Here is a 55,363-nt window from a genome sequence, read left to right as displayed (position 1 = left end):
TCCAGCATCTCGCCGGCTTCCTCCACCGAATTTGCCAGCGGTTTTTCGCACAGCACATGCTTCTTCGCGTGCAGCGCATCCATGACAATTGCGTGATGGAATTTCGGCGGCACCGCCACGTAGACAAACTCTACATTCCCCTCATTCAGCAACTGCTTGTGGTCTTTGTAGGCGGCAGCTCCTTCAATCGACTTTGCCGTCTCCTCAGCGAGCTTCTGCTGACGGTCGCAAACCGCCGAAATGGTCACGTCCGGATGTTCCTCGAATTGTTTGATCAGGCGCTGGCCGATTGCGCCAAGCCCGATGATGCCAATATGTATCATGAAAATTCCCCCTTTTTTCTAATCGTACAGGAGACAGCCGCGAGCCGCCACGTTTTCTTTCCCGGGAAATTCTTAATCCGAATCTTTCGGGTCTCTCTTCTCGTATAAGAAGATAGAAAACAAGACTTCAGGAGGGGTTCTTATGTATAAACGTCCGAAATTGGACATTCCAAAAACGCTGCTCGAAAAGGGGCTGGATGCAATCGGTCTGCTCGTCGTCGCGGCTTGGCTCGTTTATCTTATCTATGCCTGGGGCCAGCTTCCAGATCAGGTGCCGGGCCATTTCGATGCGGCCGGGCAAGTCGATAGATGGGGATTGAAATGGGAACTGATCATCCTGCCGATCGTCGCGCTGCTTATGGCTAGCATGATGACTTTCCTTGAAAAGCACCCGGAATGGCATAATTACATGAACCTGACCGAAGACAATATCGAGTACCAATACAAGAACTCACGGCTGCTGCTGAATGTGATGAAAAACGAGATCATCATCTTCTTCGCCTATATCAGCTACCGCTCCATCCAAATGGCGCTGGGCCAAGCGACCTCGCTCGGAATCGCATTCCTGCCCATTTTCTTGATCGCCATTTTCGGTACAATTATCATCTTTTTGGTCCGGTCTCTGCGGAAGAAATAGAAGTTTTCCCGAGCAACGGAGCTGCCCTGCTAGTTGTGGCCTTATATATCATGACTATGATATAATGGTGATAAAAGAGAGGTGCTCACTATGCCATATATCAGACCGGTTTCCGACTTACGAAATAACTTTGCAGAAATCTCACAAGTTGTCCATGAAACAGGCGAACCCGTTTTTCTTACAAAAAACGGTCATGGCAATATGGTTGTCATGAGTATTGAGACATACGAAAAATATGAAAAAGAGCGGGAGATCTACTTAAAATTGAGGGAAGCTGAACTGCAGGCAGCAGATATAAATGAGCGGGTTTCCCATACCGATGTCATGAAACAGCTCCGAATGACAGTGGCTGAGAAAACAAGCAACTATGACATATGAGATTTTCTATTTGCCTCTTGCTCTGGATGACTTACAAAAAATTAGTTTATACATTGCCGAAAAGGATAATCGAGATCGAGCAGAATTGTTAATTGACACGTTGGACGATACAATTTCAGCACTTGCCACCTTCCCTTATATGGGTAAAGTATATGAGCTTCCTTATCCTCTGCAAAATGAATACAGAGTTATTACTGTGAAAAAATACACGGTCTATTATACGGTATGTGAAATGCAAAAATCTGTTGAAATCTACAGAGTCCTTCATTCACGCCAACATACCATTTTAGAATAAATAGGCGGAGAATCGTTTAAATCGATCCTCCGCCTTCCCCTTATTCCACGCCGATCTTCACCGCATCCACATACTCCTTCGCCTCAAGCAGCGAATAGCCGAACTCTTCCCTTGCCGCTTTGATCGCCTGCACTTCTTTGCCTTGGCGGATCAAGCCGACAATCTTGTCAGGCACAGGCACCTCGACCTGCGCTTGTTTCATCAGTTGTGTGATCATGATCTCCTGGCGCCGCACCCGCTGCTCCAGAAATACCAGTTTCGAGTACAGCATCAGTCCGCTGGCGATGACCACGGCGACAATCAGTAATGTCTCCACTCCTCCTGCCCCTTTCTCTCCTTATTTCCATTCCTTCAGGTTGACATGATCCGGCGTCCCGTCTTTTCCGATGATGAACTGCAGATCGAAATCACCCAGGTGGTAGCGGATGTTCGTCTCGCCTGTCGCTTCAATGGTGTGAGTATCTGCCGGTTCGCCAAGCTGCTCATGCAAGTCTTTTTCCGTAATGCCTCCCAGGTTCGTCTGGCGCTCTACAGTAGTTCCAAAATAGCGCGCCTCTTTTATGACGCCCTTGTCATCATAAGCAAATGCGATGGACGGATTGCCCATCGAGCCATGGTACTTGTCAAAGCCGCCGCTCTTCTCTTCAGGCTTGCCTATTGTATCGTATACTTCTTCACGCGACGTCTTGCCGACGTAGAAGCCCTGATCAGGCGCATAGACTTTCCCTTCCTTTGCGTCTTTCACGAGGCCCTTCAACGTATCCAGTGCCATCTGTTTCTGCTCATCCGCTACAGACTCCTCAGAGGATTGACTGTCGTTTTTATCTGTAGACGCTGGCGGTTTTTCGGTCTCATTCTTTTCCGAGTCCGCCCCTCCGCTGTCATTCGCACCGGAATTCGCTTCTCCTGCAGGTACCGTCACTGGCTGATTGTCCTTCTCATCCGTTGTATCTGTTTTGTCAGCCGTATTCGTGCAGCCGGCGGCCAGGAAGGAGACTGTTGCGAGTGTCATCATCCATTTCATCGTTTTCATAAGCTCTGCTCCTTCCCTTTCTATTCGTTTATTTCATTCTTTTATATTTCCCTGAATCCATAAACGCAAACGAAAAAACGGCCTCCGAAGAGACCGTTTGATTCCTCCTAGTTATTGCTGCTCTGCCGGCTTGCCCTGATGCTTCTGGAATTCCTTCCGCATCTTATCTTCCGCAGAAACGAGCGGAATGGCGCGAAGGAAGATTGCAAATACTACAGCGATCACCATGATGATACCTCCGGCGAGGAACGTCGTCGTCAACGCATCGGCGAAGACACCTTTGATGGCAGTGACCATCTGCTCCGCGATCGGCTGGATATCTGCTGGGAGCGCGTTTTGCACCTGTTCAAGCTTTGGCTGGTCAAGTAAGAGTTCGGGGTTCATCAGCTGCCCAAGCTGCTGCGCCTGCTCTGGCGGAAGTTGCTGGGACGCGGTCATGCCGCCTCCTGCAAACATGTCTTTCATCTTTGTCGCCATCCGTGAACTCATGACCGCCCCGAGGATACCGATCCCCATTGTGTTACCGAGCGACCGGAACAACTGGGAGGATGCGGACGCTACGCCTAGCTGCTTCATGCTGACGGCGTTCTGCACAGTGAGGGAGAAGACCGGCATGCTGGCGCCGAGTCCGACCCCGACAATACATAGGTAACTGATCATCACGTAGATCGGTGTATCGATCGTGATGAAATGCATCAGGAAGATCCCGAGGGCCGTGATGCTGAGACCCATGATCGCGAGCCCTTTGTACTTCCCTGATTTCGTCATATACGCACCTGCAAAAGTCGTGGCAAACACCATGACGATCGACATCGGCATCATAATATAGCCCGAGCCGCTTGGAGAGATCCCTTTGACTCCTTGAATGAAGAACGGCGTATAGATCATGACGCCCATCATGCCCATGCCGAGCAAAAAGCCCGCGATGTTCGAGACGGTGACGATGTCGTTCTTAAATAAGGACAGCGGCAAGACTGGGGTCTTCACTTTCGTCTCGGTGATCATGAAAGCGATCAGCGCGACGATCGTCAGGCCGAACAGGCCGAGAATCTGCCAGGAACCCCATGCATACTTGCCGGCCCCTTCGCCTGCAAAGCTGAAGGCCATCAAGAGAGAAACAATTGTGACTGTGAGGAAGAAGGATCCGAAATAGTCGATCGTTTCCCCTTCTCTTCTCGGCACTTTCGGAAACAGCTTGAAGATCATTCCGAAGGCTACGAATCCGAGCGGGAGGAAGATCCAGAACACCCAGTGCCAGTCAAGATGGTCGACGATGAAACCGCCCATAAGCGGTCCGAGCACGCTCGATATTCCGAAAATCCCGCTCATTGCGCCCGTCCATTTCGCCCGTTCCCTCGGGAGATACAAGTCACCGACAGCCGTGAAGGCGTTCGACATGATCATCCCTCCGCCAATTCCGGTAATGCCGCGGAAAATGATCAGCTGGAAGATGTTCTGCGAAAAACCGGACAGGAACGATCCCACCATGAAAAAGGCGATCCCTGCTAGCAAAAATGGCTTCCGTCCGTAAATGTCCGAGAGCTTCCCGACCAGTATTGTCGAGACCGCCATCGTCAATAGGTAGATCGTGATAACCCATGTGTAGTAATCCATGCCGCCCAGTTTCGCAATGATCCGCGGCATGGCGACGCCGATGATCGTCTGGTTGATGGCCGAGAAGAACATCGCCGCCATGATGGCGAACATGATGGTCACTTTCTGTTTAGATGTTAAGTCATTCATTCGTTTCGTTCCCCCCTGATTTGGTCAATCCTGTCTGACGCCTGTTCGAAAATGGTGATCATGTTCGTAAGCTCCACCTCCGACAGATGGCCGAAAACCGTGCTCATCGTCTTTCGTCCTTCCAGGCGAAGCTGTTTCATCGTTTCCCGCCCTTTCTCCGTCAATTCCAAATAGACGACACGGCGGTCGCTTTCATCCCGTTTCCGTTCGACATAGCCTTGCTCGATCAATTTATCGGAGGCGATCGTCACTGCACCGCCCGTCAGCCGGAGTGCATCAGCAAGGCGGGTCATTCGTGTCGGCCCGTTCTTTTCAAGCATGAAAATGAGATAGGACTGGGACCCCGGAAAATGTTCTTCAAATATTTGTCGCCATAAATACCCCATATTACGTGTCACGTTCCAGAAGAGCTCTTCAAACCGTGGAAATGAATCGTTCCTTTCCATCTATTTGTTCACCTCGCGTATAATTTACACTTTAAATACTTTAATGATTAAAGCAATTACTAGTATACGAACTTGGAGTCTTCCTGTCAATGGGTTTGATTATGATTAAAAAAGTCGTTTTAGGGTAGATGATAAGTTATGTTTTCAGAATGAAATGAAGGGTGGAAACTGGTATGTTCGGTCTTTCGGATCTCATGTCGCTCATTTTGTCCGCCTTCATCATCCTGCCGGTTGTCGTTTTTTTGCGGGAGTCCGGCTATTTGCTGGCGAGCTGGCTGTTCGGCGTGAAGAATCCGCGGCTGACCATCGGCTCTGGACCCCGCCTGGTAAAATTCGGAATGATCGATATCCGCCGGCATTACCATCTGTATAGCTGGTTCTCCTATGACGGCATCAGGCGTAAAAGCAAGCTTGCCTACATATGCATTTATGCAGGACCGATTCTGGTCAACCTGACGCTCGGGTTATTCTTGAATTTCCTGCTGGCCAACGGGTATCTGGATGATTTCAAGTCATTTTGGGACCGTTTTTTGTTTTATGAGTTCTATTACGTCCTGTTTGATATCGTGCCGATGTACACGGTGAACCGCATGCCGAACAACGGGATGATCATCTATGAAATGATAAGGTACGGCAAACGGGTTGATTATAATGATGAACCGTTCCTGCCTTCGACGACGGAAGTCGAGAAGGAATACGAGGAGACGATGGAAGAGATTGAAGAGATGGTGGAGGAAAGGGATGCGGAGAATCACAAATGAATGCCTTCGCCCCCTTCTGTGAATACTACGGCAGAAGGAGGGAGCAGCATGGAAGAAATCACGTATACCGAAGCAGTCCTGCAGGAATACAAAGCAGGGATGGGCGATTTTGCTGAGAAGGCGCCAGATATCGCCAGCACATTCCACAAGTTCACGGAAGCCTGTTTCGAGGAGGGTGCGCTTACTGCCAAGCAGAAACAGCTGACAGCGCTCGCCATCAGTGTGTATGCGCGCAACGAGCATTGCATTGTGTACCATACGAAAGGGTGCATGGATGCGAATGCAAGTGAAGCGGAAATGATGGAAGCGATCGGGGTTGCAGCAGCGCTTGGCGGGGGTTCCGCGATGAGCCATGGCGTCACAGTCATGCAGGATGCATTGACAGACCTGCGCGGCCCGTTGCAATAAGACAGACAAACAGCCACCCGGTTACAGGTGGCTGTTTCCCTTATAGATCGGTATTGTCCTTCTCACGTTCTTCCCGCTCTTTACGGAAATCCGGTTCCTCCCCGAATTCAGTTCCATAATTCGGGTTCGTGAACCTGCGCCTGTCCGTGACGGTATCCTCATCTTCGTTGGGCTTGAATAAAAGACCAAGACAGATCAGGCCGCTGATGCCGACGAGTCCATACACCACTCGAGACAAAAAGGCATCCTGTCCACCAAATAATGTAGCTACGAGGTCAAACTGGAAAAAGCCGATTAATCCCCAGTTCAATGCACCGATTATAACGAGGGCAAGCGCAATCCGAGATAATATACTCAATCCGAACACCTCCTCAAGGTAATATCGAGCCTTTGCAGACACGATTCCTATTTAGTTTTCGCAGGACGGCCTTTTTCATACGCCTACACAATTTTCATGCGCTGCGATATAGTAAAGACAGGTGATCACATGAACATACAATGGTATACGGATAATGAAAATGTAACTTCTGGCATGACAATGATCGATAGGACGCTAGCCGAGCAAGGGAATATGGCGCTGCATGCCTGCAGTGATCCGGGCGCGGTGCTCGCAAATCGGCAGGCGCTGGCGGACCTCCTGCATGTAGAACCGAGCCGCTTCGTCTATTCGGATCAAACGCATAGCGATCATTTTTACAAAGTGACGAAGACGGATGCAGGACGCGGTTCGGGTTCAAAAGAGGATGCCATTCAGGATATGGACGCTCTGTACACGTATGAGCGCGGCATCGTTCTCTGCGCGTTCACCGCCGATTGCGTCCCCGTGCTGTTCCACCATCCGGAAAGCGGCGTCATCGGCGTCATCCATTCGGGCTGGCAAGGGACCGTGAAGGAAATCACGTTCAAGCTCTTCCGCCATCTGGCTGACACGGAAGGCTGTGAGTTGAAAGGGATGCAGGTACAGATCGGACCAGCGCTCAGCCAAGAGAAATTCGAAGTCGATGCGGACGTCTACAAGAAATTCAAACAGCTCGGCTACGCAGACGACTATATGTATTTCAAGGAAAAGACCGGCAAATACCATATCGACAACCAGCTGACCGTCAAGGCCCAATGCGAGCGCGCCGGCATTCCGGCAGCTCAGATTGCGCTCGACCGGACATGCACCTTCAAAGACCCGGCCGGCTTTTCCTACCGGCAGAACCGCTCCTGCGGCAGACATATGGCTTTTATTATGCGGAAATAAACCAGCGCTCCTCTTGCGGGAGCGCTGGTTTTTGGCTGTGGGCCGGCTTTTTGCAAGGCGAACGCCTGTTTACAGAAGATGAACGCCTATTTCGCGAGAGCGAACGCCCGTTTACGTGGGCTGAGCGCCTATTTAGCGAGGACGTACGCCTGTTTACGCGGCTGAGCGCCTATTTAGCAAGATGAACGCCCGTTTACACGGCTGAACGCCTATTTAGCAAGATGAACGCCCGTTTACGTGGGATGAACGCCTATTTAGCGGGGGTGAACGCCCGTTTACGTGGGCTGTGCGCCTATTTAGCGAGGGTGAACGCCTGTTTACGCGGCTGAGCGTCTATTTAGCAAGATGAACGCCCGTTTACACGGCTAAACGCCTATTTCGCATAATCCCCGCCTGCCCGTTGTTCGCGGGCGGACATCCTTAGCCCGCCACTCTCCTGGACGCGATGCATGCTTTTGACTATTTAATCCCCTGGCTCTAAGCCCAACACCCATAATGCCCCACGCCAGCATTACGTAAAATACTCAATCTTCGCCTGCGGAAAATACTGCGCCGCATAGCCAAACAGCGCTTCCTTCAGCATGTCTTCTTCGTCTTTCGGATAAATATACTTCCCAATGCCGTACTTGCCCCATTTATAGCGGCGTTTGTCCTCATCGAGCTCCAGCTTTGTCTTCGGATAATTTTTCTCGATCACTTTCTTAGCGGGCTTGGTGAAACGGTGCTGGATGAACTCAAACGTGATATCATCCCGTGCGTCCATCGGCAGTTCCGCGTCCAGCCGTTCGAATAAATGCCGGTAGCCCTCTTCCCAGCCGTCGTGCACATAAATCGGCGCGACGATGAAGCCGAGCGGATAGCCAGCGCGCGCCACTTTCCCCGCCGCCTCGATCCGTTTATCGAGCGGAGAGGTGCCAGGCTCGAAGTTTTTGATGACATAGTCCGCATTCACGCTAAAGCGGAACCGGGTATGGCCGTTATGCTCAGCATCCAGCAGATGATCGACGAAATGGAACTTCGTGACGAAACGCAGCCGGCCCAGCTCAGTCTGTCCGAAATGGTTGATCGCCTTTTTCAATGAATGGGTCAGGTGATCAAGGCCCACAATATCGGATGTACAGGCGGCCTCGAAACGGGTGATTTCAGGGGCGCGTTCTTCGATATACTTGTCCGCCGCCTCGAAGATCTCTTCGACGTTCACATACGTCCGGATATACGGCTTGCTGCCCATCGTCGTCTGCAAATAGCAGTAATGGCAATGGCCCATGCAGCCCGTCGCAAGCGGGATTGCATATTCCGCGGACGGTTTCGACGTATCGAATTTTAATGTTTTCCGGATGCCGACAACGAGCGTCGATTTCGCGATTCTGTACTTTTGCGCATCCGTCTCGCCCGGCAGGTTTCGCACTTGGTTATGGGACGTCGTGAAACGGATTTCCGTCCCCAGCTTCTCAAATTTCTCCTTCAGTTCCTGCCCCAGCGGATATTCAAGCGCATTCGGCTCAAAATACACTAGCTGCGGCATAAAGGGTTTATTCATACAAACGCCCTCCTCTCCTGTAGCGTGCTTAAACAGGAGGTTTTTATGCCCGCAAATCTCTCCTCCCGCTATGCTATACTACATAAAAGTCAGCGGCTCTTTGGAAGGGGATGGAAATGAAAAAGAATGTTGGTCTTGGCTTGCTCTTTCTAGGCAATCTGGGGGCTATGGGTGTTTTCTATGCAATCGTTTGGTCGTTCTTCGCTTTATCAGGCATGGCAGGTAATCATGAGATAGGTAGTACAGCTTATTTATTACTAGGAGCAGCAGGAATTCTTACTATTGTACTGTGGGTCGCTTTCTACTTCGCTGCTGCGCGGACAAGTAAAGGCTGGCTCATTTTCTTCCTTGTGTGGCTGGTCCTCTTGATGCCGGTTTGCTTTGCCTTTCCTATTTTACTGCTCCTCCCATGCCTTTATTTGACAGGCGTCATTATGCTGTGGAATGCGACGATACCTGTCATCACGACAGAAAAAGGAGGCAAGCTTGTCTTCCTGCTTGCGTTTATTCCGACCCTCTATGTAACTGTCATGCTTGCATATGAACTCGTCATCTACGTATTTGACATCGTCATGCTTATCCCTGTCACACTCGTTATCCTTAGCTGGATCGCCGTATGGAAAGTCAGCCAAAATCCCGCATCAGCGTGGGGATACTATTTCGCAATCCCTTTCCTGCTCGCCTTATGGGGACTGCTGAATTCGTTCCGAACACTTGGCATACATATGTTTGCAGGGGCATCCATGATTCCCTATATCGTTTCACTAGCCCTGCAAGTCATTGGGTATGGGCTGGTTGTATACCTCATATGGAAACGACCGAAAGCGTAAAAAAGGTATTCCCTTTTTCGCGCTTTTTTCTTTGAGAATAAAATCGATTTGATCCGATGTATAGAGTGTAAAGGCCTTTACACAAGAAAGGGTTATGTCTATGCGAATACACGAAGATAACTTCATCCGGCATTTCAAGCGGGGCAAGGAAGAGGCGCTCGTTTATGTCATCGATCTGTATGCGGGGCTGGTGAAAGCGGTCATCTTCAATGCGCTCCGTTCCTATGACGATCCCCACATCATCGAGGAATGCGTGAATGACACATTCCTGGGTGCCTACGAGAACGCGAAGCAATTCAAAGGGGATGCCGAGGATTTCCGGAAATGGATCTGCACGATCGCCAAGTTCAAAGCGGTCGATAAGCAGCGGATGATGGCCAAATTGCCGATTGCGACTGAACTGGATGGCATGGAAAGGGAATCACAATCTGCGGAAGATGAATATCTCCTGCAGGCATCGCATGATGAACTGCTGCGCATGATGGCCAGTTTGCCGGATATCGACCGTGATATTTTTACGATGAAATACTTTTTGAATATGAGGAACAACGAGATTGCGGAGAGGCTCGGATTGACGAAAGCAGCCGTCGATAACCGGCTATACCGCGGAAAAAAGAGGATGCAGGAAATCCGATTAGGAGGGATCCCGACATGAAGAAATTGTACAAGCAATTGAATGAATTGAAACTTGAACCCGAGGTGGAACCGATGGACGTGAGTGACATAGAGAAGGCACGGATCAGGCGGGCCATCATGCAGCAGAAGAAGAAAAAGCAGATGCCGCGAGTCATTGGTGCAGCTGCCGCATTCCTTCTGGCCGCCGGAATAGCAACAGGTGCTGCCTTTCCGGCATACGCCGCAAAACTGCCGTTAGTCGGCAATTTGTTTGGCCTATTCCAAGAGGATGCAAGCTTTGTTTTCAACGATTTCGAGGCACATACGACGGATATCGGTGCGACCCAGGAAAGCAACGGCATCCGGATCACGGTCGAGAATGCTGTGTATGATGGAGAAAACATCACCATCGCCTATACTATGGAAAGTGACACGGATCTCGGAGACCGGCCCGTACTCGACGGCCTGCTAGATGTTCCTGAATTCGGGGATGCCTACCAGGACTACGGGTTTTCCAAGAAATTCATGACGGAAAAAATCAGCGAAACGGAATACGCAGGATTGCTCGTTTACCAGCTGATCCAAGGCCCGAAACCGGAAGAGCTTACTGTCACGTGGAACGGCGACACAGTTCTTAACTTAGCCCAAACTGCCAATGCACACAAAGGAGACTGGTCATTCACGTTTCCTGTCAAACGGCTGGACGGCAAAACAGTGGACTTTACATCCAGTGGCCTGACTGCAGCGGATAACGGCATTGCACTTACACTGGAAAAGTCCGTTGAAACACCGGTTTCCAGGACACTTTATCTGGCGGAAACCGTCGACATTCCGGAAGTGACCCATGGTGAAACCGACTGGCGCGGAGTACTGCTCACGTACGAAGTATCCGATAATCTCGGAAACCACTATAACACCATCCACTACCAGGACGTCGGCCACAGTTCTGATTTTGACGGACGCGGAGTTACCGGCAAGCCGCGGATCATGCTGCCGCATATCGACGACGAAGCAACATCCCTCATCGTCACGCCAATTGTCAATGTCTATGAGAAATCTGCTGTCGACGGTGACTTTGCCGATCTAGAATTGGCGGAGGAGCCTTATGCGATAGAGTCGATTGAGGTTCCCTTGAAGAAATGACAAACCCGGCGAGGAGATTCATCCTCGCCTTTTTTATTGCCCACACCACAATCTGACCACTAAAGATTCTTCTGAATTGACACTTTTGAAAAGGCCACCTGTTTGATATTCTGATAATACGAAACCAATCAGAAAGGGCTGTTGCGCCATGAAAGCAACAACTACACCAACGCAGCACGCGAACACGCGCGTCCTTGACCTTATATTGACAGCGATGATGATCGCGCTTGTTTTCGTCGCGACTTTGCTGCTCAACATACGCCTTCCTCTCGCGGTGAACGGCGGCGGTTTGATCCACCTGGGTTCAGCCATGCTGTTCATCATCGCCATCCTGTTCGGGCCGAAGAAAGGTGCGATGGCGGGTGCGTTCGGAATGGGCTTGTTCGACCTCGTCTCCGGCTTCGCGATCTGGGCGCCGATCTCCTTCCTTGCGCGCGGTCTGCAAGGATACATCGTCGGTAAAATCGCCTGGTCGAAAGGCAGGAACGGCAACAGCCTTGTGTGGAATGCCATTGCTGTCCTTATTTCCATCCCTCCAATGGTCGCAGGATACTATATATGGGAAGTGATCCTGTTCCATAACTGGCGGATTCCGCTTGCATCCATTCCGGGAGATTTGATCCAAAGTGCGGTCGGCCTGCTCGTCGCCTTGCCTGTGTGCGTTGTTTTGAAAAAGATTCCGTTGTTCAATAAATGAGGAGAAGCCGGTCTTGCACATATGTGCGGACCGGTTTTTTGCTGTTCATTCGAAGTTAATGTCTGTAAGTATGGTAGAGTAGACGAATAGAGAATATGGCTTTGAAGAGTAGTCGATTTACTTAGAAAGGAGTGAGGCTTTTGAAAATGGATGCACCCAAAATCACAGAGCACTTGGAAGCACGTCATTTTACAGATATTCTTCATTCGGAAGATCCTGAGCTAGAAGATAGCCTGATTGTTGGCTCAGTGTTTACCGATGAACGATTAGAACGCACAAGGCTCTATAATTCCGTTCTGAAAAACTGTAACTTCATGAATACCGATTTCGGAAGGCTCGATGCGACGGATGTGCGGTTTGAGAACTGCGATTTCTCGAATGCCGATTTGCGTAATTCCTCACTCAGCCGCGTGGAGTTTATCAACTGCAAGCTGCTCGGGAGCAAGCTGACAGAATCGTACTTGGGGAACACGAGATTTACAGGATCCATTCTGAATTTGACGGCCTTTGGTAACTCGAAGCTGGAAAAAGTTATTTTTGAAGAGACATCCCTGGAGAATGCGGACTTCTTTGATTGTACATTTAAAAAGGTGGAGTTTGTTTCATGTAACCTCAATGATGCCAATTTCGAGGAAACGTCCTTGAAGGATATTGATCTGAGCTCCTCTCGTTTCGATACTTTGCTCGTTTCGCTAGAAAACTTGAGAGGTTGCAAAGTGTCGAGCACACAAGCCATTCAGTTCGCATCATTGCTTGGTTTGCAGGTTGTGGATTAATCGGAAAAACGCCTGTCTGCTACCAGATAGGCGTTCCTTTGGCGTTGTTTGCGAGTATAGCTATTCCTCTTCCCTTTTTCCAAAGAGGCCTATATAAACAGGAAACAATACACCCATTGCGGTGATAAGCAAACCAATATTCAGATGTCCGTTCTTGTATTGATTTACTAGCATATAAATTGCACCTATCTCCCAGGCAACCATTGAAAAGAATAAAACTTTACCTTTAAGACTCATCTTATTCCCACCTATCGGCATCCTTCCTTCATTCACCAACCTTGCCAATCCCCACATACCCCGTCTTCTCAATCAACTCCTGCCCTTCATCAGACAGGATCCAGTCAATAAACGGCTTGACGTTCGGGTTGTTCGTGCCCGCTGTAATCGCGTACAGCTCACGGGTGATCGGGTAGTCGCCTGAGCGGATGGCGTCGACAGTCGGTTCGGTGCCGTCCACTGCGAGCAGCCGGACGTTGTGGTTGCCGATCATCGACTGCGAATAAAACCGGAATGTGTAGCCGATAGCGCCGCTGTAATTCCGGTAATCCGCAACGGAGGTGATGATGCCGCTCATCAGATCCGCCACACTTTCGCTCGGCGCTTCCATGATCGGGACGTCGCCCATGAAGTCCTCAAGCGCAGTCTGGCTGCCGCTGTCTGCAGGGCGCTGGAACGCTTGGATGTCTTTTCGTTTACCGCCGACTTCTTTCCAGTTCGTCACGTCTCCCGTGTAAATGGCACGCAGCTCCTCTTGCGTAAGGCTCTTTACAGGGTTGGATTGATTGACAAAAAAGACGAATGCCTCTTTGCCGATCGGCGTCAGGACAAGTTCCTTGCCCGCCCTCATCGCACGCCCTTTCTGCGCCTCGGATGGTCCGAGTGCGAAGATGATATCGACCTCCCCGTTTAACAGGCTCTCATACGCCTGGCCGGTCCGGTTCGACATGACCTCGCTATGGTACGGGTCATATTCCTTTCTGGGATAGACCGCCTGTGCGAATGCTGCATATACCGGATAAAGCGCTGTTGCGCCGTCAATTTTCGGGAGATCTCCTTTGATCTGGAGGGAAGCCGGATGGTCGAGTGTTGCTGCTTTTGTCCCCTTAGCGTAGGGGGCATACTGATACAATTCCACTTCGGACGTCTGCAAGACCGGCTTCGTCAATTTATATAGACCGGGCGCTGCAACCAGGAAACTGATAGCGACAATCGCAAAGGGAATGCCGTAAAACAAAGACCGCCGCTTCACATCAAATACTGCCAAACTGACAATGGTGATGAAACCTATTACGACGCCGATGAACACAGGAAGCCATTCCCAATATCCATTTAACAGCAGTATAATGCCGCCGGGCACCGCAAAAAACAGGACAAGCAGCGTGAATCCCGCAATCGAAGCGATTTTTCCAAGTATCCGCATCCTCTTCCCTCCTCCTAGTTCTTCCATTATACCAGGATGGGGATCAAAGGGAGCAATAAGGATGGGAATTGAAGCAATGATTCGTTTTTAAGAAGCAACAAGGCCGATGATGGAAGCAAGACGGTTATGAAACGAAGCAAGGGGAGCTGACTTGTTCGCAATGCACCGCCGATTCGGCGCTTGCATGGAAAAAGCGGCGTACATAGGCACGCCGCCGCTCCATCTAGTTTCATCAATATACCGCTAGACTTGCCGCCGTCTCTTCTGACTCCGTCAAGCCAATCGCAAATGCCGCCACAATCGGGAGATGATCTGAACTCTCCGTCTTCAGGACAGCCGCTTGCTGTGCAATCATGCTGGCATCCGTGAAAATATAATCGATCCGGATTGGACGCAAATTTACGTTTGATGGAACGGACGGAAACGATCCAGCATCATCCATCTCAAGCTCAGCGAACGAATCACGGTATTCTGCACATAACGAGATTATTTCCGGATGGTCCGGCTGCATATTGAAGTCCCCCATGATCACGGAAGGGAATGCTGTACTGCCGGCAATCTGGCGCAGCTGCCTCATGTTTTCACGCAGCACCGACTCGCCCAGCGGCATATGCGTGTTGAAGACGCTGAGGTATGTGCTGCCGAGATCGATTGTCGTCTCGAGAACCCCGCGCGGCTCCGGATCGTCGATATCAATCCCTTCATTGTCATACAGATGATTCACGGCGAATTTGATCGGGAACCGGCTGAGGACCGCATTGCCATACTCCCGGTCCGGCCCTTCCTCCGAGCGTTCCACCAGATTCGCGCCGTAGCTGTACTCCATGCCAAGCTGCTCTGCCAGCAGAGCCGTCTGGTCTAAAAAGCTGCTCCGGCTTGAAAAATGACGGTCGACCTCCTGCAAGCCGATTATATCCGCTCCCGATCCGCGGATGACCTCGGCAATCCGCACAAGATCCACTTTCCCGTCCATTCCGCATCCATGTGCCATGTTAAACGACATGACCGTAATTCCGGAAGGCGCGATGCGTTCCGTGCTGTCCATTCCATTCTCTCCTTTGTGGACCTGTCTTTTTGGTCGTCCACTCTGCAAAAACCAATATTAACCGATTGTAAGGCTCCTGTTAAAGTTTGTAAAGACCATCAGTAAAAATTCACGAAATGTCCATGAACCCTTCTTTATGTTTACAGCTTCACATATCGGGTATTGATGAAAGTATGAAAAATAAAGGTAGGTGAGTCATATGAAAAAACAATGGAACTTTATCTTCGACAACAAGCTGATCACTGTGTTCGCGCGTGATAAGAAACGTGCAGAACATAAAGCGCGCCGCATCTTCGAAGATCTAAAAAAAGAAGCAGTCTAAAAAACACCGGCCCGGCGGATGGCTGGTGTTTTTGTTTGCGTTTTTCCCTTCCTAATATGTAGTATAATAACAGCAATCGCCAAAGAAGGAAGGGATGGTTTTGGACAAACCGCTTTATACGTTTGATGACATGCTCAGGTATTTCGAGCGTAAAAAAATTACATATTCTTGTTCCAAACAAGAAGTTATAAATTTTTTATCTAAAAACAATTACTTCTATAAGCTAATTTCCTACCGTAAAAATTTTCAGAAGAACCAAAAGGGTGAATACATTAATCTCTCATTTGAAATTCTTTGTGATCTTTCATCACTGGATATGCACTTGAGATATCTGATTATGAAAATGTCACTCGACATCGAACACCGTATTAAAACTGTAATTTTAGCAGAAGTCACTAAGCGGAAAAATGAAGATGGTTATTCTGTAATTGACTCTTTCATAGCTATCTCAGTCGATCCTACAAAGACAAAAAGACAAATACTAGGGCATGCTAAATACTCTGATTATACTTCTTCTCTCTATCATAAATACAAGGAGCATCCCCCCATTTGGGTTGCCTTTGAAACAATGTCTTTTGGAACATTGGTCGACTTTATTAACTTTTACATAAAAAGAAATCCCACCACTGCCTATGCCTACTTGTATAATAACCTTTTCCCCATTAAAAATTTGCGCAATACTGCTGCTCATAGCCTGTCATTATTAAATGACATGGTAACAGAACATGATAGCTTTGCTAACAATATATTAGTAACAAGCTATGTCTATGAGAAGGTCTCCCCAAGAACAGCTAAAAAGAAATTAAACAATTTTAGGATATACGACCTGACCATGTTACTTATCATTTACGAAAGACTTATGCCTGAAGGCAGGACAAAGTCAGAAAGAAAAAGAGAGATTTATCATTTTCTACTTAGAGCTAAACGCCACTCTCACTTATACGAAAAACACAATTATATAACTTCTGTTTATTCATTTTTCGTCAAGCTCATCGTTTGAAATTAATTTCTTGCATCCCCACCGGCCTTCTGCATATAATGAGTTACATGAAAAAATCCTAACGGGTTTGTAAAAGCCGATCTCAATTGAGATCGGCTTTAGTTTTTTTGGGGATGCTCAGCCGATTGCTCGGGATGTTCAGGCATTAGCTTGGGATGTTCACCCTCCTGCTTGCTGCATTTCGCGGGGGCTCGTCTGATTCCACAGTCTTGCCCTAATCGCCAATGCTATTAGCAAATCAGCTCTTGACTTAGGCTTTTGGTGTATTGAGTTGAAACGTTGTCACACCGGTTTTCAATGTCCGCCTCGTTCTATTGCTCAGTTAACACGCACTATTGCTTATTTTGCATGTATCCTTGCTTTCATCCGAAACATTGTTGCTTACATATCCGGCTCCATTGCTCACTTTGCCCCTGTCCTTGCTGCCAATTCGCACTCGATTGCTTACTTCCCGCGCCGACCGCCTCGTTTCAATCCCTCACTCCACGAGCTCTTCCGGCACAATATTGAACCCATCGATAATCGCGTCTTCTTCGACTTCGATTAAAATGCAACGCTGTCCGCGGACAGTGACTTGATGGACGTACCGCAAGTCTTGCGGGCTGACCGAGATGTTGGCGACTTTCGTTTCGATCTTGATCGATTTCGATGTGTACTTCGGTACGATATGCTGCGGTTTCATCTCATATGATTCGTCGTCGATGATGCGCTGGAACGCCATACTGACCTGCTCGGCATCGACGTCTGCCACGCCGCTTTTCTGAAGGACGCGCACCATTTCATCTGAGCCGAGTGCCGGGATCTCCCCGTCCATTTCGTCGTCCTCGTCCACTTCGATCATGCGCTGCAGCTCATCATAGACGTTCGCGAGCGTTTTCGTATTGACGCGGCCGCCTGTTACTTCCTTCACGACTTCCTCGAACACGGCGCGATCTTCCTGCGCGGTCATGATCTCTTCGCCGCCGAGCACGTTCTCTATGAAGTCGAAGTCCGGTTTGTTCGCTTTGCCCGCCGCATACAAAATATGGTTGACGTCTGCCGCGTTATCGGTGAAGCACGGGAACAGGAAGCCGCCGACCGGCTTTGCCAGGTTGATGATCGGATCGGTCATGAAGTTCGATTTGTATTCCTTTCCTTGGAAATCAAACACGAGCGACCGCTTCGGCTGCTCAGTCGGGTTCATGCTGCAGAGGATGAAAGGCGTTGTGTACACCTGGTCGCGGATGCTCTCTTCGGTCTCGTCCTCTTCCCGCTTTGTCGGCTTGTAATACTCCCCGCGGATGAACGTCACGACGAGGTCCTTCTCGTACTGCGTATCCTGCACCATCTTCCGTGCGATGATCAGCATGTTCTCCCGCCATTCTTCCACATCCTCCGTCATAAGCCCTTCATACAGAAGACGCTGCGAATGCTCCATCTGATCGGTATTAGGCCTTGCGAATTTCACTTCGAACAGCTTTTCGCCAAGCCGCCCGCTGAGCACTTTCTTGAAATTTGCGAGGAACAATTCCTGTTGCTCCTGCTCCACCAGCGGAAACGCCTCGCCGATTTCGTGATAAATTTCATCGCTTTCCTGCCTGATGTATACATTGTAAATCTCGCGGATCACGAGCAGATCTGATCCGACTTTAAAATGCTTCCGTATATCTGCCACATCTTTTTTATTCATATCTATCCACTCCCCGAAAGATTAATCCCATGAAAAAAGGAGTGCCTCTGTTCGGCACTCCTCCAGTATACCAGTTAGGCGCGGATCGCTTCCACGCAATCGTCGCATGACGGGGTGTTCAAAATCTTCTTCTTCAATTCCCGGTTGCGCTCCGCAAATACTTCATTATGGGATGATACCATCGCCATTTTGTTAGCTTGCGGTTCAATGTACAGCTTGGCGCTGTTGACGGCGTTCGCCGCATCTTGGAAGGCGCCGGCGATCAGCCATAGCTTCCCTTCATGGTTCAGGATATCGCCTGCCGCGAATAGGCCGGGCACTGTCGATCTGCTCATCGCGTCGCCCGCCACGTAGAAATCATCAATCATTTTGATGTTGAGGTCGCTGTTTTGCAGAAGCTCGGAATCCCGGTCATATCCATGGCTGATAATTACCTCGTCTACGTCCATGCTATAAATATCACCGGTTTCCTGATGGGTAAGTTCCACTTGCCGGATGAATTCGTGGTTCTCGCACGCCGTGAGTTTGGTGATGCTCGTTTGCGGGAGGCAAACGGCATGGCTGTTCATCAGCTGTGTCACTTGCGCTTCATGGCCGCTCATGGCATCTTTCCGGTACGTCAGATAGACCTTCTTCGCAATCGGCACTAGTTCGTTCGCCCAGTCGATTGCCGTATTGCCGCCGCCCGATATGATGACTGTCTTGTCTTTGAACCGTTTCAAGGACTGGACGGTATAATGGATATTTGAAACTTCAAACCGTTCTGCACCGTCAATCTGAAGCTTCTTCGGCTTTAAGATTCCGCCGCCGACCGCTACAATCACTGTCCTAGAAAGGTGCTTCCGGCCTGAAGCTGCAGTAAGCTCAAAATGGCCATCTTCATTTTTTGAGATGGATACGATCTTCTCATTCAAGACCAGTTCAGGGGTAAACGTCATCGCCTGTTTGATCAGCTGCTGCATAAGTTGTTCGCCGGGGATTGGTGTTTGTCCGCCCACATCCCAGATCATTTTTTCGGGATACACTTGAATCTTCCCGCCAAGTTTCGGCTGGAATTCAATCAGCTTTGTTTTCATCTCACGCAGTCCGCTGTAAAACGTGGAATAAAGACCGGCCGGCCCTCCTCCAATTACGGTGACATCGAATAGTTCCATCATTTATAGGTTGCCTCCCATTGATACCGATTCTCATTATCAACAGCATAACTGATTTTCATTCACTTTGCAAAGCGACACTTCTGTGAAAAATGCATGTGACCACTTGTTACATCGCGTTTAACCGCAATTTTTTGATTGACATGAGACCCTGGCCGTTTTATAGTTTGTTATGGGAAAAATATTGAGAATGATTATCAGTTCCATTTATTCACAATCATTTGGAGGTGGGAATCCATGGTACGGCTCGTCACAGAGGACGTCAGCATTGGCTATGGCGAAGAACCGATCGTTAAAAATCTCAGTGTCACGATACCAGATAAGCAGATTACCACCATTATCGGTTCGAATGGTTGCGGGAAATCCACCTTATTAAAGGCGATTACGCGGATCATTTCACACCAAGCTGGATCGGTCATGCTGGACGGAAAGGACATTTCCAAGGAGAACACGAAGACACTGGCTAAAAAGATGGCCATTCTTCCGCAGACACCGGAAAGCGCAAGCGGCCTTACGGTGGGCGAACTTGTCTCCTATGGTCGCTTCCCTTACCAGAACAGCTTCGGCCGTCTGACAAAGCGGGATTACGAAGTCATTGACTGGGCGCTTGAAGTGACCGGTACGGGCGAATATAAGTTCCGTCACGTCGACTCATTGTCGGGCGGTCAGCGGCAGCGCGTCTGGATTGCGATGGCGCTTGCGCAAGAGACGGAAATCATTTTCCTCGATGAACCGACTACGTATCTCGATATGGCGCATCAGCTGGAAGTGCTGGAACTGCTGCAGAAGTTGAACCGGGAACAGGAGCGGACGATTGTCATGGTCCTCCATGATTTGAACCAGGCCGCCCGTTTCGCAGACAATATTATCGCGCTTAAAAATGGAGAAATCGTCAAAGCAGGACCTTGCGAGGACGTCATCACAAAGGATGTTTTGCGGCAAGTCTTCCAGATCGACGCGGTCATCGGCCGTGATCCAAGGACGGATAAGCCGATGTGCATCACCTATAACCTACTCAAAGGAGAAAAGAACTTATGAAAAAACTGCTCATTCCGTTTATCCTGCTGCTCGTGTTGGTCATCAGCGCTTGCGGCAAGGACGATAAAACAACGACAAACGAAGATACAGCCGCTCCGGAAGAATCGGAAGCTGCTACATTCACATACGAATCCGAAACTGGCCCAATTGAAGTGCCATCACATCCGAAACGTGTTGTCATGCTTTCCGGCTTCACTGGCAACGTCCTTCAGCTTGGCGTCCCGGTTGTAGGCGCGGATGTATGGTCTGTGACGAATCCGACATTTGAAAAAGAGATGCAAGGCGTAGAGGAAGTATCCGACGAGGATCTAGAAAAGATCATTGAACTGGATCCGGATTTGATCATCGGCTTGTCCAACATCAAGAATCTTGATAAACTACAGGAAATCGCTCCGACTGTCACGTATACATGGGGCAAACTGGATTATCTCGCACAGCATGTTGAAATCGGCAAGCTTTTAAACAAAGAAGAAGAAGCACAAGCTTGGGTGGATGACTTCACGAAACGGGTTGAAGAAGCTGGCGACGAAATCCGCGCGAAAATTGGCGAGGATGCAACCGTGTCGGTTTTAGAAACGTACGGCAAAGAAGTTTACGTATTCGGTGATAACTGGGCACGAGGCACGGAAATCCTCTATCAGGGCATGAATCTTAAAATGCCTGAAAAGGTAAAGGAAATGGCGCTTGAATCAGGCTACTTCGCGCTATCTTCCGAAGTCATCCCTGAATATGCCGGCGATTATATCATCTTGAGCAAATACTCGGATGCCGACGTCTCCTTCCAGGAAACAGAGGCCTATAAAAACATTCCAGCTGTAAAAAATGGACATGTGTTTGAGATGAAGGGCGAAGGCGCTTCCTTCTCCGATCCAGTTACACTGGAAAAACAGCTTCAATTCTTCAAGGATTCATTCCTCGGGAAATAAACGAATGGCAGCAAGGGCTCTGGTCGGTTTCCACGGGCCCTTGCTGTTTAATTTATACATAAAATTCCACTTAGAAAAGATGAGGCACGATGGATAAACATACACGGAGACCGATTCCGTTTTCAATTAAAATACTCGCCGGCCTCGTCGTCTTCTTCGCCATGTTCTGTGTGTCCCTGGCGTTCGGAGCGGCGGATGTCTCGATCCGTGATGTCTGGATGGCTCTTACTTCATCCTCTTCAAACGACCAGATTTCCATCATCCGTGAGATCCGCCTTCCCCGAGAAGTCGCCGCACTCTTTGTCGGAGCGGCGCTCGCCGTGTCAGGCGCCATCATGCAGGGCATGACCCGTAACCCGCTTGCCGATCCCGGCCTGCTCGGGCTGACGGCAGGGGCGAATGCAGCTCTTGCCATTACGATCGCTTTCATCCCGGCCGCCAATTACTTCACAACCATGATCGCCTGCTTTATCGGTGCTGCGGCAGGGGCCATTTTGGTGTTTGGCATTGGCGCTATGAAACGAGGGGGCTTCTCCCCGATTCGCATTGTCCTTGCAGGAGCAGCGATCTCTGCCTTCCTCTATGCGATTGCTGAAGGCATAGGCATCTATTTCAAGATTTCGAAAGACGTTTCCATGTGGACAGCGGGCGGGACGATTGGCACGACTTGGGGCCAGCTCCGCATCATTGTGCCCTTCATCATCGTTGGTATGATCATCGCCTTTTTTCTCTCCCGGCAATTGACCGTATTAAGCTTGAGCGAGGAAGTGGCTGTCGGGCTCGGCCAGAAGACCGGACGGACAAAAGCGATCCTATTCGGCGTGATCATTATTCTTGCAGGTGCTGCCGTCTCGCTCGTCGGCAATATGGCTTTCATCGGGCTGATGATTCCGCATATCGTCCGCGTCTTTGTCGGGACGGATTATCGGTTCATCCTGCCGATGTCCGCGATTGTCGGTGCTACGTTCATGCTTGCTGCGGATACGATCGGACGGACGATCAATGCACCCTATGAGACACCGGTCGTCGCGATTGTCGCTGTCGCCGGCTTGCCGTTCTTTCTTGCCATTGTCCGGAAAGGGGGCAAAGCGTTCTCATGATCCATCCTTCATTGCGGAAAAAACAGCGGCTGATCCTAGCAGCCCTGACAGCGCTGATTTTGCTGACCATCCTAATCGGGCTTGGGCTCGGCCGCTCGTCGGTATCGTTTGACCGGCTGCTGCCGATCTTGCTTGGACAAGGCACCTTCAAAGAGAACTTCGTGCTTTTCTCCATCCGGATGCCGCGCGTGCTGATCACCTTGATGGCCGGCATGGCTCTTGCCCTATCCGGTGCCATCCTGCAGGGGATCACTCGCAACGACCTGGCAGATCCCGGGATCATCGGCATCAACTCGGGAGCAGGCGTCGCCATTGCGGTGTTTTTCCTGTTCTTCCCGATTGACGCGGGCACATTCGTTTACATGATCCCGGTCGTCGCCTTTATTGGGGCGGGACTGACCGCGCTCCTGATTTATTTGTTTTCCTATAAACGGAATACAGGCGTGCAGCCGGTGCAGCTCGTCCTGACCGGGGTCGGTTTTTCACTCGCCCTGTCCGGTCTTATGATTGTCCTTATTTCATCTGCTGAACGGACAAAAGTTGACTTTATCGTTAAATGGATTGCCGGGAACATCTGGGGCACCGACTGGCCGTTCATCTGGGCGCTGCTTCCTTGGCTTATCGTCCTGATCCCCTTCACGCTCTATAAAGCGAATCGGCTGAACCTGCTGGCGCTCAGCGAACCCGTTGCAATCGGCATCGGTGTTTCCATCAGTAAAGAACGGATCATCCTGCTTGCGACCGCCGTCGCACTTGCAGCATCCGCCGTCGCTGTCACGGGAGGGATCAGCTTTGTCGGCCTGATGGCGCCTCATATCGCCAAAGCGATGATCGGCCCGCGCAACCAGCTATTCCTTCCGATCGCCATCCTGACTGGCGGCTGGCTCCTCTTGTTCGCCGACACCATCGGCCACAATATCCTGGAACCTAGCGGCCTGCCCGCCGGCATTATGGTTTCCTTGATCGGCGCGCCGTATTTCTTGTATTTATTGTTGAAAAAATGAAAGAGCTGCCATCCAGGTGATGGCAGCTTTTTTGGTTTGGATCGGTATCTGAGCTAAATGGATCGGTCCGCCGGCTAAACGGGTCACTCCCTCTGCTAAACGGATCGGTCCGCCGGCTAAACGGGTCACTCCATCCGCTAAATGGATCACTCCGCCAGCTAATCGGGTCACTCCCTTTGCTAAATGGATCACTACGCCGGCTAATCGGGTCACTCCCTTTGCTAAATGGATCACTACGCCGGCTAATCGGGTCACTCCCTCTGCTAAACGGATCACTCCGCCAGCTAATCGAGCGCTCCCTCTGCTAAATGGATCACTACGCCGGCTAATCGAGCGCTCCCTCTGCTAATCGGGTCACTCCCTCCGCTAAATGGATCGTTCCACCAGCTAAACGGGTCACTCCATCCGCTAAATGAATCGGTCCGCCGGCTAAACAGGTCTCTCCCTCTCCTAAATGGGTCGTTCCGCCAGCTAATCGGGCGCTCCCTCTGCTAAACGGATCGGTCCAACCGCTGCTCCCTCTTATTCAAATGGCAGGTCGAGCTGCCAGGAGATGCCGTAGCGGTCGTTGATCCAGCCGAAACGCCGGCTGAAGCCATAGTCGCCGACCGGCATGAGCGCCTGTCCGCCTTCCAGCAGGGCGCTGTATATCCGGTCCAGCTCCTCTTCCGTCTCACAGATCAGATAGATCGAGAAGGACGGCGTAAAATCGAAGGCGTGCTTCACATGGCTGTCGATGCACATGAATTCTTGGCCTTTCAGGGAGAACACGGCTTGCATGACAGTCCCGTCGTCGCCCGGTCCCTCTGCGCTATACCGGCTGATGCGCTCGATCCCCGAATCCTCGATCAGGCTTGTGTAAAATGTCATCGCTTCTTCAGCGTTCCCCTCTTGGAACATGAGAAATGGAATGGCTTGTTTCATGGACTTGGCTCCTTTGTATTTTAATTTCCATACAAGTATAGTACAGTTATTGAATAGTAAGCCGCTGATTATACATTATATATTATATATAAAGTGAATGACTAGATTCATAGGAGGCTGTCAATGGGAACTTACTTACTGTTGAAAGATCATGTATACAACTTTATTGTGGAACAGATCAATAACGGAACATTAATTGCTGGCAGCAAGGTGAATGAAAATGCGATTTCAGAGAGTCTGAAGGTGAGCCGGACGCCAGTGCGGGAGGCGCTGATCCAGCTAGCTTCTGACGGCCTGCTGGAGAATGTGCCGCGCAAAGGGTTTGTCATCAAAAAATTGACGAAGGAGGAGGCCGTCGAGACGTTCCAGATCATCGGGCTGCTGGACGGGCAAGCGGCCGTTTTAGCTGCTCCTCTTTTGACTGAAAAGCATCTGCAAGAGATGGATTTTTATATTCAAAGCATCGATCTCGCCATCAACACAGGTAATTTCGCCATGTACCACAAGATGCAGGAGGCGTTTCACCAGGTCTATCTTTCTCTTTGTCCGAATCATAGTCTCGTGACATTGCTGCTCCAGCTGGAACGAAAATTTTTGAAGAATATGGATGGGTTAGGGGATTTGGAGTATACAAAACAACGGCTAACCGAGACGAATCATGAACATAGAAAAATGATGGACTTGTTCCGGAGCCTTGATACTGCTGAACTGGAGCGCTACTTACGGGACGTCCACTGGAATCCCGAAAAGGCATCGATCATTCCTTTATAAAGACTGCAAAAATTCTGTTCTTCCTGAACAGAATTTTTTTATTGCAGTCGTCTAAAAATATAATGTACAATATACATTATACAATTTACTGATAGTCAATAAATACTGTCTAGTTACATATACAAGGAGATGCTTATTGATGAAAGAGCAGAATTATGAACTGGTTACTGCGTTGCGCCATGAACTGCATCGCCATCCTGAGCTTTCGAACGAAGAAACATGGACAAAGAAGCGTCTTATGGAATTTTTGAAAACGCATACAACGAATCTTGACATCGTCGACAGGGGGAACTGGTTCTATGCCGCCTACCGCGCTGGTGAAGGAAAACGGAATATCGCATTCCGGGCAGATTTCGATGCGCTGCCGATGGACGAGGTGATCGATGTACCATGGGCATCCGAATTCCCAGGCCGTGCTCACAAATGCGGACATGACGGCCATTCCTCGACGCTCGCAGGGTTCGCTCTTGAAATCGATCAGGACGGCGCGGAGCACAATGTGTTCTTCCTGTTCCAGCCAGCGGAAGAGACCGGCGACGGAGCCATCCAGTGCGTCGATCTTATCGATGATGAGAAGATTGATGAGATTTACGCCTACCACAACATGAGCGGCATCCCCTATCAGACGGTCGCCATCAAAGACGGCGTCAGCCTCTGTGCATCCAAAGGCATGTCCATTTATCTGGAGGGACTTCCCGCTCACGCGAGCCAGCCTGAACACGGGATCAATCCGTCTTTCGCCATCGCCTCGATCATCCAGGAGATACCGAGGTTCGTATCACCCGAGGAGAATGAGGGACTCGTCCTCTGCACCATCGTACAGATCGATGCAGGCGAGAAGGCGTTCGGCCTGGCCGCGTCCAAAGGCCTCCTCCGCATGACGATCCGTGCCCTGCATGAGGAGGAGCTGGATCGCCTGCAGACCAATCTGGAAAATCTCTCAAAGCAGCAAGCGGAGCATTACGGCCTGTCCGTCCGCTTTGAATACAATGACGAATTTCCCGAAACCGCCAATTCAAATGAATGCGCAGACAAGGTGCGCAGAAGTGCGGAAGAGGGCGGTCTCAAACTCATGGAACTGGAAGAAGCGTTCCGCGGATCCGAAGACTTCGGCCACTTTACAAAGCGGACAAAAGGCGCCTATTGCTTCATCGGGAACGGGGAGGATTATCCGAATGTCCACACGAGTGAGTATGATTTCCGTGATGAATTGATCAAAACCGGTGTGACGCTCTTCAAAGGGCTGCTCCTACAATAGAGATAATGGGAATGGGAGGAAATTACATGTCGAAGAAAGAGAAACGGAAGGGGTTCAACTTTCCCCATGTATATATCATGTTCCTGCTTGTCATGCTGCTCGTCGTCGTGCTCTCTTGGGTTGTGCCAAGCGGACAATATGAGCGCACGGTCGACCCAGAAACAGGCATCACGAATGTGAATACAGATGTGTTTGAGTATATCGATGCCAAAGATCCAATCGGTTTCATGGACTTCTTTACGGCACTGCACAAAGGGGTCGTCCAGTCTGGTGACATCATTGTCATGCTGCTGTTCGCAAGCGGTGCACTGTTCATACTTGAAAAGTCGGGCGCGATTGCGGCGGGGATCCATAAGCTGCTGCGCGTCGCTGCCGGAAAAGAGAAACTGATCATCGCTTCATTGCTCACTCTGTTTGCGATCATGGGAACTATCGGTTTCGGCGAAGGCGGCATTCCGTTCATCCCGCTAGCAATGGCAGTGGTCATGGGGCTTGGCTATGACCGCATCACCGCATTCGCTACGTCGACAGTCGGCCTTGCCATCGGCTTTACGGCAGGCGCTGTCAACTTTTATACAACAGGCGTCAGCCAATCGATCGTCGGTTTGCCAATTTACTCCGGACTCGGTTTTCGGATTATTTCGTTAGTCATTTTCATCCTCATTTCCATGGTGTATATTTTGCGCTACGCCAATAAAACCAAAGCGGATCCAGCGAAGAGCATTGTGTTCGAGGAATACCGCGTGCAGCTAGAAAACTCAAAGACAGCCGATTACGAAGAAGAGGACTTCACCTTATCAAGAAAGATTGCCCTTCTTGGACTTGTCGGTGTGCTTGTCGGCAGTGCATACGGCGCCATCAAACTCGGATGGGGCATGCCCGAACTGTCGGCGGTCTATGCGATTTATGCTATATTTCTCGTCATCATCCTGCGCCTTAAGCCGAGTGAAGCAGCAGAGACCTTCGGGGCCGGGGCAGCAAGACTATTGCCAACAGGTCTTGCGATCGGATTTGCACGCTCTGTCATGATTTTGATGGACCAGGCAAAAATCATCGATACGGCCGTCCATTCCTTGTCGGGCATGCTGAGTCATACGGGTTCGATCGTGACGCTTCTGATCCTGTTCCTGGTTGTCATCTTCTTCAATTTCTTCGTCGTTTCGGGAAGCGGAAAGGCGATGATCCTCATGCCGATCATGGGGCCGCTCGGGAAAATCCTCGGCATCAACCAGCAAGTGATGGTCGTCGTGTATCAGTTCGGCGACGGTTTCACGAACTACCTGTGGCCGACATCAGGCGGTCTGATGGCTGCGCTCGGCATGTCGAATGTGAACTATGCGGACTGGGTGAAATTCTCACTGAAACTGTTCTTGCTGCTTCACTTTGCTGCATTCATCCTGATCGTCATTGCGAATTATATGGGTCTGGGTCCTGCGTAATCCCTTGAGGAGAAGGTCTACAATTAGAAAAGGAGATGTCGGAATGGTTAACTTTTTTGAGGAAGCGAAGTCGTATGAGGAGCAGATCATCAAGGATCGCCGTTATCTTCATCAACATCCGGAAATCGGTTTTGATTTGCCGAATACCCAGGAATACATCCAGCAGCGCCTTCAGGAGATGGGCATTGAAAGCAAGCCATGCGGATCGGTTCCTCCTGAGGTGAGTGAAAAGTATGCACGGGCCGGCTTTGCGGCGCAGACCCGCTGTACAGGCCTACTCGCTACCATCGGACAAGGAGCCCCCTGCATCCTGCTGCGTGCTGATATGGACGCTCTCCCAATCCAGGAGGAAGTACAGTCCGAGTTCAAATCACAGAATGAAGGCTTGATGCATGCGTGCGGCCATGATTCACATGTCGCCATGCTGCTTGGCGCAGCGCAGCTTCTGAAAAATCACGAAGCCGACCTGAAAGGGACGGTCAAGCTGTTCTTCCAGCCGGGTGAAGAATGGGGATATGGATCCAAGCTGATGATCGACGACGGTGCCCTGCAAAATCCGAAAGTCGACGCGGCATTCGGGATCCATATCATGCCCGATCAGGAGGCCGGTACTTTGTCCGTTACGAAAGGCACCCTTTCGCAGGCGATGGATACGTATATCGTCGATATCAAGGGGTACGGCGGGCACAGCTCCCAGCCGCATAAGACGATTGATGCGAACATGATCATGAACCAGCTGTACACCAGCCTGAACTTTCTCATGACCCGGGAAGCCGATCCAAGCCAGAGTGTCACGTTCTCTGTCGGATCCATGAGCGGGGGGACTGTGACGAATGTCATTCCGGACAAATCGGTGCTGAGCGGCAATATGCGAAGTTACGACCAGAAGACACGCGACCACTTGTGCGAACGGATCCCTGAAATGATCGACCATGTTGTAAAAGCATGGCGGGGCGAGTATAAGACAACCGAATTCCATACACCGACGACGTATAACGATCCCGCGTTCATCGACTCCATCTTCCCTTCCCTAGAGAAGGTAATGGGCCAGGAGAACATGGTGGATCTCGGCGTCCTGAGCGGTTCTGAGGACTTCTCCTATATCTCCCAAGAAGTCCCCTCCGCTTTCGTCATACTGGGCACGGGTAAAGAAGGTGAAGCGCCTGTCCATAATCCCAACATGCACCAGAATGAGGACATCTTTAAGTATGGCGCGGCACTGCACGCCAATGTGGCGATGAGCTGGCTGCAACAGCAATCGAAATGAACAGGATAGACCGGCTTCCTAGCATACAGGAAGCCGGTCTACTTTTTGTCATTCTCTCCCACTTGCCATGCTATACTGGCTACAAGACAGACATGAAGGAGGCATCACCTGTGAAAGCGATTGTAAAAAGAAGCGGAGATCCTGCAGACCTGGCCTTTGAGGACGTGGCCATACCACGTATCGGGGAAGACGAACTGCTCGTCCGCGTGAAAGCGATCGGCGTCGGCATCCATGATTCCTACTTCCTGCCACAGCGGATGAATTTCCCCTTTCCGATCGGCATTGAAGCGGCAGGCATCGTAGAAGAGACGGGCCGACTTGTGACGGATTATTCCCCTGGAGACAGGGTCGCATTGATCAGCATGATACAGGAGAAGGGCGGCACATGGGCAGAGTATGCTGCTGTTTCCTATGGCTCCTTGATCGTCCGGGTGCCGGGCGGTATGGATTTCGTGGAAGCCGCGGCCATTCCCGTTGCCGGCAATACAGTCCTCCGCGCATTTACGGCACTGCACCTGGCGCCTGGAAGTTCTGTATTCATCGCCGGCGCATCCGGTGCAATCGGCACCTTTGCCATCCAGCTTGCGAAGCAGCGCGGCTGGCATGTCGCCGGGTCCGCTTCCCTTAAAAACCATGATTACCTGAAATCGCTCGGCGCTGATGTGGCTGTCGACTACCGGGATCCAGCTTGGCCCCAGCATGTCCTTGACTGGATGCCCGGAGGAGTGGATGCAGCCATCGCCATCCAGCCGGCAACGAGTGAACCGAGCATGTCCGTCGTGCGAAACGGAGGCACCGTCATCACGATATCGGGCGACCGCTTTCAGCCCGTCCGCGGCATTCAGGCTGGCTTCGTCCCCCACGACGCGGATGTCCGCCGTGAACTGGAACAATTGATGGAAGATATTGCGGCTGGGCGCATCAAACTTGTGATCGAACAGGTCTACCCTTTTGCAAAAGGACTGGATGCCCTTGCGAAAACGCAGACGCGCCATGCGCGCGGCAAGCTAGTGCTGAAAGTCGACTAGGATCAATCCACCATCACGGAAAGGAATGAACTACCGATGACCATACCGATTTTCAGGATTTTTGATGTCAGCAAAGCATTGGAGTTTTATGTGGACTTCCTCGGTTTCCGTGTCGATTGGCAACATCGTTTCGAAGAGGGGCTGCCGCTTTATATGCAGCTTTCCATGCAGGATACCGTGATCCATCTGTCCGAACATTACGGAGATGCAGCGCCGGGAAGTGCCGTCCGCATCCCTCTTTCGAATCTCCATTCCTATCAGGAAAAATTGGCAGATAAACAATATGCCTACTGCCGGCCCGGCATCGAAAGGGCTCCATGGGGAACGGATGAAATGATGGTGCATGACCCATTTTCCAACCGTTTGACATTTTTCGAAGAACGTCAGCGAGAATCGAATGCAGTATAAACAGGAACAGGCAGGCAGAGGCGGCAGATCTGTCTGCCTTTTCTTTCGGCACCCGAATTGAAATCATTTACAAGAGGACGTATGTCATGTAGACTAGTAGAAAAGTAGGGAGGTTTCATATGTTTTGTGATGTTTGTATGCCCAAGCCCCTAGAATTTCAAATTCGTTTTGATAGCGAAGAAAACTTGAAGCATCTGTCTTCCATTTGCAGATACTTGGACGAAATCCATATGCTGATCGATTCGGAAGCAGACCAGATACTCGTCAAGGAAGAAGCGATGAAAGGCCTTCTGGACTACATCAATCAACATATGGATCCTGACTATCTTCATTTCCGCACGGACACTAAGGAATGGAGACCCATCAATGTTGCGGCAGATTTATTGGAAGCGCAGTGGATTGATCAGATCATCGACGAAGGCAGCGTCCAATTCCACGCACAGCCGATTGTCGACCGCGACAGGAACGTCTATGCCTATGAAATGCTGGCGCGTTTTCCTGCAGGCGACGGATCGCTGTTATCACCGTTCAATGTCTTCGAGACGGCAAAAGTGCGCAACCGCATGTATGCCCTTGACCGCGTCTGCCGGATCAATGCGGTCAAACAGGCGCCCCTGCTCGATTCGAAAGTTTTTATCAACTTCATCCCGACGTCCATTTACTCACCGGAACATTGCCTGCGGACCACCGTCCAGCTGGCCCATGATCTTGGCATCGACCCTTCCCGCTTTGTATTCGAAGTGGTGGAGACCGAGCAAGTGAAGGACATGGCGCACCTGAAGAGGATCCTGGACTATTACCGCAAGCAAGGATTCGAATACGCGCTGGATGATGTAGGCGCCGGCTTTAACACTGTTGATATGATCAAAGACCTGCAGCCATACTACACGAAATTGGACAGGCACTTTATCCAGGACATCCACTTGGATGAAGAGAAACAGGAAGTCGCGAAGAAAGTGCTCGCTTCCACGCTTGCCGTCGGCGGCACGCCGCTTGCAGAAGGCATCGAGGAGGAAGCTGAGTTTCTCTGGCTGCGTGATGCTGGCTTCAAACTGTTCCAAGGCTATCTGTTCGGAAAGCCCGCTCCGATTGAGCCGCAGCAAATTATGAATACGTAAAAAAAGACAGGGCAGTGCCGACATGATGGCACCTGCCCTTTTCAAGGTCTGCACATGATGAGCTCCCCATTGATATCCCGTTCATCGATGAAATGAAATCCGAGCTTCTCGTAGAGATGGACCGCTCCTTCATTTTCGCGATATACGCTAAGATACAAAGGCTGCTCGCCATACTCTTCGATTGCCCTCTCCATAAGCGCCTCCATGAACAACGTGCCATATCCCTTCCCTTGGTATTTTTCATCAATCAACAGCCGGTCGATCCACAACCGTCCCTGGCGCCCCTCCCCTTCAAAGAAACCATACATCGCAAATCCTACAGGCGTTTCATCGATATAAAGTCCGACCGGTTGATATTCTTTCCACTTGACCGCGTCCTCCAGGCACTCCAGTGGGGATTCGATAAATCCTTTCTGCGAGCCCGCTACTTCCAGCTTTAAGATCTCTTCATAATTCGTTTTGGTCACTTTCTGTATAGTCGCTTCCATCTTCACTCTTCCTTTTCACTTTATATTCATAAGACGCCCACCGCGGGGATATCGTTTCATGTGATGGGCCGCGGAACGATCCGTCTGTTCAAGCTGAGGATTAAATGCTGCTAATGAGCGAATAGATGCAGAAAGTTTAGGACTTTTTCTGCCGTTTTGCCCTCACTCTACTTATCGTTTGTTGGCAAACCCTGCGTTGGCCACTACACTAATGGGAGGAGGGAAACCGAATAATGAAGACAAATTCAATTGGACATTTGCTTGCCTCTCTGCGTAAAGAGAATGGCTGGACGCAAAAAGAGATGGCCGGCATGCTGAATGTTTCGGATCGTACTATTTCAAAATGGGAACGGAATGCAGGATTGCCCGATATTTCGCTGCTTCCGGAGATTGCTGCCCTGCTGCATGTCGATATGGCTCAGCTTTTACATGGTGACCTCCAAATCAATGAATCAGTAGGTGGAAATATGAAGAATACAAAGTTCTATGCATGCCCGTCTTGCCAGAATCTTCTTCTGGCAACAGCGGCATCGGATATTACATGCTGCGGCAGGAAACTTGATGCACTGGAAGCCAAAAAAGCGGATGACGTCCATAACGTAACCATCACGGAAGCCGACGGGGAGTGGCATATCACCAGCAGCCATCCGATGACAAAGGAACATCATATCTCTTTCATCGCTGTCGTAGCCGGTGATCAGATTCAGTGGATTAAACAGTATCCCGAATGGGCTGTATCCGCGAGGATCCCTAAGAAGAAGCATGTGCGCCTGCTATGGCTGGACACGAAGGACGGCCTGTTTTACCAGCTGATCCGCTGAAATCCGAAGAACGCCAAAGAAGCGGAATCAGGCATGATGGTCGCTCCGCTAGTTTTACATGACTATGAAGTGCTGCCTTCTCCCTAAGAATCATCCCTTTTTCAATCATCCGAAACTTAATCTCCTTTCGCACGTATAAAAAAGAAAAGTATACGATGGAGGGATTCAAATGGCTAAGGATGAAAAGAAACGCTTTGAAACCGTATATATGCAAGGGGCGCTGAGCTTTGTGAAAATATTGGTGGATCAGGAGACCGGCGTTCATTATCTATTCACTCAAGAAGGGTACGCGGGCGGCTTAACTCCGCTTCTCGATGAGAACGGCAATGTTGTGATCAAGCGGTAACGTCAAAGACGCCAGCTTTCCGTTAAGGAAGGCCTTTCTCATAGCGGACATTTCCTCTTACTACACATATCCTACCTGCTTTACGGGTACTGTACTTGTGATGCAAATTCACAGATAGGAGTGGTAGATGTATGTCCGAAGCATTATTCACATCCAGCGCAACCGCCAAGGGAGGACGCGAAGGGCATGTGCAGTCATCCGACGGAGTTGTCGATTTCGACATGGCCATGCCCGGCACCCCACGCGCCAAGGAACTTTCGAATTCGACGAACCCCGAGCAGCTGTTTGCAGCCGGCTATGCGTCATGCTTTGACGGTGCCTTGCAGCGGATGGCACAGAAGGAACACGTAAAGTTCACCTCGGAAGTGACCGCAAATGTCAGCCTGATGAAGGATGAATCAGACCAGGGCTTCAAGCTGGCGGTCAAATTGCAGGTGAAAGGTACAGATATTGAAAAGGATCAGCTGGAAGACCTCGTCCATAAAGCACATGATTTCTGTCCGTACTCTAAAGCGACCCGCGGCAATATCGACGTTACACTTGAAGTGCTGTAACGTAAAAAAGCTCCTGCCATGACAGGAGCTTTTTTATTAATCGATTCAACTATCCATCGGTTCAGCGCCCTGCATCGCCGGCTGCTCCAGCCCGGCTCTCAGGGCATTCTCTTCCGTATCCATCAACGAGAACCCTTGCGTTACAGGACTCCAGCAGCTCTCACTGTATTCCTCCCATTCAACCCATCTATAGATTGCGATTGAGAACAATCCGTCAATTCTATGCTGAATCTCGAGCTTGTACTCTCCGCAGCTGGATTGGATGGTACGAACCACTTCATGCAACAAGATCCACCCCTACTCCGTCTCTTCTTTCGCCTTGCCGCCCGCAATCGACAGGCCAGTGACGCCGATCAGCATGACGAGCGCGCCCATGAGCTGCCACTTGCCGAGGACGCTGCCGAACCAGACGACCGAAATGATCATCGCTGTCAGCGGCTCAAAACTCGAGAGAAGACTCGTCTCGACCGGCGAGATGTATTTCATGCTGCCGAGGAACAGCAGGAAGGCGACCGTTCCAATAATGATGACGAGACCCAGCACGACAGCGATTTTCCAGTCGCCCAGGCTGAGGATGCCCGGTTTGATGCTCGGGATGCTTGTGAAAAACAAAGCGATGCCGCCTATGAGCATCCCCCAGCCGACGACGAGAAGGACGCCCCATTCCGCCATCAGCCGGGCGGGATACAATGTATAGAAGGAGAATGCGAACCCGACCGCAATGCCCCAGCCGACAGCGGCCGCCGTCAGGGCAAAACCGGATAGCGTCCCGTTGGTGAGAAGGAAAAAGAGTCCGACCATCGTCACGATCATGCCGATCACCTGCGCTGCTGGCGGCATCATTTTCTGGCGCAAGGAGACAAACAGGATAATATAGATCGGCGCCAGGAACTGAAAGAGCGTTGCAATGACTGCGTTGCTCGAATGGATGGCTCCGACAAAAGTGTACTGGACGCCCAGCATGCCGAAAATCCCGAAAATCACCATCTGGCGCAGCCATACCTTATGGCGCAGCGGCCTGAAGATGTTTTTGCCCCTCATCCTCAGGAACAAGAGTACAAAGAAGCCGGCCAGCATAAGACGGACTGTCAGCATGAAGGAGATGGACAGATCGCTGGTCGCCAGCAGCCACTCCATCATTGGACCAGTCGCTCCCCACATCATCGCTCCGGAGACGATCATTGCAATGCCTTTCAGGCGATTCATAGGCTTCCACCACCATTTCCAGATTTATAGTTGTTTGTTTTGATGACTGACTGCATGAAAAAAGCCGACCAAATGTCAGCTGCGTCATGTCCTGTATATAGTATACGATAAACCGGCCATGAATCGAAATGGCATTTTTAGTCTCGCTGCCATCCTCTTACGTTTGCAAATGAAAGGTTGACAGTCTCCCGAATTAGCCCTAGACTACAATTGATAATGATTTTCAATTAGAATGTATTTCCTACTTACCGAATTAAGTTAGGAGAACAATCATGATAGAACTACAAGAACTCACTGTCCGTTACGGAAAGAAGGAGATCATCCAGGCACTGGACCTTCTGTTCCCCCACCAGGCAATTACATCCATCATCGGTCCGAACGGTTGCGGAAAATCCACATTGCTCAAGGCGATGGCCCGTATTCTCGAGCCTGCTGAAGGGGCTGTCATGATTGACGGGTCCGATCTGCGGGACCTTGCAACGAAGGATATTGCAAAAAAGATCGCGATGCTGCCGCAATCCGCTGCGGCCCCGAGCGGTTTAACCGTCGTACAGCTTGTCTCTTACGGCCGTTTCCCCCATCAGCATAAGTTCGCTTCGCTCAATCAGACCTGGCTCGTTTTGCAAAGGCCGTCATGCAGTCCGTCCTGATTCCTGCAGAGCTGCAGGAAAAGATGCTTACACCTGCCCTTCTCGACGGTGTGAAACTGCCTTGCGGGTACGGGGTCTTCATTGACGAGGGCCCGCTTGGCATCAACTATTCGCATGGCGGCGGATGGCCGGGCTATCATGCCCATCTGTCCTTCTATCCCGAGCAGGAACTGACACTGGTCATCTTTAGCAACGTGGAACCGCTGGACTATGCACAGCACTTGCCGTTATCTGAGATGGTGAGGCAGATCGAGCAGCTGTTGGAGGAAGGCTGTCCTAAACCGGCACAGGATCATCGTCTCATAGGAAGGAGCATTCCCCGGGGAACTCATCGTATGCACTTCGATGTGTTTCCCCGGGGATTTCCTCTATGTGCGGGTTGTCTTAAGCTGCCTGCCAAGCCGTCTCCTGCCTGCGATGAAACCGGCTGAGAATACCAGCAGCATGAGGATATAGGCACCCGTCATGATCGCTGTTCCGTTATGCAAGAAGGGCAGCAGCCTGGAAGCCCCATAGACGAACGGCAGCATATAGTGCTGGGAAAGTCCCGCCAATTCAATGTTTCGAACCGCGCCATCCAACAGAACAAATTGCCAGATGAACAAAATAAAAGAAACGAGCCATACAGAATTGCCGAGCAGGAATCCTTTCCAGGCATCTGCGTCCCATCCAGCAAATAGATACCCGGCAAAACACCAGAACAAGGCCATCACCAGCTGGGCAAGCAAGGGATAAAGCGGCAGCAGCATGCTGTTTGCCATAAACCCATAAACCAAAGGTACCAGCAACAGCATACAATACATCCAATTATTCTTCACACCATCCCTCCTTCCGTTCTCTCTCCGCGTTCTTCTTTATCAATGAGTATAGCAACCAGGACAGACGTTTGAAATATCTATCAGGCAACTCGGCTAAAGTAGTCCATTGGTTCTGGTTTATACTATCTAATCCCGGGAACTATAAAGGGGTATATCTGACCAAAAAGTCATTCTATTAGAAAGAGTACAAGCTTTTGTTTGTTATTTCCTCCTGAACAAAATATATTTAAAGGACGGTTATCCTATTGAGACATGTAAGAACGCAAGTATTGAATGAATCTGCTGTCGTTTCGGCATTTGAAAAACATCTGGCGATGGTGGAATTCGACCTTGACCGTAAAGTCGTCTGGGCCAATCAGCCATTTTGCGATGTGCTCGGCTACAGGGTGGATGAAATCATTGGCATGCGGCATGAGCGTTTCTGCAAACCCGAGTTTGTCCAGTCCGCTGCGTACGACGAGCATTGGTCGTCTCTGCAGAATGGCAAAAGCAAGCAGGCAAAAATCCTTCGCATCGATAAATACAGGCAGGAACTTTGGCTGGAAGCGACGTATATGCCCATCCTGGACGAGGCGGGGAGCGTCATGGCCGTCTTGAAAATCGCCACCAATATCACGCAGCAGGAAAACCATACACTCCGCACCATCCAGGATTTGAAGCAGGTGCCGGAGCGGATGCTCGATTTGGTCACGGCGAATTCATCCGAAAAGATCCTTGCCGTCTCGTCGCTGACGCAGCATGTTCAGGAAATCCAAGAGCGGACCAGATCTATGAAAAGCATCTCCATGCAGACAAATGTCCTCGCTTTGAACGCATCTATTGAAGCGGTTCGCGCAGGCACGTACGGCAATGGCTTCAAGGTGGTCGCCGATGAAGTCCGGAAACTCGCGCTGATCGTCGACCAAGCCGTCGCCTTCATCGACAAATCGGTCCAGCATATCGAGAGCGATGCCGGCAATGTGACGAGCATCACTGACCAATTGAACGTAGGCATCATGGACGCAAAAGCGGATTTCCAAACCACACTGGGTGCCATTGAACGAACCCTGGAACTGGCGTAGAAGGTGACAGAACAAAAAAAGAGGTGTACATATGCAATCAAAATATTTCAAGGGGCTGAATGAAGAGGAACGGAAGTCCTTGATCAGCGCGGCCATCAACCGGGCAGGTGTCGGCGTCATCGTGACGGACCCCTCCCAAGAAGATAATCCGATCATCTATGTGAATGACGGGTTTGAGCAGCTGACCGGATACACGGCAAGCGAAATCGTCGGACTGAATTGCCGCTTTCTGCAGCAGGGCCAAACAAGCAAAGCCGATCGCCTGAAGATCAAGCAGGCGATCGATGAGGAACGGTTCATCAACCTGCCATTGAAGAATTTCAAGAAAGATGGAACTCCGTTCTGGAATGACCTCAATATCTATCCGGTGTATATCGATGAATTGGACAGGAAATACTTCATCGGCATCCAGCGGGATATTACGGAACAGGTGGAGGCATCCCGCCTTATCCACAAGCAGAATGATCTGATCGAACGCCTGTCACTTCCGATCATCCCGATTTCCAAAAAGACGGCCATCCTGCCGCTGATCGGTGAATTCGACGCTGTCCGTCAGAAACAGCTGCTCATGGAAGTCAGTGAATATGCCGCCTCCAAAGGAAAAGACTATATGATCATTGATCTGTCAGGCGTCGGCAGGTTCACGAGTGATTTATTCTCAACCGTCCAAGCGTTATCCGCCATGCTCGCTCTGATGGGCTGCGAGCTTGTCCTGACAGGCCTTACGCCGGAACTCGTCATGGGCAGCAAACAAGAATTCCTCGCACTCACCGACTTCCCGTCATTCGCGACTGTCGAGCAGGCGATCCGCTTCACAAGCCGGTAAGTGCCACCCCTTCATCGACCAACCGTTCATAGGTTGGTCCCTCGCGCAAACGAGCGCTTTCCTCTTTTTACAATAGTATGCGTGCCTGCTGGCTATATGTTGCAAGAACAGGCGCGAGTGTCTAATGCTTTCCAGCTAACGTCCCTACCTCCACCGCAAACATCGCAAACATTTCTCAATACATCTCAAGCTCATCTCCAAACATCCCTACTCCCGACCGGAATATCGCAAGCTTTCCACTCACCAAACGATGCCACCATAGAAAAACCCTTCACCAAGAAATGTGAAGGGTCCGCAGCTATTCTTATTTATAAAACACCTTTTCTACATTGTATTTCGCTTTTTGCTCGTTGATGATATATGTTTCGTAAATCTCGCGGTGGACAGGGTCTTCCACTTCACATACGACAATCTTCGAGATTTCGTCCCGGTGGTTTTTAACGGGTGAGACCGTGTCTTCATAGTGTTTCTTAATCCGCGGGCGCAGCTTCCGTGCCTTTCCTACGAATAACAATTCTTGCTCTTTGTTATAGAACATGAAGATGCCGCCTTTATCACGGGGGATCAAATGAAAGTCCGGAAAGCCATATGTGCTTGCCGCTTCCTGGCTGTCCCGCTTTGTCACGGTGACGGATGTATCTGGCATAGTGATAGTGATCAATGGTGTTCCTCCTTTTGGATACGTTTCATTGTATCATATCACGGCTACGGCAAAAAAAAATTTATGCGCTCGTACAAATTGCAATTTACGTCTTTACAAACAGTATGATACAATATATTGAATTTAATTCCAGAAGGATGTGGGAACCCTACAGATAGGCCGTTATGATAAATAACCTACTTATTTCAAGCTGCATTTGTTTTGAAAACTAAACAATCCAAGAGGTGTTTACAGTGATAACGGAATTGAAAGAGCAAACGATTTTCCATCATGTAGGTACAAAAATCATCACAGACCGGGAGATTGACATTGTCGCCAAGTATGCAGAGCCGCTAGTCGTCGTGCTCGGAAATGTGCTGAGCGACGAGGAATGCGACGAGCTGATCCGTCTGTCAAAAGACAAGATGCAGCGCTCCAAAATTGGCACAACGCGGGAAGTCAACGATCTTCGGACAAGCAGCGGCACATTCATCGAAGAAAGTGAAAATGCCATTGTCGCCCGCGTGGAGAACAGAGTTTCCGCTGTGATGAACATCCCCATCGAACATGCCGAAGGGCTTCAGATTTTGCAATATACACCAGGCCAGCAGTACAAAGCGCATCATGATTTCTTCTCCTCGAAAAAAGTGGCCAATAACCGGATCAGCACGCTCGTCATGTATCTGAACGACGTGGAAGAGGGCGGCGAAACGTTCTTCCCGCACTTGAACTTGTCCGTCTCTCCGCGAAAAGGGATGGCCGTGTACTTCGAGTATTTCTATAATGACCAAGCGCTGAACGATTTGACCTTGCATGGCGGCGCGCCTGTCATCACGGGTGAAAAATGGGTCGCAACGCAATGGATGCGCAAGCAAAAAGTGCGCTAAGCTTACTATTCTTACTCTCTCTGTCTGATGAGTATTCTAATTATTGTATAAGTTTAAAGGCTAGCCGAGGATAATCCTGGGCTAGCCTCTTTATTGTAAAGCCACTCAAAAGACCCCCGCTTCCTCGCAGGGGTCCTCTCCTTACTTCTGGTCTTTCGCGGAATCCGATATCTCGCGAAGCTGCTGTCGCATTTCGTGAAGCTGATCCTGGTTCTGCTGGACAATGTCCATATGTTCGCCCTGCTCCACGGCGTTCGCAAATGCGTTTTCCGCACGCATGATGGAGTGGAATGCATGCTCCATCGCGATCTCCTCAGGATGTGACATCGCCTGCTTTACAGACCGGTCCGCCTTTTCAACGGAGTTGCTGAGGAATGATACGGGATGCTCTTTCTTCCAGCTGGGCTTCTGATCTTTCGCCATTACGCTCTCCTCCTGCCTCTAAAAGGTCTTGCATCAGTAGTCTGAGGAATTGGCTTGGAAGTATACAGGCAGCGGCCGTTCATCCTTCGATGATGGCGCGCGCCGCATGGTAGCCGCTCAGCGCGGAAGAGAGGGTGCCGGGTCCCGAAAAAGATTGTTCACCGGCGATATAGAAGTACCGTAACTAATGTAAGTGCAGTTTTTATACTGCACTCACATATAAATCTAAGGACGCTTCAACTTCCGTCGCAACCAGATCAATAAAATCCTTATAATTCTTTGTTGTATGTGCTTTATCTAAAGCATTATAATACGATAAATGATTCTCTACTCGAATAATAATTGGCGGATAGCCAGATTTCATTAACTCTAAGTTTAATAACAATCTCGATGTACGGCCGTTCCCATTAATGAATGGATGAATGCCTACAAAAATAGCATGCAGCATTGCACCTCGAATAATTGGATGTAAATTCTGTGCTTCCCCGTCGTACCAACTCATTAAAGCGTCCATTTGCTCCTGAATTTTAATTGGTGGCGGAGGCGTATGGACAGCTCCTGAAATAAATACTTGCTGATCACGGTATACGCCTGCATAGACATCATCAATTCCCTTTAACACTAAACGATGCAGGTTTTTAATCTGCCATTCTGAAAATGGCTCTTCTTTTCGAACAATGTCTTCAACATAACCTATCGCATCACGGTGGTTAATAACCTCCAAATGTTCGCGTATGGTCTTCCCGCCAACTGTAATACCCTCTAAAACAACCTTTGTTTCATTGATTGTCAGTGAATTACCTTCAATGGCATTAGAGTTATATGTCCATTCTAAAAATAGTTTTTCTCGCAGACTTTGCACTGTGTATTTGGGTAATGGACGTTTGGCATCTAGCTGTGCTTTTTTAGCGTCGATTTGTTCAGCCAAATGATCACTTCCTTCACACGTTTATCTTATACTGATTATAACAAATGCAATTCGTACTAACTGTAAGATCAACTAGGGGGATGACTCAATGATTGCTCTCAATTATGGGAAATACCAAGCACCTGCTAAATTAATTCAAATAATCGAATTACAGGAAGCTCTAAATAATGAAGGATTGTTACCATATGGGGATTTGCTTGGTTACTATTTTTCATTGGAAGGGCTAGATTCTCGTTACCTAAATACACCTTTAGATGTTATTTCCTTTGCCAGGACAGGAGTAGATGGTGTACATTTTGGGTTTTTAACTGATTTTGGACAAGTACATGACTTAGAGACAGCTTATATCGTGCGTGTCTCTCCAATGGATTTTGATAACCCCGTAAAAATAGTGGCTAAAAGTCTTCAGGATTTTTTAAAAATCATTTTTTATTCTCCAGGCGTGGCGGATCATATTGATATTAATCAAAATATGCAAACAATCTAAAAGTCTCTAATCGAGTCTACTATCCTTATCGAAACTGAAAAATGCAAGAATCCAGTAAAAGAACTTTTTAAAGAAGTAGTACAACCCGAACCTTTACAGTCTTTAACCAGTTACTTACAAAGCGTAAAAAAAGATCGTATGAAGGAAATTATTCTAAATACGGGAGACAATATAGGTATTGTCAATAAACATTTGAATAACGATAAAAACAACAACCTCCACATATTCAAATTCACCGGAAATGAAATTAACATAACAGATGTAAGAACGTTCTTCCATCACTCTACCTATGAGGAAAAATTAGCATTTTTACGTGATGGTCAATCTAAAGGTCTCTTTTTTGATAATCAAAAATTGAAATCCTTTCTCAAAGAACAGCTGCCTTTATTGGGTTTAAACGACGAAGCTGAGAGGATTTCTTATCCTTAAATCTCAACAGCAATAAAAAGAACCCTCTAAAACCTTGTTACACCGACGTTTAAGAGGGTTCTTGTTAAAAACTGCACTCACTTATGGTACGGTTCACCCCGCATAATCCGAAACCCCCGGTACACCTGCTCCAATAAAATCAGCTTCATCAGCTGATGCGGAAACGTCATCTTTGAGAACGACAGCCATTCATCCGCCCGCTTGAGCACGTCGCCGTGGAGACCGAGGGAGCCGCCGATCACGAAGACGACTTTGCTGCGGCCGTAGGTCATGAGGGATTCGAGATCTGCTGCCAGGTCTTCGCTTGTTTTCATCTTCCCTTCGATGGCGAGGGCGATTACATAGGCATCCGCCGCCACTTTTGCGAGGATGCGCTCTGCCTCCTTCTTCTTGACGATCTCCATGTCGGCCTCACTCAGAGATTCGGGCGCTTTTTCATCCGCTACTTCCACCAGGTTGACTTTCGCATAGGCGCCAAGCCGTTTGGCATATTCGTCGATGCCGAGCTTCAAGTATTTTTCTTTTAGTTTCCCTACTGACACAATTGTAATATTCACAGGTTTTCCACCCTTTTTAAAAAGATATCAACAGAACTTATGCACATATCCACAGAAGTTATCTACATCTTGTGTCCGATTATCCGTTCGCCACAAGATAGGAAGCGGTTGTGTCACAGTAATCGCATTTTGTGGATAAGTTTTCGCCTTCCTCAAGTTTCTCCATTACAGGAAAGGTTTCTTCCTCTGCGACAAAGATGTCAAGTGCCTGATTTATATGGGTTTCACAGCTATATATTTTCATGTGATCCATCCTTTCGTCTCTTTCATTTTTACACAATGTTATGCACAAAATCAAAAAATTGTCCACATTGTTGGCAAACGGGCATGAAAAAGGGCAGGATCCGCGGATATTCCGCTATCCTGCCCTTGTGTGGATAAGTATTGTTACATGGTTTGTTATCTGTGTAACATTAGAAGGTGTTGCCGTTCTTCAGTTCCATATCGATATCCACCGTCTTGCCGTCCCGGACGACTTTCATCGTCATCTTGTCGCCCACTTTCTTATCATTATACAGATGTTTGCGCAGGTCGACCATATCCTCGATCTTTTTGCCGTCCATTTCGATAATGACATCGTACTTCTCGACGCCCGCTTCCTGTGCAGGCGTATTGCGGTACACTTCCGTCACAACGACGCCTTCCTTCACATCACTTGGCAAGTTCAGCACAGAGCGCTGCTGCTGGGATGGAATATCGCTCAAGTTCATGAGGCTGACTCCCATCGTCGGCCGGTTCACATTGCCGGTCGTCTGGAGGCTTTCAATTGTCGGCATGGCGATATTGATCGGTATCGAAAGTCCGATCCCTTCCACAGTCGCCTCGGTGATCTTCATGGAGTTGATGCCGACCAGCTGTCCGGCGAGATTGATGAGTGCGCCGCCCGAGTTGCCGGGATTGATGGCCGCGTCGGTCTGCAGGACATCCGCTTGCCAGTCGATCGTGCCGTCGTTATTGATATCCACCGGGATGGACCGGTCTTTCCCGGAGACGACTCCTACTGTGACGGAGCCGGCGAAGCCGAGGCCTAGCGGGTTGCCGATTGCGATGACCGTCTCGCCACGTTTTAGGGCGTCTGAATCGCCGAATTCGATGACTGTGTCGATATGCTTCGCATCGACCTCAACGACGGCTAGATCCGTCCAGATGTCGCTGCCGACGAGCTTGCCTGGAATCTTTGTCCCGTCTGCAAGGGTGACGTCCAGCTCCTGTGCGCCTTCCACGACGTGGTGGTTCGTGACGATGTACGCCTTGTCGCCTTCCTTCTGATAGACGACTCCTGAGCCGACGCCCGTTTCGCGCGTAGTCGCCGTGGAACTCCAGAAATCGCGGACCGTCTGCAAGTTCGTGATGCCGACTACTGCGTCTCCGACCTCATCGACAATCTCCGTGATATCCGTATCGACCGATACCGAGACCCGCTCGCTGCTCAGGTTTTCTTCCCCTGCCTGGTGGTTCTCAAGCAGCGGGGTTTTGACTTCCTTTTCAGGCATCATATAGATCAATAGCCAGACGAGAAGACCGCCGACAATAGCACCGAACAAAGCCGGCAAAAAACCGCCTCGTCGCTTGGGCGGCCTGCTGCTGCTGCGGATCGGCTCTTCCCGTCTCTCTTCCCGCAGCGGCTGTTCCTCTTCCGGAGGTCTTTGATTGAAATCATCCAATGTCCTCTTCCTCCCTTTCCACAGTTACACTTACTTTACCCTGAATTGGCCGGATTAAAAACGGCGGCCCTATAGAAAAAAGGCATCCCGGTGCGCAGGATGCCTTTCCGTCTTGCTTATACGAGCACAAGCTCAGTCGCCTGCTCCGCGTCCGTGTCAAACAGATGGACATACTCGCCTGTCCGCACCCCGCAGGATTCCAGCGTCTGTGACACACTCATGCGTGCGAGGTCCTTCATGTTATTGTCTTTGCTGAGATGCGATAAGTAGATCCTGGTCTCTTTCTCCTCGACCACTTCGCTCATCGCGACGGCCGCGTCCTCATTAGATACGTGGCCGACATCACTCAAAATCCGCCGCTTGACCGACCATGGATAACGGCCCATCTGCAGCATGCCGACGTCATGGTTGCTTTCGAAGACGAAGACATCCGATCCGCCGATATGCCCTTTCATCCGGTCGCTGACGTAACCCGTGTCCGTGATGAGCGCGAGCTTCCGTCCTGCTTCATGGAAAATGTAGAACATCGGATCGGCCGCATCATGTGATACTGCGAAGGATTGCACGTCGAGTGTTCCAAACGACTGCACGCTTTCCATGTCGAAATGGAACCGCTGCTCCGCCGGGATTTCACCGACAAGACCGTCCATTGCATCCCATGTCTTGCGGTTCGCGTAGATCGGCATGCCGTGCCTGCGCGCAAGCACGCCGATCCCTTTGATATGATCGCTGTGCTCATGCGTGACGAAGATGCCGTTTACCTGCTTCATCGAGCGGCCGATCGATTCCAGCTGCTGTTCCATCCGCTTCGCGCTAAGTCCTGCATCCACGAGAAATGAGTATCCGTCTGTTTCGATATATATGGAATTGCCCGTGCTTCCGCTTGCGAGCACACTAAATTGCATGACAAAAATCTCCTTACTCTTCTTCTGCTTCATCCTCTTCCGGGTCCATATGGAATTCTACTACTTTGCCTTCGATTGCGTTGATAAAGTAATCTTCCGTGTCCCCGTCCTTTAATTCTACATGAATATTCCATGTCGGGGCAAATACTTGAGTATCCGTCAGCTGGACGAGAGTCGAGTAGCCGAGCGTAATGCTTTTCACTTTCGAATCCGGCTTCAGATAGGTTCTAGTCACGAGGGAACCGACCGCTTCAAACGGAGTCAACAGTTCCTTTTCTTCCGTTCCGGAAAAGTCCCTCAGCATCTTTTGGGTATAATACGTGATCTCCCCGTCTTCATCCCAGTGGACTACAAGCATCGCATTCTGGCTGTAATAGATCGGTTCGTCGCCCGCTTGCTGGAAGAAGAACGCCACTCGTTCTTCCTCATCCACTTTCCATAGGACATATTCCTTGCCTGCGTACACATACGTCTCCAAGAACTCCGTGAACTGCTCTTTTTTCAAAGGATCACTGAGGACGACCGGCTTCTTCAGCTTCGACTGGATCTTTGTGTTGTCTTCCGTCAGAACGATCGTCTGGTCTTTCAGCTCTTCTAATTGCTCTTTCGTAAAGGAGACGAATTTCGCGGAGATATAGCCCGCATGCGTCTTTGCGTTTTGCGGCGGCATAAATGATATATTGTCGGCCTTAAGCAAGTCTTCGACGGACGTCTGCCCGATGAGCGGTACATTCAGCGCTTCTGTCCTCTGGTCTACATACATGGAATACAGGAAGATGTTCAAGATGGAGAAGACGACGATAAAGATCGTCTTCGTCTTATTCCAATCCAATCGCTTCACCCCCATACTGTTCAGGCGTGTAGTGCAGCCACTTGCCATTGATGCGGTAATACCAGGCAGGCTCCAGGACGTATATATCCGCCTCCCGCTTCATGTAATAGCCCGGCGTGATATCTTCGATTTTGCTGAAGTCATGGGAATCCGACTGCAGCAGGACTTCCGCCACTTCCTTGCCGGAAGGCAGCGTCATGTCTTTTTCAGTGAACGGGGATTCGAGCATATAATAGGGCCGGTCGTACCGGTATATGTCGTCTTCGCCGAACATCTCCATGATCTCCGTCATATCGGATGTGTCACTGTAAACCGGCAGGCCGCTGACAAACAGCTGGAACCGGATCAGCCTGGAGTGGGGCTGCATCATGCTGTACCGGTAGGAATCCGTCCAGCCGCTATGCCCGTTAATGGAATCCAGGACGTCCCTGAACAGCTCGGACGGCACAGCCGGCTCTTTGCTTTGGACAGCCGTATCCACGTATTTCAAAAGTTTACGGTCGGTATCGACAGCCATCTGGGCATGATTATCGCCATATTCTTCACGGTTCGTGCCGACCTGGCTTCGGCGGACCGCGCTCGGTTCATTGAATAGGGCATTTTTGAATTTCTGAGGGCTGACTTCCTGCTGGACGAATGATTTCTCCCGGATGACGAGAGGATCACTAGGCACCGCAACATACTGCGCATCCGTATCGCCCATCTCCTCATACGCAGGCAATTCTTTGCTGTTGATCACAATCGTGCTGTATGACTGGGATGTGTTATCTGACTGGACGATCCCTTCATACTGCACGCCAGTCATCTGGTTGATGAAACTGACGAGAAACGACATGTTCTCCGGATTCCAAGACACGACAAGCCGGTCAAACATCAATTCCTCTATATTCTCAGCGTCGATATTCAAAAGTGCATCATAGACGGGCAGCGGCACGCCGCCGTTAAAGTAGAAGGTGAGCCGGTTCGGTTGCCGCAAGAAAGCGGTCAGTGTTTCACCGGTCATGTCGCCTGACTTTTTCGCCAGGCCCGTCACCTTCCACTTGGACATGCGCTTCAGGACCGGGGACATGTCCTTCTCATCTGTCGTCCCTTTCAGTTCATCTCCATAGTTGACCACCATCTTGTACGGTTTCACGAGATTAGCGATGGTCAGCTTATCCTTGATGGACACGTCAACAGTCGAGACCTGCTCGATCGTCTTATAATTCGGCGTGTAGGTCCAAATGGAAAAAGTGAACGCGATGCTGAGGAGGACGAGCAGCAGGAGGATGACAGACTTGATCGGTTCGATATACTTCACTCCCACTCACCTTCCTCTTGTTGATGGTAAGGCAGAGTGAAGAAGATGGTCGTCCCTTGTCCTTCCTCGCTTTCCGCCCAAATGGTGCCGCCGTGCGCACCGATCATTTCCTTCGCGATCGCAAGACCGAGACCGGTGCCGCCAAGTGCACGCGAGCGCGCCCGGTCTGCCCGGTAGAACCGCTCAAAGATGCGAGTGACATTCTCTTTTGAGATGCCCATTCCGTCATCGGAGATCATCACTTTAATATAGTCGCCCGACATTGTCACCCCGAATCGCACATCCCCGCCGTCCGGAGAATACTTCAGCGCGTTCGAAATGATGTTGTCGATGACCTGCGTCAATTTATCCGTATCAATTTCCACAAACAGATCCTCCCGCGGAAGAAGCCGTTTGAAATGAACGTTCTGCGACTTGGAGAACTCAAACCGTTCGATGATCGAACTGAAGAAGTGGTTGAATTCCACCCATTCGGTGTTGAGTTCATATTCCTTGCTGTCCATACGGGACAACTTCAACAGATCATTGACCAGGCGGATCATCCGCTCCGTCTCCGTCTGAGTGACGCGCAGGAACTTCGGCGCAATGTCTTCATTCTGCCAAGCCCCCTCCGACAGAGCATCCAGATAACTTCGCATGGTCGTCAAAGGCGTACGGAGCTCATGAGAGACGTTCGAAACGAATTCACGCCGTTCCATATCAATCTTCTCCTGCTCGGTGTTGTCATGCAGAACGACGATCAGGCCGTTCACGAACCCTGTCTCCCGTTGCGTCACCGAAAAAGTCGCCCGCAGGATATACGGTTTTTCCTCCGTGCTGAAATCAAGAGGGATCGACTCCTTCAGCTGGATCAGGTCTTCGAATGTGAAGTCCTGCTCGAGGCCAAGGACACTTATGATCGGCCTGCTGAGAACGAGGTCACGGCTTGTCCGCAGCATGAGAAGCGCCGAGTCGTTAATGAGACTGATGCGGCCTTTGCGGTCTGTCGAGATGACGCCATCCGTCATATTCTCAAGGACAGATGCCAGTTTCCGCTGCTCTCCCTCCGTCGTGGACTGTGATTCCTGCAGCTGGTTCGTCAAATGGTTGAAGGCAATCGCCAGCTGGCCCATCTCGTCGTTTCCGTAGACATGGACCTTCCGCGAGAAGTTGCCCTGCGCCATCGCCTGCGCTTGCCTGCGCATGTCCGAAATCGGCTTCGTGAATGTCTGTGCGATGAAGATGCCGATAATGACAGTGATCGTAAGGGAAACCGCCACCCCGCCCGCGAGAATCTGGTTGATCTCATCGATCTGTTTAAAAACCTTTTCAATATTCGCCTGAACATACAGCGTTCCAAGTAGCCCATCACTGTTGCTATCCATAATGGGTTTCAGCTGGATCAACACCCGGTTTCCCGTCTTCGGATCGAGGTTGATCGGATCATAGAGGGACTCCGACGTAATGGCACGCCGTACTGCGTCCTCCTTCAGTGTCTGTCCGACTAGCACCCGGTTCTCATAGACGGACGTGGCAAGAATTCGGAACTTCGTATCAATGACCCGGATCTCGTTGATGTCCTCCGATGAAAATCCCGACAGTACAGACTGAAGGCTGGCTTCCAATGTCTGATCATCTTCGGATCGTTCTTTCAGCATCTCCTCACGCACGCTGTATTCAATCAGGTTCATCCGGTCGACAATCGACGTCGTGAAATTCGTCTTGAGTGTCTGTTCCAATTCCCGCGCAAAATACAGTCCGATGATCTGCATGGCGATTAAAATCAGCATGATGTAGATCAAGACGACTTTCACGTGGATGGAACGGAAAAACCCTACTTTTTGCATCATTTACTCCTGTTCAGGATCACGCAGGTAATAGCCGACCCCGCGCCGCGTCACGATCCAAGAAGGATGGCTCGGCGTGTCCTCGATTTTTTCGCGCAGCCTGCGGATGGTGACGTCGACCGTGCGGACATCACCATAATAGTCATAACCCCATACGGTCTGCAGCAAGTGTTCACGCGTCATCACCTGGCCGATATGTTTAGCTAGATAATGCAGCAGTTCGAATTCCCGGTGCGTCAGCTCAATCGTCTCGCCGCGCTTCTGGACGATATAGGCGTCCGGCAAGATGACAAGGCTTCCGACAGCAATGTCGTTCGATGCCTCCTCCTGCTCCTCCGCCAGCGTCTTCGAATGCCTGCGCAAGTTCGCTTTCACGCGGGCTATGAGCTCACGCGTCCCGAACGGTTTTGTTACATAGTCATCCGCGCCAAGCTCGAGACCGAGCACTTTATCAATCTCCGAGTCTTTTGCTGTCAGCATGATGATCGGAAAATCATATTTCTTCCTTACTTCCCGGCACACTTCCATGCCGTCGCGCTTCGGCAGCATGATATCCAGCAGCATGATATCCGGCTTGAACTCCTCCACTTTCTCCAGGGCCTCTTCCCCGTCGTACGCGCAATGGACGGTGAATCCTTCCTTTTTGAGATTGAACTCGATTATATCCGCAATCGGTTTTTCATCATCTACAACCAAAATTGTCTTGTCCTGCATATCCACTACCCTTTCTCGCGCAAGGCGATCTGATTCGTCTCTTATGTTCAAACGTATTGTTGTAGTTACAAATAAACAGCTGATACAAGCATCTTGCAGAAGCCATTTCAATCAAGGGCAAAGCTTTCTTGCAGCCGCCTCTATACCATTCACTCTATCATTATTGCCGGTTCTTCGCACGTTCTACTTATTGACAGTTCTTCTAAGCAGCGTTATGCTCCTCTTCTTATTTCCCGGGGAATATTCCGGCAAACTTCGGGGAAATACGACATCGCCTGTCGTTTGATAGGAAAAGGGCGGACACGTCATCTGTGTCCGCCCTTAGATGTTCCTATTCTTATTTTAACACAGATAACGGATTGATGTTTGAGCCGTTCTTGAAGACCTCAAAATGGAGATGCGGCCCTGTAGAGCGTCCTGTGGAGCCCATGACACCTATTTTGCTTCCTTGCGGGACAACCTGTCCGACTTTGACATCGATCTTGGAAAGATGCGCATAGAGCGTCTTGTATCCGTTATTATGCTCGATCACAATCCGGTTCCCATACGTGCTGTGATAGCCGACATCTGTCACAACGCCGTTATCTGCCGCAAGGATGGAAGGTGAGGAAGGCCGTGCGATATCGATGCCTTCATGTACGCGTCCCCATCTGTAGCCCCGTTGGCTGGATACATAACCGCCGTTGATCGGCCAGATGAATTCGCCTGTTCCCCGTGAAGGGATCACTTTCGTGCCGACAACCGTGATCTCGTCAACCGGTTCCGTAAGGATATGCTCCTCTGTAATTGAGGATCCGACCACTTGTCCGTCCTGTTTGCGGATCAGCCTTGTGACCGACTTCTTGCCGTCAGCGCCTTTTTGCTTCACATGGGTTTCACCCTTGAAAGCTGAGGGATCCTCTTCGCGCACTTTTTTGAACGCGACGTCTTCCAGCCGCTTCGCTTCATAATGGACTTCAACAGTCACATATGGCTCAAGAGCCGTCACATTCAGCAAGTCCCCGATTTGAAGCAATGTATCTTCCGTGACAGACGGATTAAGCTTCAGCAGATCTGCCGTCGTCATGTCGTGCGCTGACGCAATGGAGCCAAGAACATCGCCTTCCTGCACGGCATATGTCTTCTCTTCGAGCGTTCCTTTATTGAGCAGCTTCAACGCCTTGTCCGCACTTAAGATCTCAGCTGGTTTCGCCTTCCCCTGAACCGGCTGGAGATCCGCGCTTAAGATGATCTCCTGTATGCGTGTTTCATCAGCCTGCAAAGGGGGTATGGAATCTAAGGCAGAGCGGGCTTCGAAGTCTGCCAGCTTCTCTTCGCTGACGGACTGCAGCTTCAGGCGGCGAACCACCTCATCGTAGACCTCTTCGTTTCGCACATAGAATGCGATATTGCCGTCTATTTGCATGCCGACCGCTTCAGCTTCAACAGTAAGTAACTGATCAAGCTGGTCAAGGGCAGCCTGTTCATCCATCTCGGCAGAGAACACTTTCTCTGAAACGATGGACAGATCAGTGCCGATCACTAGCGGGAAGTTCTCGTACTCTTTCTTTGCCTCTTTAATCTTTTCTTCTTTTAGATGATCGAGCTTTTCCGTATCCTCAATCATGCCGACGTAGTTGCCGTCCGCGTAGATATGATAGACCGTATGTAAATTGCCGCCTTCGGAATCCGCAGCAATAACAGGTGATTGGATAATACTTGCCAGCAGCCCGAACAGCAGCACTACCGCAAATGCTTTCCTCATCAATGTGTTTCGTGGAAGATCATTGCCTTCCATTTTTTTGTGCCCCGTGACATGTTTCATCGAAAAGACTCCTTCCGTCAATTACCGGAATTCGATCTCACTTTGAACGAATCCTCTATTTTCACACCACTTCACTGTAACATATCTCCACTCACTCTTGTTAGTTTGCAAGCCGTTGTAATGTTTTTGTATTATTGCAGCCAATTTTTCTTAGGTAATAGGAAATATTAGGTACATACATAGGAAGACATAAAAGCAGCGGAGGATGCCTTTTGGCCCTCCGCTGCTTTTATGAGAACGCTGGGGCCGCCTGATGCTGGCTCCAGTCGATATTCAGGAATTTATTGTACTCTTTTGCGAAAGCGAGCGTCACTGTACCGGTCGGGCCGTTCCGCTGCTTTGCAATGATGATCTCGATCATGTTCTGGTTTTCCGTCTCTTTATCATAATAATCTTCCCGGTAGAGGAAGGAGACGATATCGGCATCCTGCTCGATACTTCCTGATTCACGCAAGTCGGACATCATCGGCCGCTTATCCTGCCGCTGCTCGACGCCACGGGACAGCTGGGAGAGCGCGATGACGGGGATCTTCAGCTCACGGGCGAGCCCTTTGAGCGACCGGGAGATCTCGGATACTTCCTGCTGCCGGTTTTCACCTGACCGTCCGCTGCCCATGATGAGCTGCAAGTAGTCGATCATGATCATGCCAAGCCCCTGCTCCTGCTGCAAGCGCCGGCATTTGGAGCGGATCTCGTTAATACGGATCCCCGGTGAGTCATCGATGAAGATACCAGCATTTGAAAGGCTGCCCATCGCCATCGTCAGTTTCCGCCAATCCTCCGCTTCGAGGTTTCCGGTCCGGAGCACTTGTGCATCGATGTTCCCTTCTGCGCACAGCATCCGCATGACGAGCTGCTCCGCCCCCATCTCGAGGCTGAATATGGCCACATTGACGCCGGACTTGGTCGCGACGTTTTGTGCGACGTTCAGTGCAAAAGCGGTCTTACCGACGGACGGACGGGCCGCGACGATGATGAGATCGTTTGGCTGGAAGCCGGCTGTCATCTTATCAAGATCGCGGAACCCTGTCGATACGCCCGTCACTTCACCTTTACGCGTATGGAGCAGTTCGATATTGTCATATGTTTCAACGAGTACATCTTTGATATGTTTGAAGTCCCCCGAATTTTTCCGGTTGGACACTTCCATCATTTTCTTCTCTGCTTCCGCAAGGACGGTCTCTACTTCGTCCTCCCGCGAGAAGCCGTCTTCCACGATTGTCGTGGCGACATGGATCAGCCTGCGGAGCAGTGCCTTCTCCTCGACGATTTTCGCATAATACACGATGTTCGCAGAAGTCGGCACCGCGTTCGCGATTTCCGTCAGATACGAAATGCCGCCGACGTCTTCCAGTTCCTTCTTCGCCGACAGCTCTTCCGTGACAGTGACAACGTCGATCGCTTGTCCTTTGTCACTGAGCGTCAGCATGGTCAAAAAGATCTTCTGGTGAGCGGTACGGTAGAAATCATCCGGCAGCAAAATCTCAGATGCGGTGATCAACGCCTGTGGATCCAGGAAAATCGCACCGATGACTGACTGCTCCGCTTCATTGTTATGGGGAGGCACACGTTCGATCATCCGATCCATTGTACGTGCCCTCTCCTTACTCTTCTGTCACGTGGACTTTAAGCGTCGCTGTCACTTCAGGATGCAATTTGATAGGCACGTTCGTATAGCCGAGCGCACGGATTGCATCCGGCAGTTCCATTTTGCGTTTGTCCACTTTCAGTTTCTCTTTTTTCTCGAGCGCATCCGCGATCTGCTTGGACGTGATGGAGCCGAACAAGCGGCCGCCCTCACCGGATTTTGCTTTAAGTTCAACGGTGATATTGTCGATCCGTTCTTTCAGATCTTTTGCGGCAGCAAGTTCCGCTGCCGCGTCTTTTTCCGCGCGTTTCTGCTGTCCGGCCAGCTGGCTCATCGCTGCCGGCGTCGCTTCTACAGCAAGTTTGTTTTTCAACAGGAAGTTCTGTGCGTATCCTACGGAGACTTCTTTGACATCACCTTTTTTGCCTTTGCCTTTGACGTCTTTCAAAAAGATTACTTTCATTCTGGATTTCCCCTTTCCACTATCTTCTCTATCGCCTGCCTAAGCAGCTGTTCCGCCTCTTCGATGGTTTCCACATCGAGCTGGCAGGCGGCGTTTGTCAGATGTCCTCCGCCCCCCAGTTCTTCCATGATGAGCTGGACATTCACTTCTCCTAACGATCTTGCGCTGATGCCGATACGGCCATCCGCCCGGGAGGCGATGACGAATGAGGCTACAACATCCTTCATCGTCAGCAGGATATCTGCAGTTTGTGCAATCAGGACGGAGCCATAAGTCAGGCCGTCCTCTCCTTTTGCAATGGCAATGCCTTCCCTTGACAGGTCAACCGTCTCGATAAGTTTCGCCCGCTGGATATACGTATCGATGTCTTCCTTCAGCAGCCGCTGAACGAGCACCGTATCCGCCCCGTTAGTCCGCAGGTAGGAAGCCGCCTCGAACGTCCGGGATCCTGTGCGCAGCGTAAAGCTCTTCGTATCGACTACAATGCCCGCAAGCATCGCTGTCGCTTCCAGCATCGTCAGTTTTTCATTCTTTGGCTGGTATTCAATCAGCTCTGTCACCAGTTCCGCGGTCGAGGACGCATACGGTTCCATATAGACGAGTGTCGTATTGTTGATGAACTCCTCGCCTCTTCGGTGATGGTCGATCACCACGATCTTTTCCGCCTTCTGCACGACCCGTTCATCAATCACCAAGCTCGGTTTGTGTGTATCGACCACCACGACAAGCGAGCGGTCCGTCATCATCGAGAGGGCTTCTTCCGGCTCGATGAAATGATTATACAACTCCCCGTCCTGCCCGATCTCCGACATCAGCCGCGTGACACTGCCGTCAAGTTCTTCCGGCTTATAGACGACATAGCCCTCAATATTGTTCATGCGCGCCATCTTCCGGACGCCGATCGATGCGCCGATCGCATCCATATCCGGCATCTTATGGCCCATGACAAACACTTTGTCGCTCCCTTGAATCAAATCTCGGAGTGCATGGGAGATGACGCGAGCCCGTACCCGGGTCCGTTTCTCTACAGGATTTGTCTTGCCTCCGTAGAACTTCAGCTTGCCGTCAGCCCGCTTGATCGCGACCTGGTCGCCTCCGCGGCCAAGGACGAGGTCAAGGCTCGACTGGGCCAGCTCGCCAAGCTCGGGCAAGGAGGCGGAGCCAGTTCCGACGCCGATGCTGAGCGTCATTCCCGTGCTTTGCTTCGCCGTCCTCTCCCTGATGTCATCCAGGATGGAGAACTTCGTCTTCTCAAGACCGGCGAGAGCCGCTTCATTGAAAACGGCCAGGAACCGGTCGGAGGCGACCCGTTTTACGAAGATGCCGTTCTCATTCGCCCAGTTGTTGATGATGGAGGTGACAAGAGAGTTCAGCTGACTCCTTG

66 protein-coding genes (2 of these 66 cut by a window edge) are annotated in these 55,363 nt (G+C 50.2%); 33 read left to right on the top strand and 33 right to left on the bottom strand.

Annotated elements, in window-relative coordinates:
* Window positions 1–323 carry the 5' end (the start) of a Gfo/Idh/MocA family protein gene (locus ACZ5FK_RS10215; protein WP_464804802.1) on the bottom strand. 622 nt of this gene lie to the left of the window's left edge, so only the first 323 of its 945 coding nucleotides appear in the window; it begins with the start codon at window positions 321–323; its stop codon lies beyond the left edge, outside the window.
* A gap of 142 nt (window positions 324–465) precedes the next feature.
* On the opposite strand from ACZ5FK_RS10215, the gene ACZ5FK_RS10210 reads away from it, so the two are divergent.
* From ACZ5FK_RS10210 to ACZ5FK_RS10200, 3 genes are all read left to right on the top strand, one after another.
* Window positions 466–960, top strand: coding sequence for a DUF1648 domain-containing protein (locus tag ACZ5FK_RS10210; protein WP_464804801.1), 495 nt, complete (start codon window positions 466–468; stop codon window positions 958–960).
* Between the two features lie 90 nt (window positions 961–1,050).
* A complete protein-coding gene (locus ACZ5FK_RS10205; RefSeq protein ID WP_464804800.1) occupies window positions 1,051–1,338 on the top strand; it encodes a type II toxin-antitoxin system Phd/YefM family antitoxin in 288 nt (95 codons plus the stop codon).
* The gene (locus ACZ5FK_RS10200) at window positions 1,328–1,633 is read left to right on the top strand and encodes a type II toxin-antitoxin system RelE/ParE family toxin (RefSeq protein ID WP_464804799.1); all 306 of its coding nucleotides are present in this window, start codon (window positions 1,328–1,330) and stop codon (window positions 1,631–1,633) included. Before ACZ5FK_RS10205 ends, ACZ5FK_RS10200 begins: the two co-directional genes overlap by 11 nt.
* Window positions 1,634–1,673: 40 nt before the next feature.
* Here the strand turns inward: ACZ5FK_RS10200 and ACZ5FK_RS10195 are convergent, their stop codons facing one another.
* From ACZ5FK_RS10195 to ACZ5FK_RS10180, 4 genes are all read right to left on the bottom strand, one after another.
* Window positions 1,674–1,949, bottom strand: a complete 276-nt coding sequence (locus ACZ5FK_RS10195; RefSeq protein WP_464804798.1) for a hypothetical protein — start codon at window positions 1,947–1,949, stop codon at window positions 1,674–1,676.
* 21 nt (window positions 1,950–1,970) lie between these two features.
* Window positions 1,971–2,666: a YjgB family protein gene (locus ACZ5FK_RS10190; protein WP_464804797.1), complete on the bottom strand. Its 696-nt coding sequence runs from the start codon at window positions 2,664–2,666 to the stop codon at window positions 1,971–1,973.
* A gap of 111 nt (window positions 2,667–2,777) precedes the next feature.
* Window positions 2,778–4,409: an MDR family MFS transporter gene (locus ACZ5FK_RS10185; protein WP_464804796.1), complete on the bottom strand. Its 1,632-nt coding sequence runs from the start codon at window positions 4,407–4,409 to the stop codon at window positions 2,778–2,780.
* Window positions 4,406–4,855: a MarR family winged helix-turn-helix transcriptional regulator gene (locus ACZ5FK_RS10180; protein ID WP_464804795.1), complete on the bottom strand. Its 450-nt coding sequence runs from the start codon at window positions 4,853–4,855 to the stop codon at window positions 4,406–4,408. Before ACZ5FK_RS10180 ends, ACZ5FK_RS10185 begins: the two co-directional genes overlap by 4 nt.
* Before the next feature lie 173 nt (window positions 4,856–5,028).
* On the opposite strand from ACZ5FK_RS10180, the gene ACZ5FK_RS10175 reads away from it, so the two are divergent.
* Window positions 5,029–5,616, top strand: a complete 588-nt coding sequence (locus tag ACZ5FK_RS10175) for a hypothetical protein (RefSeq protein ID WP_464804794.1) — start codon at window positions 5,029–5,031, stop codon at window positions 5,614–5,616.
* Window positions 5,617–5,664: 48 nt separating this feature from the next.
* A complete protein-coding gene (locus ACZ5FK_RS10170; RefSeq protein WP_464804793.1) occupies window positions 5,665–6,024 on the top strand; it encodes a carboxymuconolactone decarboxylase family protein in 360 nt (119 codons plus the stop codon).
* 40 nt (window positions 6,025–6,064) lie between these two features.
* On the opposite strand, the gene ACZ5FK_RS10165 is transcribed toward ACZ5FK_RS10170, so the two are convergent.
* Complete coding sequence (locus tag ACZ5FK_RS10165) at window positions 6,065–6,382, bottom strand: DUF378 domain-containing protein (protein ID WP_464804792.1); 318 nt, start codon at window positions 6,380–6,382, stop codon at window positions 6,065–6,067.
* A 129-nt stretch (window positions 6,383–6,511) separates the two neighbouring features.
* Here ACZ5FK_RS10165 and pgeF point away from each other — a divergent pair, with 129 nt between their 5' ends.
* The gene (pgeF, locus tag ACZ5FK_RS10160; protein ID WP_464804791.1) at window positions 6,512–7,270 is read left to right on the top strand and encodes a peptidoglycan editing factor PgeF; all 759 of its coding nucleotides are present in this window, start codon (window positions 6,512–6,514) and stop codon (window positions 7,268–7,270) included.
* 511 nt (window positions 7,271–7,781) lie between these two features.
* On the opposite strand, the gene splB is transcribed toward pgeF, so the two are convergent.
* A complete protein-coding gene (gene splB, locus ACZ5FK_RS10155) occupies window positions 7,782–8,810 on the bottom strand; it encodes a spore photoproduct lyase (RefSeq protein WP_464804790.1) in 1,029 nt (342 codons plus the stop codon).
* Between the two features lie 116 nt (window positions 8,811–8,926).
* Here splB and ACZ5FK_RS10150 point away from each other — a divergent pair, with 116 nt between their 5' ends.
* From ACZ5FK_RS10150 to ACZ5FK_RS10130, 5 genes are all read left to right on the top strand, one after another.
* Window positions 8,927–9,640, top strand: coding sequence for a hypothetical protein (locus tag ACZ5FK_RS10150; RefSeq protein ID WP_464804789.1), 714 nt, complete (start codon window positions 8,927–8,929; stop codon window positions 9,638–9,640).
* Window positions 9,641–9,740: 100 nt separating this feature from the next.
* Complete coding sequence (locus ACZ5FK_RS10145; protein WP_464804788.1) at window positions 9,741–10,295, top strand: sigma-70 family RNA polymerase sigma factor; 555 nt, start codon at window positions 9,741–9,743, stop codon at window positions 10,293–10,295.
* The gene (locus ACZ5FK_RS10140) at window positions 10,292–11,398 is read left to right on the top strand and encodes a DUF4179 domain-containing protein (protein WP_464804787.1); all 1,107 of its coding nucleotides are present in this window, start codon (window positions 10,292–10,294) and stop codon (window positions 11,396–11,398) included. The genes ACZ5FK_RS10145 and ACZ5FK_RS10140 overlap by 4 nt, the downstream gene beginning before the upstream one ends.
* A 148-nt stretch (window positions 11,399–11,546) precedes the next feature.
* Window positions 11,547–12,095 (top strand): ECF transporter S component, encoded by a 549-nt coding sequence (locus tag ACZ5FK_RS10135; protein ID WP_464804786.1) that lies wholly within the window; start codon window positions 11,547–11,549, stop codon window positions 12,093–12,095.
* A gap of 140 nt (window positions 12,096–12,235) precedes the next feature.
* Window positions 12,236–12,871 carry a pentapeptide repeat-containing protein gene (locus ACZ5FK_RS10130; protein WP_464804785.1) on the top strand — a complete coding sequence of 212 codons (636 nt, stop codon included), beginning with the start codon at window positions 12,236–12,238 and terminating at the stop codon, window positions 12,869–12,871.
* A gap of 60 nt (window positions 12,872–12,931) precedes the next feature.
* Here ACZ5FK_RS10130 and ACZ5FK_RS10125 read toward each other — a convergent pair whose 3' ends face one another.
* The 3 genes from ACZ5FK_RS10125 to ACZ5FK_RS10115 form a co-directional block, all read right to left on the bottom strand.
* Entirely contained in the window at window positions 12,932–13,108 is a 177-nt protein-coding gene (locus ACZ5FK_RS10125) for a hypothetical protein (protein WP_464804784.1), read from the bottom strand.
* Window positions 13,109–13,136: 28 nt separating this feature from the next.
* Complete coding sequence (locus ACZ5FK_RS10120) at window positions 13,137–14,291, bottom strand: PstS family phosphate ABC transporter substrate-binding protein (RefSeq protein WP_464804783.1); 1,155 nt, start codon at window positions 14,289–14,291, stop codon at window positions 13,137–13,139.
* Between the two features lie 232 nt (window positions 14,292–14,523).
* On the bottom strand, window positions 14,524–15,336 hold the full coding sequence (locus ACZ5FK_RS10115) for an endonuclease/exonuclease/phosphatase family protein (protein WP_464804782.1): 813 nt from the start codon (window positions 15,334–15,336) through the stop codon (window positions 14,524–14,526).
* 199 nt (window positions 15,337–15,535) lie between these two features.
* On the opposite strand from ACZ5FK_RS10115, the gene ACZ5FK_RS10110 reads away from it, so the two are divergent.
* Both ACZ5FK_RS10110 and ACZ5FK_RS10105 read left to right on the top strand, forming a co-directional pair.
* Window positions 15,536–15,658 (top strand): hypothetical protein, encoded by a 123-nt coding sequence (locus ACZ5FK_RS10110; protein ID WP_464804781.1) that lies wholly within the window; start codon window positions 15,536–15,538, stop codon window positions 15,656–15,658.
* 100 nt (window positions 15,659–15,758) lie between these two features.
* The gene (locus tag ACZ5FK_RS10105; RefSeq protein ID WP_464804780.1) at window positions 15,759–16,658 is read left to right on the top strand and encodes an Abi family protein; all 900 of its coding nucleotides are present in this window, start codon (window positions 15,759–15,761) and stop codon (window positions 16,656–16,658) included.
* Between the two features lie 478 nt (window positions 16,659–17,136).
* On the opposite strand, the gene ACZ5FK_RS10100 is transcribed toward ACZ5FK_RS10105, so the two are convergent.
* Both ACZ5FK_RS10100 and ACZ5FK_RS10095 read right to left on the bottom strand, forming a co-directional pair.
* Window positions 17,137–18,327 (bottom strand): DUF4317 domain-containing protein, encoded by a 1,191-nt coding sequence (locus ACZ5FK_RS10100; RefSeq protein WP_464804779.1) that lies wholly within the window; start codon window positions 18,325–18,327, stop codon window positions 17,137–17,139.
* A gap of 74 nt (window positions 18,328–18,401) precedes the next feature.
* Complete coding sequence (locus ACZ5FK_RS10095) at window positions 18,402–19,484, bottom strand: NAD(P)/FAD-dependent oxidoreductase (RefSeq protein ID WP_464804778.1); 1,083 nt, start codon at window positions 19,482–19,484, stop codon at window positions 18,402–18,404.
* 234 nt (window positions 19,485–19,718) lie between these two features.
* On the opposite strand from ACZ5FK_RS10095, the gene ACZ5FK_RS10090 reads away from it, so the two are divergent.
* From ACZ5FK_RS10090 to ACZ5FK_RS10075, 4 genes are all read left to right on the top strand, one after another.
* Complete coding sequence (locus ACZ5FK_RS10090; protein WP_464804777.1) at window positions 19,719–20,519, top strand: ABC transporter ATP-binding protein; 801 nt, start codon at window positions 19,719–19,721, stop codon at window positions 20,517–20,519.
* A complete protein-coding gene (locus ACZ5FK_RS10085; protein ID WP_464804776.1) occupies window positions 20,516–21,445 on the top strand; it encodes an iron-hydroxamate ABC transporter substrate-binding protein in 930 nt (309 codons plus the stop codon). Before ACZ5FK_RS10090 ends, ACZ5FK_RS10085 begins: the two co-directional genes overlap by 4 nt.
* 89 nt (window positions 21,446–21,534) lie before the next feature.
* Window positions 21,535–22,545 (top strand): FecCD family ABC transporter permease, encoded by a 1,011-nt coding sequence (locus ACZ5FK_RS10080; protein ID WP_464804775.1) that lies wholly within the window; start codon window positions 21,535–21,537, stop codon window positions 22,543–22,545.
* Entirely contained in the window at window positions 22,542–23,549 is a 1,008-nt protein-coding gene (locus ACZ5FK_RS10075; protein ID WP_464804774.1) for a FecCD family ABC transporter permease, read from the top strand. The genes ACZ5FK_RS10080 and ACZ5FK_RS10075 overlap by 4 nt, the downstream gene beginning before the upstream one ends.
* Window positions 23,550–23,874: 325 nt before the next feature.
* Here the strand turns inward: ACZ5FK_RS10075 and ACZ5FK_RS10070 are convergent, their stop codons facing one another.
* On the bottom strand, window positions 23,875–23,949 hold the full coding sequence (locus ACZ5FK_RS10070) for a hypothetical protein (protein ID WP_464807414.1): 75 nt from the start codon (window positions 23,947–23,949) through the stop codon (window positions 23,875–23,877).
* Window positions 23,950–24,071: 122 nt separating this feature from the next.
* Entirely contained in the window at window positions 24,072–24,473 is a 402-nt protein-coding gene (locus ACZ5FK_RS10065; RefSeq protein WP_464804773.1) for a VOC family protein, read from the bottom strand.
* Window positions 24,474–24,596: 123 nt separating this feature from the next.
* Between ACZ5FK_RS10065 and ACZ5FK_RS10060 the strand changes: the two genes are divergently transcribed.
* From ACZ5FK_RS10060 to ACZ5FK_RS10030, 7 genes are all read left to right on the top strand, one after another.
* Complete coding sequence (locus ACZ5FK_RS10060; protein ID WP_464804772.1) at window positions 24,597–25,244, top strand: GntR family transcriptional regulator; 648 nt, start codon at window positions 24,597–24,599, stop codon at window positions 25,242–25,244.
* Between the two features lie 139 nt (window positions 25,245–25,383).
* The gene (locus ACZ5FK_RS10055; RefSeq protein WP_464804771.1) at window positions 25,384–26,502 is read left to right on the top strand and encodes a M20 metallopeptidase family protein; all 1,119 of its coding nucleotides are present in this window, start codon (window positions 25,384–25,386) and stop codon (window positions 26,500–26,502) included.
* 26 nt (window positions 26,503–26,528) lie between these two features.
* Entirely contained in the window at window positions 26,529–27,941 is a 1,413-nt protein-coding gene (locus tag ACZ5FK_RS10050) for a YfcC family protein (RefSeq protein ID WP_464804770.1), read from the top strand.
* 43 nt (window positions 27,942–27,984) lie between these two features.
* The gene (locus ACZ5FK_RS10045) at window positions 27,985–29,208 is read left to right on the top strand and encodes a M20 metallopeptidase family protein (protein ID WP_464804769.1); all 1,224 of its coding nucleotides are present in this window, start codon (window positions 27,985–27,987) and stop codon (window positions 29,206–29,208) included.
* Between the two features lie 110 nt (window positions 29,209–29,318).
* Complete coding sequence (locus ACZ5FK_RS10040) at window positions 29,319–30,236, top strand: NADP-dependent oxidoreductase (RefSeq protein ID WP_464804768.1); 918 nt, start codon at window positions 29,319–29,321, stop codon at window positions 30,234–30,236.
* A gap of 36 nt (window positions 30,237–30,272) precedes the next feature.
* Entirely contained in the window at window positions 30,273–30,644 is a 372-nt protein-coding gene (locus ACZ5FK_RS10035) for a glyoxalase superfamily protein (RefSeq protein WP_464804767.1), read from the top strand.
* Between the two features lie 230 nt (window positions 30,645–30,874).
* On the top strand, window positions 30,875–31,762 hold the full coding sequence (locus tag ACZ5FK_RS10030; protein WP_464804766.1) for an EAL domain-containing protein: 888 nt from the start codon (window positions 30,875–30,877) through the stop codon (window positions 31,760–31,762).
* Window positions 31,763–31,803: 41 nt separating this feature from the next.
* Here ACZ5FK_RS10030 and ACZ5FK_RS10025 read toward each other — a convergent pair whose 3' ends face one another.
* Window positions 31,804–32,250 (bottom strand): GNAT family N-acetyltransferase, encoded by a 447-nt coding sequence (locus tag ACZ5FK_RS10025; protein WP_464804765.1) that lies wholly within the window; start codon window positions 32,248–32,250, stop codon window positions 31,804–31,806.
* A gap of 233 nt (window positions 32,251–32,483) precedes the next feature.
* Here ACZ5FK_RS10025 and ACZ5FK_RS10020 point away from each other — a divergent pair, with 233 nt between their 5' ends.
* The 3 genes from ACZ5FK_RS10020 (at window position 32,484) to ACZ5FK_RS10010 (ending at window position 33,971) form a co-directional block, all read left to right on the top strand.
* Entirely contained in the window at window positions 32,484–33,071 is a 588-nt protein-coding gene (locus tag ACZ5FK_RS10020; protein ID WP_464804764.1) for a helix-turn-helix domain-containing protein, read from the top strand.
* A 169-nt stretch (window positions 33,072–33,240) separates the two neighbouring features.
* Window positions 33,241–33,417, top strand: coding sequence for a DUF6440 family protein (locus ACZ5FK_RS10015; RefSeq protein WP_464804763.1), 177 nt, complete (start codon window positions 33,241–33,243; stop codon window positions 33,415–33,417).
* Between the two features lie 131 nt (window positions 33,418–33,548).
* Window positions 33,549–33,971 (top strand): organic hydroperoxide resistance protein, encoded by a 423-nt coding sequence (locus ACZ5FK_RS10010; RefSeq protein WP_464804762.1) that lies wholly within the window; start codon window positions 33,549–33,551, stop codon window positions 33,969–33,971.
* 45 nt (window positions 33,972–34,016) lie between these two features.
* Here ACZ5FK_RS10010 and ACZ5FK_RS10005 read toward each other — a convergent pair whose 3' ends face one another.
* Together ACZ5FK_RS10005 and ACZ5FK_RS10000 are read right to left on the bottom strand one after the other, a co-directional pair.
* Entirely contained in the window at window positions 34,017–34,256 is a 240-nt protein-coding gene (locus tag ACZ5FK_RS10005) for a hypothetical protein (RefSeq protein ID WP_464804761.1), read from the bottom strand.
* Window positions 34,257–34,268: 12 nt separating this feature from the next.
* Window positions 34,269–35,177 carry a DMT family transporter gene (locus ACZ5FK_RS10000; protein WP_464804760.1) on the bottom strand — a complete coding sequence of 303 codons (909 nt, stop codon included), beginning with the start codon at window positions 35,175–35,177 and terminating at the stop codon, window positions 34,269–34,271.
* 272 nt (window positions 35,178–35,449) lie between these two features.
* On the opposite strand from ACZ5FK_RS10000, the gene ACZ5FK_RS09995 reads away from it, so the two are divergent.
* Window positions 35,450–35,827, top strand: a complete 378-nt coding sequence (locus ACZ5FK_RS09995; RefSeq protein ID WP_464804759.1) for an ATP-binding cassette domain-containing protein — start codon at window positions 35,450–35,452, stop codon at window positions 35,825–35,827.
* Entirely contained in the window at window positions 35,812–36,258 is a 447-nt protein-coding gene (locus ACZ5FK_RS09990) for a hypothetical protein (RefSeq protein ID WP_464804758.1), read from the top strand. The genes ACZ5FK_RS09995 and ACZ5FK_RS09990 overlap by 16 nt, the downstream gene beginning before the upstream one ends.
* Here ACZ5FK_RS09990 and ACZ5FK_RS09985 read toward each other — a convergent pair.
* Window positions 36,196–36,645: a hypothetical protein gene (locus ACZ5FK_RS09985; RefSeq protein ID WP_464804757.1), complete on the bottom strand. Its 450-nt coding sequence runs from the start codon at window positions 36,643–36,645 to the stop codon at window positions 36,196–36,198. The two genes, ACZ5FK_RS09990 and ACZ5FK_RS09985, sit on opposite strands and share 63 nt — an antisense overlap.
* 245 nt (window positions 36,646–36,890) lie before the next feature.
* Here ACZ5FK_RS09985 and ACZ5FK_RS09980 point away from each other — a divergent pair, with 245 nt between their 5' ends.
* Together ACZ5FK_RS09980 and ytvA are read left to right on the top strand one after the other, a co-directional pair.
* Entirely contained in the window at window positions 36,891–37,706 is an 816-nt protein-coding gene (locus ACZ5FK_RS09980) for a methyl-accepting chemotaxis protein (RefSeq protein ID WP_464804756.1), read from the top strand.
* 31 nt (window positions 37,707–37,737) lie between these two features.
* Window positions 37,738–38,532, top strand: a complete 795-nt coding sequence (gene ytvA, locus ACZ5FK_RS09975; protein ID WP_464804755.1) for a YtvA family blue-light photoreceptor — start codon at window positions 37,738–37,740, stop codon at window positions 38,530–38,532.
* A gap of 304 nt (window positions 38,533–38,836) precedes the next feature.
* Here ytvA and ACZ5FK_RS09970 read toward each other — a convergent pair whose 3' ends face one another.
* The gene (locus ACZ5FK_RS09970) at window positions 38,837–39,193 is read right to left on the bottom strand and encodes a nucleotide excision repair endonuclease (protein ID WP_464804754.1); all 357 of its coding nucleotides are present in this window, start codon (window positions 39,191–39,193) and stop codon (window positions 38,837–38,839) included.
* 233 nt (window positions 39,194–39,426) lie between these two features.
* Here ACZ5FK_RS09970 and ACZ5FK_RS09965 point away from each other — a divergent pair, with 233 nt between their 5' ends.
* A complete protein-coding gene (locus ACZ5FK_RS09965) occupies window positions 39,427–40,059 on the top strand; it encodes a 2OG-Fe(II) oxygenase (protein ID WP_464804753.1) in 633 nt (210 codons plus the stop codon).
* 141 nt (window positions 40,060–40,200) lie between these two features.
* Here ACZ5FK_RS09965 and ACZ5FK_RS09960 read toward each other — a convergent pair whose 3' ends face one another.
* Window positions 40,201–40,482, bottom strand: coding sequence for a hypothetical protein (locus ACZ5FK_RS09960; protein ID WP_464804752.1), 282 nt, complete (start codon window positions 40,480–40,482; stop codon window positions 40,201–40,203).
* Window positions 40,483–40,684: 202 nt separating this feature from the next.
* The gene (locus ACZ5FK_RS09955) at window positions 40,685–41,410 is read right to left on the bottom strand and encodes a Fic family protein (protein WP_464804751.1); all 726 of its coding nucleotides are present in this window, start codon (window positions 41,408–41,410) and stop codon (window positions 40,685–40,687) included.
* Window positions 41,411–41,498: 88 nt separating this feature from the next.
* Between ACZ5FK_RS09955 and ACZ5FK_RS09950 the strand changes: the two genes are divergently transcribed.
* Window positions 41,499–41,897 carry a hypothetical protein gene (locus ACZ5FK_RS09950; RefSeq protein ID WP_464804750.1) on the top strand — a complete coding sequence of 133 codons (399 nt, stop codon included), beginning with the start codon at window positions 41,499–41,501 and terminating at the stop codon, window positions 41,895–41,897.
* Between the two features lie 506 nt (window positions 41,898–42,403).
* Here ACZ5FK_RS09950 and rlmH read toward each other — a convergent pair.
* From rlmH to ACZ5FK_RS09890, 12 genes are all read right to left on the bottom strand, one after another.
* Entirely contained in the window at window positions 42,404–42,883 is a 480-nt protein-coding gene (gene rlmH, locus ACZ5FK_RS09945; protein ID WP_464804749.1) for a 23S rRNA (pseudouridine(1915)-N(3))-methyltransferase RlmH, read from the bottom strand.
* Window positions 42,884–42,962: 79 nt separating this feature from the next.
* Entirely contained in the window at window positions 42,963–43,127 is a 165-nt protein-coding gene (locus ACZ5FK_RS09940; protein ID WP_464804748.1) for a CxxH/CxxC protein, read from the bottom strand.
* A gap of 169 nt (window positions 43,128–43,296) precedes the next feature.
* Complete coding sequence (locus ACZ5FK_RS09935) at window positions 43,297–44,547, bottom strand: S1C family serine protease (protein WP_464804747.1); 1,251 nt, start codon at window positions 44,545–44,547, stop codon at window positions 43,297–43,299.
* Window positions 44,548–44,663: 116 nt separating this feature from the next.
* Entirely contained in the window at window positions 44,664–45,452 is a 789-nt protein-coding gene (locus ACZ5FK_RS09930) for an MBL fold metallo-hydrolase (RefSeq protein WP_464804746.1), read from the bottom strand.
* A gap of 13 nt (window positions 45,453–45,465) precedes the next feature.
* On the bottom strand, window positions 45,466–46,284 hold the full coding sequence (locus ACZ5FK_RS09925) for a two-component system regulatory protein YycI (protein WP_464804745.1): 819 nt from the start codon (window positions 46,282–46,284) through the stop codon (window positions 45,466–45,468).
* Entirely contained in the window at window positions 46,271–47,590 is a 1,320-nt protein-coding gene (locus tag ACZ5FK_RS09920; RefSeq protein WP_464804744.1) for a YycH family regulatory protein, read from the bottom strand. Before ACZ5FK_RS09920 ends, ACZ5FK_RS09925 begins: the two co-directional genes overlap by 14 nt.
* Entirely contained in the window at window positions 47,581–49,410 is a 1,830-nt protein-coding gene (walK, locus tag ACZ5FK_RS09915; RefSeq protein ID WP_464804743.1) for a cell wall metabolism sensor histidine kinase WalK, read from the bottom strand. The genes ACZ5FK_RS09920 and walK overlap by 10 nt, the downstream gene beginning before the upstream one ends.
* 3 nt (window positions 49,411–49,413) lie before the next feature.
* A complete protein-coding gene (gene yycF / locus ACZ5FK_RS09910) occupies window positions 49,414–50,124 on the bottom strand; it encodes a response regulator YycF (RefSeq protein ID WP_464804742.1) in 711 nt (236 codons plus the stop codon).
* Between the two features lie 337 nt (window positions 50,125–50,461).
* Complete coding sequence (locus tag ACZ5FK_RS09905) at window positions 50,462–51,928, bottom strand: LysM peptidoglycan-binding domain-containing M23 family metallopeptidase (protein ID WP_464804741.1); 1,467 nt, start codon at window positions 51,926–51,928, stop codon at window positions 50,462–50,464.
* A 229-nt stretch (window positions 51,929–52,157) separates the two neighbouring features.
* Window positions 52,158–53,516 (bottom strand): replicative DNA helicase, encoded by a 1,359-nt coding sequence (gene dnaB, locus ACZ5FK_RS09900; RefSeq protein WP_464804740.1) that lies wholly within the window; start codon window positions 53,514–53,516, stop codon window positions 52,158–52,160.
* A gap of 16 nt (window positions 53,517–53,532) precedes the next feature.
* Window positions 53,533–53,979, bottom strand: a complete 447-nt coding sequence (rplI, locus tag ACZ5FK_RS09895) for a 50S ribosomal protein L9 (protein WP_464804739.1) — start codon at window positions 53,977–53,979, stop codon at window positions 53,533–53,535.
* Window positions 53,976–55,363 carry the 3' portion of a DHH family phosphoesterase gene (locus tag ACZ5FK_RS09890; RefSeq protein WP_464804738.1) on the bottom strand. The gene runs 589 nt beyond the window's last position, so only the last 1,388 of its 1,977 coding nucleotides appear in the window; its start codon lies beyond the right edge, outside the window — the gene reads right to left on this strand; it ends in the stop codon at window positions 53,976–53,978. Before ACZ5FK_RS09890 ends, rplI begins: the two co-directional genes overlap by 4 nt.

This window comes from Sporosarcina sp. GTC18466 (assembly GCF_055389225.1).
This window is presented reverse-complemented; position numbering and strand designations above follow the sequence as displayed.

Bases quoted from the DNA above. Each gene is read 5' to 3' on its own strand.
- ACZ5FK_RS10010 (WP_464804762.1), top strand. From the start codon at position 33,549: ATGTCCGAAGCATTATTCACATCCAGCGCAACCGCCAAGGGAGGACGC.
- ACZ5FK_RS10125 (WP_464804784.1), bottom strand. From the start codon at position 13,108: ATGAGTCTTAAAGGTAAAGTTTTATTCTTTTCAATGGTTGCCTGGGAG.
- ACZ5FK_RS09960 (WP_464804752.1), bottom strand. From the start codon at position 40,482: ATGGCGAAAGATCAGAAGCCCAGCTGGAAGAAAGAGCATCCCGTATCA.
- ACZ5FK_RS10025 (WP_464804765.1), bottom strand. From the start codon at position 32,250: ATGGAAGCGACTATACAGAAAGTGACCAAAACGAATTATGAAGAGATC.
- ACZ5FK_RS10045 (WP_464804769.1), top strand. From the start codon at position 27,985: ATGGTTAACTTTTTTGAGGAAGCGAAGTCGTATGAGGAGCAGATCATC.
- ACZ5FK_RS09930 (WP_464804746.1), bottom strand. From the start codon at position 45,452: ATGCAATTTAGTGTGCTCGCAAGCGGAAGCACGGGCAATTCCATATAT.
- ytvA (WP_464804755.1), top strand. From the start codon at position 37,738: ATGCAATCAAAATATTTCAAGGGGCTGAATGAAGAGGAACGGAAGTCC.
- ACZ5FK_RS10210 (WP_464804801.1), top strand. From the start codon at position 466: ATGTATAAACGTCCGAAATTGGACATTCCAAAAACGCTGCTCGAAAAG.
- ACZ5FK_RS10075 (WP_464804774.1), top strand. From the start codon at position 22,542: ATGATCCATCCTTCATTGCGGAAAAAACAGCGGCTGATCCTAGCAGCC.
- ACZ5FK_RS10000 (WP_464804760.1), bottom strand. From the start codon at position 35,177: ATGAATCGCCTGAAAGGCATTGCAATGATCGTCTCCGGAGCGATGATG.
- ACZ5FK_RS10120 (WP_464804783.1), bottom strand. From the start codon at position 14,291: ATGCGGATACTTGGAAAAATCGCTTCGATTGCGGGATTCACGCTGCTT.
- ACZ5FK_RS09940 (WP_464804748.1), bottom strand. From the start codon at position 43,127: ATGAAAATATATAGCTGTGAAACCCATATAAATCAGGCACTTGACATC.
- ACZ5FK_RS10175 (WP_464804794.1), top strand. From the start codon at position 5,029: ATGTTCGGTCTTTCGGATCTCATGTCGCTCATTTTGTCCGCCTTCATC.
- ACZ5FK_RS10035 (WP_464804767.1), top strand. From the start codon at position 30,273: ATGACCATACCGATTTTCAGGATTTTTGATGTCAGCAAAGCATTGGAG.
- ACZ5FK_RS10110 (WP_464804781.1), top strand. From the start codon at position 15,536: ATGAAAAAACAATGGAACTTTATCTTCGACAACAAGCTGATCACTGTG.
- ACZ5FK_RS10170 (WP_464804793.1), top strand. From the start codon at position 5,665: ATGGAAGAAATCACGTATACCGAAGCAGTCCTGCAGGAATACAAAGCA.
- ACZ5FK_RS10145 (WP_464804788.1), top strand. From the start codon at position 9,741: ATGCGAATACACGAAGATAACTTCATCCGGCATTTCAAGCGGGGCAAG.
- ACZ5FK_RS10115 (WP_464804782.1), bottom strand. From the start codon at position 15,336: ATGGACAGCACGGAACGCATCGCGCCTTCCGGAATTACGGTCATGTCG.
- pgeF (WP_464804791.1), top strand. From the start codon at position 6,512: ATGAACATACAATGGTATACGGATAATGAAAATGTAACTTCTGGCATG.
- ACZ5FK_RS09950 (WP_464804750.1), top strand. From the start codon at position 41,499: ATGATTGCTCTCAATTATGGGAAATACCAAGCACCTGCTAAATTAATT.
- dnaB (WP_464804740.1), bottom strand. From the start codon at position 53,516: ATGGATCGGATGATCGAACGTGTGCCTCCCCATAACAATGAAGCGGAG.
- ACZ5FK_RS09990 (WP_464804758.1), top strand. From the start codon at position 35,812: ATGCAGTCCGTCCTGATTCCTGCAGAGCTGCAGGAAAAGATGCTTACA.
- ACZ5FK_RS10085 (WP_464804776.1), top strand. From the start codon at position 20,516: ATGAAAAAACTGCTCATTCCGTTTATCCTGCTGCTCGTGTTGGTCATC.
- yycF (WP_464804742.1), bottom strand. From the start codon at position 50,124: ATGCAGGACAAGACAATTTTGGTTGTAGATGATGAAAAACCGATTGCG.
- ACZ5FK_RS10190 (WP_464804797.1), bottom strand. From the start codon at position 2,666: ATGAAAACGATGAAATGGATGATGACACTCGCAACAGTCTCCTTCCTG.
- ACZ5FK_RS10180 (WP_464804795.1), bottom strand. From the start codon at position 4,855: ATGGAAAGGAACGATTCATTTCCACGGTTTGAAGAGCTCTTCTGGAAC.
- rplI (WP_464804739.1), bottom strand. From the start codon at position 53,979: ATGAAAGTAATCTTTTTGAAAGACGTCAAAGGCAAAGGCAAAAAAGGT.
- ACZ5FK_RS10100 (WP_464804779.1), bottom strand. From the start codon at position 18,327: ATGAATAAAAAAGATGTGGCAGATATACGGAAGCATTTTAAAGTCGGA.
- ACZ5FK_RS10055 (WP_464804771.1), top strand. From the start codon at position 25,384: ATGAAAGAGCAGAATTATGAACTGGTTACTGCGTTGCGCCATGAACTG.
- ACZ5FK_RS10200 (WP_464804799.1), top strand. From the start codon at position 1,328: ATGACATATGAGATTTTCTATTTGCCTCTTGCTCTGGATGACTTACAA.
- splB (WP_464804790.1), bottom strand. From the start codon at position 8,810: ATGAATAAACCCTTTATGCCGCAGCTAGTGTATTTTGAGCCGAATGCG.
- ACZ5FK_RS09905 (WP_464804741.1), bottom strand. From the start codon at position 51,928: ATGAAACATGTCACGGGGCACAAAAAAATGGAAGGCAATGATCTTCCA.
- ACZ5FK_RS10015 (WP_464804763.1), top strand. From the start codon at position 33,241: ATGGCTAAGGATGAAAAGAAACGCTTTGAAACCGTATATATGCAAGGG.
- ACZ5FK_RS10030 (WP_464804766.1), top strand. From the start codon at position 30,875: ATGCTGATCGATTCGGAAGCAGACCAGATACTCGTCAAGGAAGAAGCG.
- ACZ5FK_RS10050 (WP_464804770.1), top strand. From the start codon at position 26,529: ATGTCGAAGAAAGAGAAACGGAAGGGGTTCAACTTTCCCCATGTATAT.
- ACZ5FK_RS10080 (WP_464804775.1), top strand. From the start codon at position 21,535: ATGGATAAACATACACGGAGACCGATTCCGTTTTCAATTAAAATACTC.
- ACZ5FK_RS10205 (WP_464804800.1), top strand. From the start codon at position 1,051: ATGCCATATATCAGACCGGTTTCCGACTTACGAAATAACTTTGCAGAA.
- ACZ5FK_RS10090 (WP_464804777.1), top strand. From the start codon at position 19,719: ATGGTACGGCTCGTCACAGAGGACGTCAGCATTGGCTATGGCGAAGAA.
- walK (WP_464804743.1), bottom strand. From the start codon at position 49,410: ATGCAAAAAGTAGGGTTTTTCCGTTCCATCCACGTGAAAGTCGTCTTG.
- ACZ5FK_RS10095 (WP_464804778.1), bottom strand. From the start codon at position 19,484: ATGATGGAACTATTCGATGTCACCGTAATTGGAGGAGGGCCGGCCGGT.
- ACZ5FK_RS10060 (WP_464804772.1), top strand. From the start codon at position 24,597: ATGGGAACTTACTTACTGTTGAAAGATCATGTATACAACTTTATTGTG.
- ACZ5FK_RS09995 (WP_464804759.1), top strand. From the start codon at position 35,450: ATGATAGAACTACAAGAACTCACTGTCCGTTACGGAAAGAAGGAGATC.
- ACZ5FK_RS10065 (WP_464804773.1), bottom strand. From the start codon at position 24,473: ATGAAACAAGCCATTCCATTTCTCATGTTCCAAGAGGGGAACGCTGAA.
- ACZ5FK_RS10135 (WP_464804786.1), top strand. From the start codon at position 11,547: ATGAAAGCAACAACTACACCAACGCAGCACGCGAACACGCGCGTCCTT.
- ACZ5FK_RS10150 (WP_464804789.1), top strand. From the start codon at position 8,927: ATGAAAAAGAATGTTGGTCTTGGCTTGCTCTTTCTAGGCAATCTGGGG.
- ACZ5FK_RS10140 (WP_464804787.1), top strand. From the start codon at position 10,292: ATGAAGAAATTGTACAAGCAATTGAATGAATTGAAACTTGAACCCGAG.
- ACZ5FK_RS10185 (WP_464804796.1), bottom strand. From the start codon at position 4,409: ATGAATGACTTAACATCTAAACAGAAAGTGACCATCATGTTCGCCATC.
- ACZ5FK_RS10020 (WP_464804764.1), top strand. From the start codon at position 32,484: ATGAAGACAAATTCAATTGGACATTTGCTTGCCTCTCTGCGTAAAGAG.